General features: G+C 62.7%; 18 protein-coding genes and 1 tRNA gene (1 of these 19 running past the window's edge). 10 read left to right on the forward strand and 9 right to left on the reverse strand.

From position 1 onward, the window contains the following. A protein-coding gene (gene grpE, locus VSP_RS40715) for a nucleotide exchange factor GrpE (protein WP_081452428.1) crosses the window boundary here: on the reverse strand, positions 1-1279 show its beginning. Its footprint begins 3677 nt before the window's first position; the window shows 1279 of its 4956 coding nt (coding positions 1-1279); its start codon is at positions 1277-1279; its stop codon lies off the left edge, out of view. A 120-nt stretch (positions 1280-1399) separates the two neighbouring features. On the opposite strand from grpE, the gene VSP_RS06625 reads away from it, so the two are divergent. Both VSP_RS06625 and ndk read left to right on the forward strand, forming a co-directional pair. Beyond that, positions 1400-2212 carry a hypothetical protein gene (locus VSP_RS06625; protein WP_198141334.1) on the forward strand — a complete coding sequence of 271 codons (813 nt, stop codon included), beginning with the start codon at positions 1400-1402 and terminating at the stop codon, positions 2210-2212. Between the two features lie 74 nt (positions 2213-2286). Next, positions 2287-2727: a nucleoside-diphosphate kinase gene (gene ndk / locus VSP_RS06630; RefSeq protein WP_009959563.1), complete on the forward strand. Its 441-nt coding sequence runs from the start codon at positions 2287-2289 to the stop codon at positions 2725-2727. Positions 2728-2845: 118 nt separating this feature from the next. Here the strand turns inward: ndk and VSP_RS06635 are convergent, their stop codons facing one another. Continuing rightward, the gene (locus VSP_RS06635; RefSeq protein WP_009959564.1) at positions 2846-3259 is read right to left on the reverse strand and encodes a TM2 domain-containing protein; all 414 of its coding nucleotides are present in this window, start codon (positions 3257-3259) and stop codon (positions 2846-2848) included. Between the two features lie 317 nt (positions 3260-3576). On the opposite strand from VSP_RS06635, the gene infC reads away from it, so the two are divergent. Together infC and VSP_RS34195 are read left to right on the forward strand one after the other, a co-directional pair. After that, positions 3577-4422, forward strand: a complete 846-nt coding sequence (gene infC, locus VSP_RS40505; RefSeq protein ID WP_081452429.1) for a translation initiation factor IF-3 — start codon at positions 3577-3579, stop codon at positions 4420-4422. A 30-nt stretch (positions 4423-4452) separates the two neighbouring features. Continuing rightward, entirely contained in the window at positions 4453-5157 is a 705-nt protein-coding gene (locus tag VSP_RS34195; RefSeq protein WP_009959567.1) for an HAD family hydrolase, read from the forward strand. A gap of 99 nt (positions 5158-5256) precedes the next feature. Here the strand turns inward: VSP_RS34195 and VSP_RS06650 are convergent, their stop codons facing one another. Continuing rightward, the gene (locus VSP_RS06650) at positions 5257-6039 is read right to left on the reverse strand and encodes a 3-keto-disaccharide hydrolase (RefSeq protein ID WP_009959568.1); all 783 of its coding nucleotides are present in this window, start codon (positions 6037-6039) and stop codon (positions 5257-5259) included. Between the two features lie 144 nt (positions 6040-6183). Here VSP_RS06650 and VSP_RS06655 point away from each other — a divergent pair. From VSP_RS06655 to VSP_RS34210, 4 genes are all read left to right on the forward strand, one after another. Continuing rightward, a tRNA-Met gene (locus tag VSP_RS06655) sits at positions 6184-6260 on the forward strand. A 47-nt stretch (positions 6261-6307) separates the two neighbouring features. Further along, on the forward strand, positions 6308-6571 hold the full coding sequence (locus VSP_RS34200; RefSeq protein ID WP_009959569.1) for a GIY-YIG nuclease family protein: 264 nt from the start codon (positions 6308-6310) through the stop codon (positions 6569-6571). 92 nt (positions 6572-6663) lie between these two features. Further along, positions 6664-6927, forward strand: a complete 264-nt coding sequence (locus VSP_RS34205; RefSeq protein ID WP_009959569.1) for a GIY-YIG nuclease family protein — start codon at positions 6664-6666, stop codon at positions 6925-6927. 1188 nt (positions 6928-8115) lie between these two features. Beyond that, positions 8116-10488 carry a PAS domain-containing hybrid sensor histidine kinase/response regulator gene (locus tag VSP_RS34210; protein ID WP_198141335.1) on the forward strand — a complete coding sequence of 791 codons (2373 nt, stop codon included), beginning with the start codon at positions 8116-8118 and terminating at the stop codon, positions 10486-10488. Between the two features lie 295 nt (positions 10489-10783). Here VSP_RS34210 and VSP_RS34215 read toward each other — a convergent pair whose 3' ends face one another. The 3 genes from VSP_RS34215 to VSP_RS34220 all read right to left on the reverse strand — a co-directional run bounded on the left by VSP_RS34215 (position 10784) and on the right by VSP_RS34220 (position 15903). Beyond that, complete coding sequence (locus VSP_RS34215) at positions 10784-12070, reverse strand: GspE/PulE family protein (protein WP_009959577.1); 1287 nt, start codon at positions 12068-12070, stop codon at positions 10784-10786. A 1137-nt stretch (positions 12071-13207) separates the two neighbouring features. Then, a complete protein-coding gene (locus tag VSP_RS06700) occupies positions 13208-14056 on the reverse strand; it encodes an efflux RND transporter periplasmic adaptor subunit (protein WP_009959578.1) in 849 nt (282 codons plus the stop codon). After that, positions 14053-15903, reverse strand: a complete 1851-nt coding sequence (locus VSP_RS34220) for a preprotein translocase subunit SecA (protein WP_009959580.1) — start codon at positions 15901-15903, stop codon at positions 14053-14055. Before VSP_RS34220 ends, VSP_RS06700 begins: the two co-directional genes overlap by 4 nt. Before the next feature lie 223 nt (positions 15904-16126). On the opposite strand from VSP_RS34220, the gene VSP_RS06710 reads away from it, so the two are divergent. Further along, complete coding sequence (locus VSP_RS06710) at positions 16127-50131, forward strand: PKD domain-containing protein (protein WP_009959582.1); 34005 nt, start codon at positions 16127-16129, stop codon at positions 50129-50131. 74 nt (positions 50132-50205) lie between these two features. Then, positions 50206-52539, forward strand: coding sequence for a TolC family protein (locus VSP_RS06715; RefSeq protein WP_009959584.1), 2334 nt, complete (start codon positions 50206-50208; stop codon positions 52537-52539). A 3-nt stretch (positions 52540-52542) separates the two neighbouring features. Here the strand turns inward: VSP_RS06715 and VSP_RS06720 are convergent, their stop codons facing one another. The 3 genes from VSP_RS06720 to VSP_RS06730 all read right to left on the reverse strand — a co-directional run bounded on the left by VSP_RS06720 (position 52543) and on the right by VSP_RS06730 (position 57054). Further along, positions 52543-54798: an RND family efflux transporter gene (locus VSP_RS06720; RefSeq protein WP_157210769.1), complete on the reverse strand. Its 2256-nt coding sequence runs from the start codon at positions 54796-54798 to the stop codon at positions 52543-52545. Between the two features lie 4 nt (positions 54799-54802). Continuing rightward, positions 54803-56632 (reverse strand): efflux RND transporter periplasmic adaptor subunit, encoded by a 1830-nt coding sequence (locus tag VSP_RS06725; protein ID WP_009959587.1) that lies wholly within the window; start codon positions 56630-56632, stop codon positions 54803-54805. Positions 56633-56712: 80 nt separating this feature from the next. Next, complete coding sequence (locus VSP_RS06730; protein WP_009959588.1) at positions 56713-57054, reverse strand: DUF3467 domain-containing protein; 342 nt, start codon at positions 57052-57054, stop codon at positions 56713-56715. Positions 57055-57671 lie beyond the last annotated feature (617 nt).

Genomic DNA, 57671 nt, shown 5'->3' on the forward strand with positions numbered 1-57671 from the left:
ACGCCGCGACGGCTGCATGAGCCTTTGACTGGGATTCAGGAGTGGGGGGAGGCACGGTAACCGAAGCTGGCGCGGGGGCAGGTGCTGGCTGGGGGGCAGGCACAACGATCTGTACAGGAGCAGGAGCAGGGCCAGATGATGGGGGAACTGGTCGGCCCGGGACGGGGACTTGTGTTCCTGGTGAAGGAACGGCAGGCCGAGCCGGTATGACGGGGCCAACGGGACGCTGCGGAGTTTGTGGTCCTGGGACTGGGCCGGGCGGACGGGCACCACCTCCAGTGGGTACTTGGGGCCCGGTGGGACGGATCGTGGCCCCAGGCGGGCTCACCACCGGGCGCGTGGCGGGACCTGCGGGTGCAGGCGGCCCCGGGCGCTGGGCCCCTGGTGGGGGAGTGACGGGTTTTCCCGTGGGGGGAGCCGTGGGGCGTCCTGGCACCTGTGCTACGGGCTTGCCAGGTGTGGGAGCCATGGGTTTGCCGGGCACGGGCATTCCCGGTTTTGCGGCCACCTGGGCACCGCCGTGGACAGGTGCGGCTGGTGCGGCTGGTGCGGCAGGTGCGGCAGGTGCGGCAGGTGCGGCAGGTGCGGCAGGTGCGGCAGGCATGGCAGGCATGGCAGGCATGGCAGGCATGGCAGGCATGGCAGGGCGGGCAGGGCCTGCGGCGGGACCGGGAGGCAATGGGCGGGGGCCGGCATTCTGACCGGGAATGGGGGCCCTGGACCCACCGGGTGGCAGGGGCAGGTTGGGCCTCGGTGCCGCCCCCGCGGGAGGCACCAGATTCGGCGCAGGCGGAGGGGCGGTTGCCCCGGCTGGGGGAGATCCAGCGGTGCCAGAAGCCAGTGCAGGGGCAGGGGCGACAACAGGGGCTGGCGCAGGAATGGGGATGAGCTGGGTGGAGCGGTGACCGCCTTCCAGAGATTCTGCATCGCGGCGTTTCTCCTCAGCGGAGGACGTGCCTCCGCGGGCCTCCCGCTCGCCACCCGGCAGCTTGGTGTCCCGGAACCGGGCTTCGAGATGCCCAAAGTTGACCTTGTCGCCAGGTTTGAGGGTGGCCCGCTTCACCCGTTCATCGTTCACAAAGGTGCCGTTGGACGAATTGAGGTCCACCACTTCATAATGCCCGTCAGCCTGCCTGAGCAGTTCCGCATGGAAACTGGAGATCCCTTCGTTTTCGATCAGGATTTCGTTTCGAGCATTGCGCCCGAGGCTGAGCCGATCTTCGACCAGGTCGAAAATGAACTCGTTTCCGTTGTTGAGATTAAACGCCAGATAGGGCATGGGACACTGGGCTAGGCGAAGACGCCCATTTTGGGCTGCGAGCTTGCGTAAGGAAAGAAATCCAGCGGTGAGTTGCTGGGAGACTCATTGAAAATGATCGTCACTCCTACTGCCAGAAAAATGAAATTTGGCTTTAATAATATCTTTGTTCCAGGGCGGGTATCGGGCTTGGTCCTCTTCCTCTTTACCACCGTCCTTGCCATTTCGGCTCACGCTCAGAATCTCTCCCAGCCGCAACTGGAGCGCATCGGGCGCAGGATCTGGCAGAACGAATGCGCTGGCACCGTGGAGGGGCTCACCAGCTGGAACAAGGGGGAGTACTTCGCCTCACTGGGGATCGGGCACTTCATCTGGTATCCTGCCGGAGTGCAGGGCCCGTTTGAGGAGAGCTTCCCGCCGCTGGTGCGCTGGCTCCAGCAGACGGGGGCCCCAGTGCCTCCGTGGCTGCTGAAGACTCCCGACTGCCCGTGGACCTCCCGCGAGGCCTTTGAGCAAGACCGCAACTCCCCGAGGCAGAAGGAATTGCGGAATCTCCTGGCCAGAACCGTGGCCCAGCAGACCCAGTTCATCATCCACCGGCTCGCTGCGGCCACGCCCAAGTTCAAAGCCGCAGCAGGCAAGGCTGCGCCTCATGTGGAGCGGAACGTGGCCCTGCTCCAGCAGTCCGCGGCAGGCAACTTCGCGCTTATCGATTACGTCAATTTCAAAGGAGAGGGGCTCAACCCCAAGGAGCGGTACAACGGGCAGGGCTGGGGGCTCCTCCAGGTGTTGATCGAGATGCGTCCGACAGATGCCGATGGGGCACCCGCTGCCTTTTCAGAGGCGTCCAAACGGGTGCTCACCCGGCGGGTGCAGAATGCTCCCGCAGAGCGGAAAGAGCAGCGCTGGCTGGAAGGGTGGAAGAATCGTTGTGAAGGCTACAAGTCCGCCTGAGGCGAAATCGCCCCAGAATCCCCTGTGGCATCTTGCTTGACTCCCCGGATGCCTTGACCTAAACACTCCGCCCCATGGCCGAACAAACGACCCTCATCCTTCTCAAGCCCGATTGCGTCTCCAAAAATCTCTGCGGCGAAGTGCTCAAGCGCTTTGAAGGAGCCGGTTTCCAGATCCGTGGCCTGAAAATGCTTCAGCTGGACGACGCCGTCCTCGCTGATCACTACTCCCATATCGCTTCCAAGCCCTTCTTCCCGGATGTGGCGGACTTCATGAAGAAGACCCCGGTGGTCGCTCTGGCGCTCGCAGGTGAGAACGTCATCGAGCAGGTGCGCGCCCTCCTCGGGCCGACGGACTCCCGCAAGGCTGACAAAGGCACCATCCGTGGCGACTTCGGTGGCGACATGATGGTGAACGTGGCGCACGCCTCCGACTCCCCGGAAGCCGCCGCGGCAGAGCTCAACCGTTTCTTCAAGGACGGTGAGATCTTCACCTACACGAAGATCTCCGCCTGATCCCAGGCCGTCAGAGGCCCTGCACGCCTCTGGCCATCAATGATTTAAACGAAAAACGGGCGGATGGCGTGTGCCATCCGCCCGTTGCGTTTCCTGGCTATTTATAAAATGGGGATGATCAGGCCGCTCCGGAAAGGAGCTCGCGGTTCCGCTCATCCACCTGCTGGTTCAGGGTGCAGTAGTCCCAGGCATAGCCGAAGCCGACGAGACCGCCGGTCAGCGCCCAGATGATGCCTGTGACCCACTTGCCCATGTAGAAGCGGTGAATGCCAAAGATGCCCAGAAAGGTCTGGAGCACCCAGGCCACCGAGTAGTCGATGGGGCCGGACGTGAACTTCAGATCGGCCTCCCGGTCCATCTTGGGGATCAGGAACAGGTCAACGATCCAGCCAATGAGGAAGAGGCCGAAGGTCAGCATCCAGATGATGCCGCTCACCCGCCGCCCATAATAGAAGCGGTGCGCGCCAAAGAAGCCAAAGATCCATAGCAGGTAACCAACGGTTTTGCTGTGTGTACTGGAGGTGGTGTTCATTGAGGGGGGGGGCAGAATTGTCTGCGGCATCAATTTAGTGCACCAACGCGATGAACCCAACCGAAACTGGTCAGGATCGAATACGAAAGAAAATTCACCTTGCCTTCTGTCGAAAAGGGTGTATTCCTACCTGTCTGGCACATAAGGGCGTATTTGACTCGGCCCGCCAGGGATAATTTTTCAGCATGTCGTTCAACATTTCGTTCCGCCGCAGCCTCATCCGTTTTGTACAGGATGTGAAAGAGTTGTCGGCTCGCGTATGTTAAGTGTGTTCCGTATGGTACTCACTGCGTCCATGCCCATATGCTTTGGCATCCATGTTGGATGTCTTTTTGCCATTAACTCACCGGAGGTGCGTCATCAACCCTAGCTTCAATAACAGACCACGACCAGGCTTCAACCGTGGAGGCCGGTTCCAGGACCAAACCCGCGTCAACGACCGTATTCGGTCTCCGAAAGTCCGTGTCATTGACGGTGCCACGAACCAACAGCTCGGCGTGTTGCCGACAGGCCAGGCCGTCCGCATGGCCAAGGAGCGCGGGATGGATCTCGTGGAAATCTCCGCTTCCGCCGATCCACCGGTCTGCAAGATCGTGGACTACGGCAAGTACAAGTACGAGCAGGAGAAAAAGAAGAAGGAGTCCGCCAAGGCCCAGAAGGGTGGCAAGCTGAAGGAACTCAAGTTCCGCGTCGGCATTGATCCGCACGACTACCTCATCAAGATCGCCCACGGCGAGGAATTCCTGTCCGAGGGCAACAAAGTCCGCGTCCAGCTCCAGTTCAAAGGTCGCCAGATGGCGCACCAGGAGATTGGGTTCCAGCTCGCCAGACGCATTCGCGAAGACCTTCTGACCATGGGCCATGTGGACCAGGATCCGAAGATGGCTGGCCGCAACATCAACATGCAGATCTCCCCGTTGCCCGAAAAGCAGCGCCAGCGGAAGTTCGCCAACTTCAAGCATGGGAAGTTCCTTGACCCAGAGGAAGAGGACAACACGCATGAGGAGCACGATGAGGATGACCACATCCTGGAAGCCCATGAGGAAGTGGAAGCTACCAACGGGGAAGCGCCACCCCCTGCGCCTGCGCCCGCGCCCAAGCAGAACGGCACCAAGCCGAAGCCCAGGCTGGTGATCGACCCCTCCAACGTGGACTCAGCGTAGGATCAGGAGAAATCTGTGGAGCCAGCCAGCATGAGCGGAAGCCCGAATCATCGGCTGCTCCTTTTTGATATCGACGGCACCCTGCTCGACACCGGTGGAGCAGGGGCCGGCGCACTGCTGGATGCGGCAGAGGACGTGCTCCAAGTTCGTCGTGAGCACCTGCCTCCGCTGGATCTTGCAGGGGCGACCGATGGCGGCGTGCTCCGCAAGCTCTTTGCAGATGCTGGCCAGCCGTTGGATCCCGACCGGGTGGAGGCCTACTATGCCTCCTACCTTGGCCATTTGCAGCGCCGCGTACGGCACGAGGAGTTTGCCGGGCGGTTGTTGGGCGGCGTGGTGGATCTGCTGGAGCAGGTCAGCCAGGAATCCCGTTTTTCAGTAGGCCTGCTCACCGGCAACATTCGTCGGGGCGCAGTGATCAAGCTGGAGCGCTTCGGCATTCACGGTCACTTTCTGGATGGCGGTTTTGGGGATGACGGGGAAGACCGCAATCACCTCGGTCCCGTAGCCGTACGCCGCATGGCTCAGGCCGCGCAGCGGCACTTCACTCCAGAGCAGGTCATTGTGATTGGCGACACCCCTCGTGATGTGGCCTGTGCCCACGCCATGGGGGCGCGTTGTCTGGCAGTTGCCACCGGCAAGTTTGACCACGCCTCATTGCAGACCCTCGGAGCCTGGCGGGTCGAGGAAAATCTCCATGATGCCGCGAGGTTGATCGAGGCGTTTGCCGCCTGAAGCCCCGGACTCAGGGCAGGGGGCAGACACAAAAAATCCCGGACCCCTTGATGGCCCGGGATTTGAGGTCGGAGACGAGCAGAGGGCTCAGGCTCCTGATCAGGGCAGCGGGCGCACCCAGTAGTTGCGCACACGCACGGGCGGATCGTTCTTGTGGTCCTGCAGGCGGACCGGGGCTTTCTCCGGGAACACGCCATCGTAGTTGGTGATGTTCTTGTGCTTCGTCGGGCCCATGATCTTCGTGTGCACCTGTACGCAGACGCCGTTCACAAACGTGGTCACGTAAGCCGGCTCCACCACTTTGCCGTCCTTCAGCTTGGGCGCGGTGAAGATGATGTCATAAGTCTGCCATTCCCCGGCGGGGCGCACCGCATTCACGAGCGGGGGCGTCTGCCCGTAGATGCACCCTGTCATGCCATCAGCGTAGGTGGGGTTGTTGTAGCAATCCAGCATCTGGCACTCATAGCGGTCCATGAAGAACACGCCTGCGTTGCCCTTCTTCTGGGAGTTGCCCTTGGTCTCGGGGGCGCTCATCCACTCGATGTGAAGCTGGCAGCTGGCGAACTGCTCCTTGGTCCAGCAGTCTCCGCCAGCGATGAGGAGTTCACCGTTTTCGACCTTCCACGGGCAGGGCTTGCCATCCTTGCTCACCAGGGCATCCGTGCTGCCGCCATCAAAGATCACCACCGCATCCGCTGGTGCGCTGGCATTCGTCTTGCCCGGGGCCACCACAGGCGGGGCGGGGCGCTTGATGTCGTGCACCCGCCACTCGGTGCCAGGAATGATTGGCGTGTCTTCGTAGCCGATCGGAGAGGGCTTGTCTTCGCCATGGCAGGCCGCGGCAAAGATCGCGAGGAGGGTGAGTGCTGGTAGCTTCTTCATGTGTCAGGGAGTGATGGAACAACGGGGATGTCTTCGTGGAGAGAGAGAGTCACGCAGTGGTGACGCACGATCTTAAACTGAATCATAAAATGTTGCAGTTTCTTGTTGCAACAAGCGGATAATGAACGACTCTATAAATCCAATCGCGGGGTGGAGCAGCCCGGTAGCTCGTCAGGCTCATAACCTGAAGGTCACAGGTTCAAATCCTGTCCCCGCAACCAATTTCAAAGAGGCCTTACAGTGAAAGCTGTAAGGCCTTTTTGTTGGAATGGAGTATCAAGTCTATATCATCCGCAACAACGCAGGTCGCTTGTACATCGGGATGAGTGAAGACGTGATTGCCCGCCTGACCGATCACAACAGCGGCGTGTCCAGATGGACCAAACACCGCGGCCCTTGGGAACTCATCTGGCAGAGCGAGCCCCAAGACATCACCTCCGCAAGGAAGTTGGAGAATCTGCTGAAGCGGCAGAAAGGCGGAGCCGGGCTGTACCACCTCACCGGCCTGCCTCGACCCCGCGAAGGCTCATAATCCCGCCCTGCGGGATCACAGGTTCAAATCCTGTCCCCGCAACCAATTTCAAAGAGGCCTTACAGTGAAAGCTGTAAGGCCTTTTTGTTGGAATGGAGTATCAAGTCTATATCATCCGCAACAACGCAGGTCGCTTGTACATCGGGATGAGTGAAGACGTGATTGCCCGCCTGACCGATCACAACAGCGGCGTGTCCAGATGGACCAAACACCGCGGCCCTTGGGAACTCATCTGGCAGAGCGAGCCCCAAGACATCACCTCCGCAAGGAAGTTGGAGAATCTGCTGAAGCGGCAGAAAGGCGGAGCCGGGCTGTACCACCTCACCGGCCTGCCTCGACCCCGCGAAGGCTCATAATCCCGCCCTGCGGGATCACAGGTTCAAATCCTGTCCCCGCAACCAATTTCAAAGAGGCCTTACAGTGAAAGCTGTAAGGCCTTTTTGTTGGAATGGAGTATCAAGTCTATATCATCCGCAACAACGCAGGTCGCTTGTACATCGGGATGAGTGAAGACGTTTCCCTGTAGGCTTGGGTCCTCCCGATTGGGAAGGTGCTCCACGCCCCCGCCGCCACCGCGCTGCATCGTAGGGTCCTCAAGCAGGGTTGGAGTACCGTCCCGCATTGCGGGACGGCTCAGTTCGAGGAGTGAAGGATTCCCGCCATGCCGGTGGCAGGAACGCCCCTTCAGCCCTCAGCGCATCTCATCGGCAAAAGAACGACCAACGGCCCCGCCACCTATTCCCTGACCGCCTAAAGGCGGAACTCCAACGCTGCTTCGAACGTCGTTGCGTATTTTGGGGTGCGCACTGCTCCTGATCACGTGAAAGCTCGAACCGCGAGATGGACGTGCCCAGTCCCCTTGACATCCGCGGCGTGGTTGGAGTACCGTCCCGCATTGCGGGACGGGTCAGTTCGAGCAGTGAATGATCCACGCCGCCTCCCTCCCTCCTTCTTTTGTGCAAGGCCCTGTCCATGGAAACGCGCTTTCGCGTGGACAATGCGAACCTCTCGTATGCCCCGAACCGAGTCGTCACTCCTGCAGGACCCGTGCCATGGGGGTGGCGGTGGAGGTGCAATGGAATCAATGATCTGAGGACCAATATCGGATGGGACGGGAAAGGGCTTTCAGCGCTGCTTGCCAATCACTGTGACTGCGCACGTGAGGCTCGAATGAAAGAGGAGGTTTTTTTTGCAGTGGATGCGATTATGATCGTAGCGAAAGACATAAGCGTGTGCAATAAATGTTTTTTGAATTTACCCATGCTACCCCTTGGCAACCCAAGCCTCATTTTTTAAATTCGAGAAACCAGCCCCTGCATCTCGTGCCAATGGGCGCTGCTGGTTGTACTTGAACAATGGGCATTGCCCGCCCTGGCCCGATGACCATGGGGACAAGGTGCCAAGGTCCATGGAGTTACGGGCATGCGACACGTGGAATTGGCACCCGCATTTCCCATGCAGATCCGATTGGCCATTGAGGGGTGGTGTTCGTCAGGATGGGTAGATTTGAAGCAACAAAACACCCTTTGCACCGTTTGCCTACCATGTCCGCATCTCCAGTGTCTGATAGCCTCCCAGCTCCGTCGCCTGCAGATCCAGTGAAGATCGATCTTCAGTTTGAAGACAACAAGTTGGGGCTTCTTGAGGCCGCCGTAGCTCATTTGAGCGATATGGTCTTAGTCACGGAAGCTGACCCCATCGAAGAGCCGGGACCCCGCATCGTATTTGCAAATGACGCATTTCTGCGACGCACCGGTTACACTGCTTCCGAGGTTTTGGGGCGTAGCCCTCGCTTCTTGCAGGGGCCGTCAACCTCAAGGGAGGCACTGGACCAACTGCGGGCAGGTCTAGTGGCCCGTCAACTCGTACGTGTAGAACTCCTCAACTATACAAAGTCGGGAGATGAATTCTGGCTGGAGATTGAGGTCGTTCCGGTATTGAATGCTTCCGGCTCCTGCACCCATTTTGTCGCCATTGAGAGGGACATCACTGGCAGGAAACTTTCTGAACAACGACAAGATGAATCGGAGGCCCAAATGCGGCGCACAGCCGATCTGCTCACGGCCGTCGTTGAATCGACACCAGATGCATTGTTCGTGAAGGACGTGCAGGGCCGGTATCTCTTGTTCAACGAAGGCGCTGCCAGGGTGGTGGGTAAACGATCTGAAGAAGTGGTCGGGCACGATGACTCCGCACTCTTCGGTCCAAGTGACGTGGAGGTGATCCGGCGACACGACCGGCAGGTGATGGCTACGGGAGAAACGACCACCAGCGAGGAAATGCTCACCTCCGCAGGTGTCACCCGAACCTTCCTGGCCACCAAATCCCCTTACCGTGACAGCGGCGGAGAAATTGTTGGCATCGTCGGGATCTCCCGGGACATCACGGAACGAAAACTGGCGGAAGAGAAGCTTCGTGAGCAGGCGACACTTTTGGACAAGGCCAAGGATGCCATTCTGGTGCGGGACCTCCATCACAAGTTGCTCTATTGGAACCGGGGGGCGGAAAGGATATACGGCTGGCAGGCAGATGAAGTTCTCGGTGCTTCTGTAAAGGAGCTGCTTTATGATGATCCGGCGGCCTTCGAAGCGGCAACGGCGGAAACGCTCGTCAAAGGGGAGTGGGCGGGAGAATTGTCACAACGACAAAAGTCGGGAAAGATATTGGATATGAACTGCCACTGGACCTTGGTGCGGGACGACGCCGGCCAGCCTAAATCCATACTGGCGATCAATACAGACTCCACGGATCGCAAAAAGCTGGAGAAGCAATTTCTGAGAGCACAGCGGATGGAGAGCATAGGCACTCTGGCGGGCGGGATTGCCCATGACCTGAACAACGTGCTGACCCCAATCGTGATGTCCATAACATTGCTTAGGGCCGGCGAAACGTCGGAAGAAAAGCTGGCTGTTTTGGACATGGTGGAGAAGAGTGCCAATCGCGGTGCTCAACTGATCAAGCAGGTGCTTACCTTTGCGCGGGGAGTGGAAAGCCGCACTGTGGTGGTCCAGTTGCGTCTCCTGCTGTATGAAGTAGAGAAGATCTGCAGCGAGACTTTCTTGAAGAGCATTCAGATCCGCGTCAAATCGGCCCCTGATCTCTGGCCTGTGTTGGGAGACCCTACCCAGCTCCACCAAGTTTTGCTCAATCTGTGTGTAAATGCCCGTGATGCCATGCATCACGGTGGAACGTTGACTCTGCAAGCTGACAACGTGGTGCTTGATGAACACTATGCGGCCACGAGTGTGGAGGCAAAGCCTGGTCCTTATGTCGTGCTGCAGGTTTCAGATACTGGCGCAGGCATGAGTCCCGAGGTCATCGATCGAATATTTGAGCCGTTTTTTACAACCAAGGAGACTGGCAAAGGTACGGGCCTGGGGTTGTCAACCACGTTGGCGATCGTGAAAAGCCACGGCGGATTCCTCAAGGTCCACAGCGAAAGAGACGTGGGGACGCGGTTCCAGGTTTACCTTCCCGCCCAAACGGATGCCAGGATGGCGCTGAGCGAAAACATCACGACGGATTTGCCCAGGGGGAATGGGGAGCTGGTCCTGGTGGTGGACGATGAAGCCTCGGTTCGTGAGATCACCCAACAGACCCTTGAGGCATTCGGCTACAAGGTCTTGCTCGCATGCGATGGAGCCGAGGCCACCGCAACCTATGCTCTGCATCGCCATGAGATCGATGTCGTGCTCGCTGACATGATGATGCCTTTGATGGACGGGCCAACGATGATTCAGGTGCTTGTACGCATCAATCCTAAAGTCAAAGTGCTTGCTGCCAGCGGACTCAATGCTGACGGCATGGTGGCACGTGCGTCAAACGCAGGGGCTCGTGATTTCCTGCCCAAGCCGTACACCGCGGGAGCGCTTCTCCGAGCGCTCCGGCAGATTATCGATGGCACTCCCTCCGGATAGGAGGGCGGGAAGGAGCTGCTTTCTTCGGCATGCTTTTCCACCGGACGACGTTCCAGTTCGTTTGGTTTGCCCCGCGCAAACTCCATGACGTTTTCAAACAAAACTCTGCGGAACCTGTAGATTTGCCAAACGAGTTCTTTGCAGCTGTCTCCTTGCCTCCATCCTTCGGCACCGTGTTTCAGGGTATTCCCTATTGCACCCATTCCAGCTTCTTCTTCCCCTGAGCGAAGATACTGAACGAAATCTTGCAGTAGTAGGGGGTGTGATCTTCAAGGAAGGGGGCAGATAACATGGACTACGGTCTGAGGGCGAGGCCTCCAGTGGTACGGCGCACTTCGGCTGCCAGAATCCGCACTTCGGCAAAGCTCGTCAGTCCAGCAGAGGCCTTGGCCAGGGCATCGCTCAGTAGCGGTTGCATGCCTTGCGCCATCGCATGCCTGGTTAGCTGGAGATCATCCGCGCCGCGCAAGATCATCTCCCTGGCTTCCGCATCAATGCGCCAGACTTCGAAGATGCCCAGCCTCCCCTGGTAGCCCGTGCCACCGCATGCATCACAACCCACACTGGAGAAGATTTGTTCCGGAACTGGGAGCCCGAGCTCTCCATACCAGTGGGCAGCTTCGTCTCCGGGGGGGCCTCCCGAACGGCATTTTGTGCACAGCCGCCTCACCAGTCTCTGTGAGACACACAGCTCAATGGCCGCTGCCACTTCCCAGAGCTGCAGCCCGTAGTTGCGCAGGGTGGTGACGGCTCCAACGGCATCGCGGGCATGAAGGGTGGAAAGCAAAGTTTGCCCGCTCCCTGCGGCGGTGATTGCCACATGGGCGCTTTCGGAATCACGTATCTCCCCCACCAGCAGATAGTCGGGATCGAGACGCAACATCGCCCGCATGGCTTCTGGGAAAGTCATGCCACGTTTCACATGCACTTCAATCTGGGTGATGCCGTCCAGATTGCACTCGACTGGATCCTCCACGGTCACGATGCTGCGGGGTTCCTTCTGCAATTCGTGCAGCAAGGCGTAGAGAGTGGAGGTCTTTCCAGTTCCCACCGGACCACACACCAGCAGCATCCCCTGCATGCCTTCGAGCCAGGTCCGCAGATGGCGTTGGTCCTCCTCCTTCATTCCCAAATCATCCAGCCGCAGCAGGGGGCGCTGTGTGTCCAGAAGGCGGATGCCGATCATCTCACCATTGACCGTAGGTGCAACAGTAGTCCTCAACTCCAGCACGGTGCCTCCAGCAGCCATCCGGCAGTGACCGTGTTCGGGCGTTGCGATGGCGGTTGCATTGATCTGTGACTGGATCTTGAAATAGGCGACCAACCGATGGCCGGAAAAATTTGGGACCTCCGCCACATCATGCAGCACACCGTCGATGCGGAATCGAATTCTTGTCTGTTCAGAGGCAGGCTCAATATGCACATCCGAGGCTCTCCATTGAACCGCATCCGCGAGAAGTGCGGTGGCGCGTTCCTGCGTGCGGGGTTCGTCAGCGACTGGCGGATGACTGCCAAGATAGGCGTGATACTGGGGTGCCAGTCTCGGTTCCACTGGCCGGGGGTTGGGCAGGAACGATATCATGGTGCTGATATTTTCCGCTGGCCGCTGCTTGCAGGCAAATCAATTTTGATGACCAAGCCATGAGCGTGCATTTCCGGCTGCCAAGAGTGAGTCGGGCATGCTCCGGTATGAATTGAGAGGAGGGTCGGCCCGGCCTCATCGAACCTGCCAACGAGGAGCATCCCTGAATGACGCCGGGCCTGCAGCCCTCAACATCTAGAACCAACGCCAACCTTGGGCGTTGCCCAAGGCTGCCATCACTCCGGGCCTTCAGCCCTCAGCTCCGTTTGCTAAAGTGAGATGATCGACCTCGCCAGCTTTCCCTGATGGCATTGGTCTAATAGCGCGACTCCAGCGCTGTGGCGGGTGTGGGGTGTAGTCCGACGGTCCCCGTCGGTAGTGGGAGCGGAGGGGAATGCGTTGGATTGCGGAAAGGTGCCAGGCCGCGCGCGGCGTCAGGGGGCGGTTCAACACGGCCAGCGCTCAACGTCCCTGGGTTGTAGGGCGACCGCTTCGGTTGCCGGCCCAGGAGATTTTCGCGGCATGCCGTTGGCTCTCAGTGTAGCGCGGAATGGGGTGCTGGATTGCGGATGTTTGTTGTTGCCCGGGGAGCCTGAAGGCCTTGCCTCATCAAGCCGGCTCACGACGAGCCCCCCTGAATGACGCCGGGCTTTCAGCCCTCAACATCTAGAACCAACTCCAACCTTGGGCGTTGCCCCAGGCTGGTATCACGCCGGGCTTTCAGCCCTCATCTCATCTCATCGGCAAATGGGCGACCATCCGCCCCGCCACCTTTTCCCTGACCGCCTAAAGGCGGAACTCCAACGCTGCTTCGAACGCCGTTGCGTATTTTGGGTGCGCATTGCTCCTGGCGATGTGAAATCTCGAACCGCGAGAGGGACGTGCCCACTCCCCTTGACATCCGCGGCGTGGTTGGAGTTCCGTCCCGCATTGCGGGACGGGTCAATCGACATCGTGCCCAAGACGTGCATCATCATCCCTGAGTGACTCCGAACCTTCAGTCCTCAGCCCATCGGCAAACGGGCGACCAACAGTGCCGCGCCCCGCGCCCCGCGCCCCGCGCCGCCCACTGCCCACTGCCCACTGCCCACTGCCCACTGACGCACCGACGCACCGACGCACCGACCCCAGCAGCCCTCACAGCCCGGGCACCAGGAGCGTCCCGGGGATGCCGCTGCGGATTTTTTGGTCCGGATTGTTGAAGAGAAGATGGACCTCGGAGAGGCCGGTGGCGGCGTCCACGGTGGGGGAAATGAAGCGGATGGCACCCTCGAGGAGGGTGCCGTCGGAGGAGTCGAGTGCGAGCTTGAGCTTCTGGCCCAGCCGGAGAGGTTCGGTGAGGCGGGCCGGCATGTGGACGCGGGCGATGAGCTGGGAGAGGTCCACGATCTTTGCCACGTAGTCAGGAGTGTCGGCCCGGCGTGCTTCCACGGCCTCGCCAGCATCGCGGGTGATCTCGGTGACGATGCCGTCGATGGGGCTGCGCAGGATGCGCTGCTCGAACTGGGCGCGAATGGTCGCGGCCTGGTGCTTCAGGTTCTCGCTTTCTTCTTGAGCGGCTTTGTACTGGCCCTCGGCGACGGCCACGGTGGCCTTGGCCTTGTCCCACTCCGCCTGATTGGTGCTGCCGCTGTTCCTGAGAGTCTCCAGGATGGTGAGGCGCTGTTTGGAGATCTGGTACTCCGCCTCGGCGGACTTGAGCCGTCCTTCATTGAGGGCTTGGGCCTCTGCCTGGGCAAGTTGGGCCTCGATCACCGTCGCGTTCAGCCGGAGGATTTCCTGGCCCTTCTTCACCTTGTCGCCGGGTTTCACCAGGATCGTGCTGACCACGCCGCTCTCGGCAGAGGCCAGGTTGATCTCATGGATGGGGCGCAGGAAGGTGAGCACCTGGCTGTCTGCTGCCTGGGTGCCTCCCGCCGCCATCGCAATGAGGCTGAGCGCAACCGCGATCAAGGCGGGACCTGGAGTTTGAGTGAAGGATTTCATGCGAGGCTTTTGCGGGTCTGGTCCATCCAGCGGTCACGCTGTTCCATCTGGATGCGCTGGGCGTAGCGGAGCTTTTGCACGCGGGTTTGCAGTGTGGAGAATAGGCGGGCGGTGGCGTCTGGCAAACGTCCGTCAGGATCGGCGGCCATGCGGGCGAGTTGTTTCCCTGTATCGGGGGCGAACTGTTCCATGAGATTGTCTTCGGCACTGAGGAAGAAGAGGGAGGTGCCGGGCTGGCCCTGGCGGGCGCACCGGCCCGCGAGCTGGCGGTCCACGCGGAGGGACTCGCTGCGCTCGACGCCGATGACGTGCAGGCCACCCAGGGCGAGGGCCTCTGGTGGCAGGGAGATATGGGTGCCGCGGCCGGCCATGTTCGTGGCCACCACCACGCTGCCCGGCTGCCCGGCCTGGGCGATGATGTCGTTCTCCTCGGAGTCCTGGCGGGCATTGAGCACGCGGTGGGGCACTCCGATGCCGGTGAGGATGGCGGCAAGATCCTCACTGATCTTGATGGTGCGGGTGCCCACCAGCACGGGTTGCTGGGTGAGCCAGCGCTGTTTCACCTCCGCCGCCACGGCCTGGAGCATGGTCTCCCGGCTGCGGTACACGCGATCTGGCAGGGACAGGCGGCGGCTGGGCTTGTTGGGCTCGATCGGGCGCACCGGGAGCTGGAAGAAGTGGTGGAACTCCTTGCGGCTCTCCGACCCGGTCCCGGTGAGGCCGGAGAGGCTGTCATAGAGGCGGAAGTAGCGCTGGCGGGTGATGCTGGCGGCGGTGTGGCTCTCGGGCGGGATGTCCACGCCCTCCTTGGCGGCCACTGCCTGGTGCAGGCCCTGCTGCCAGGAGCGCTCCTCGTGGGCGCGCCCGGTGAACTCATCCACGATCACCACCTTGCCCTCCTGGAGGATGTAGTGCTCCCCATGGTGAAAGGCGTGGTGGGCATTCAGTGCATTCGTCAGGTACTGGTGCCACGGCCGCACGAGCGCGTCCCAGGGAATGCCCGGGCGCTGGTTGGCGGCGGCACGTCCCTCCTCGGTGAGGCGGGCATTGCGTCCCCGCGCATCGAGGATGAAGTCGTGGCCTTCCTGCAGGCTCTGCGCCGCCTCATGGGCGGTGAGGTAGGCCTCGGGCACCGTGCGCTCGGTGGACGGCTGGGCGATGACGAGCGGAGAGGCCGCCTCATCAATGAGCACGCTGTCGATCTCATCCACAATGGCGCTGGCCAGAGAGCGCTGCACCACCTCTGCCTCCGGGTGCTCCCGGCCCGTGAGGAGATTGCGCAGCCGGAAGCTGGGCCCATGTTGGGCGTGCTTCAGCAGGGCCAGTTGGTCGCGCAGGTAGTCGAAGCCAAAGTCGTACCCCGTGCCGTAGGTGATGTCGCACTGGTAGGCGGCGCGCTTCTCCGCGTGGCTCTGCTCCTGCTTCAAGTACCCTACAGTGAGGCCCAGCCGGGCCGCAATGGGGGTGGCGAATTCAAAGTCGCGCTCCGAGAGGTAGGCGTTCACCGTGGCCACGTGGACGCCCCGCTTTGGCAGGGCCCGCAGGCATGCCGCCAGGGCGGTGATGAGGGTCTTGCCCTCCCCAGTGGCCACCTCGGTGATGGCGGGCTCCAGCAGGGCAATGATCGCCCTCGTCTGGCAGGGGTAGGCGCGCAGGCCACCCGCGCGAAAGGCGGCCTCTTTCACCACCGCCAGTGCTTCCGGCAGGATCCGCTCCAGAGTGGTGAGCTGTCTCAGCAGGTCAAAGCTCCACTGGCACCATTGCCCCTGGAGCGCCTCGTCCGAAAGCTGGGAGACGGCTTTTTCCCGGGCCAGGGATTGTTTAAGGATACGCTCAAGAGCTGACATGGGCGACTACCATGGCCTGATGTTTGCTTGGAGAAATTAGAATCGATGCGAACCAGCCGCAGGGCAGGTCTCTATAAAGGGTGCCACCACCTATCGCTAGGACAATGGCGGTTCAAATGGAGCAAGGGTAAGGCTAAAGGTGTATGAATAATTTGCATCCGTAAATATTAATAACTTGACGCAGAAACTATAATAACTAGCATTGGCCCATTTTTAAACGGCCATGATCCCTCCTAATTCCTCCCCTGGGGCCCCCAACCGCCGCAAAAAAGGAGGCTCCAAGCTCTCCAAACGCGTTGCTGACTGGTTTTTTGGAGGGGAGGCTGGCGAGGATCGGGTGCGACATGAGACGCTGGAGCCCCGCATTTTGTACTCAGCCAGTCCGCTGGAGGAGCCGCCGCCGGTGCCAGATGCCCCTCCAGTGGCGCAGCAGCAGGGGCCAGATGCGGGCAGTCAAGGCAGTGGAGAGGGCAGCGGCCCCGCGCCAGTCACGCAAGATCAGACCCCGCCCGTGGATGCGGAATCTGGGGTGAACCCAGAGGGTGATCTGGCCACCATCCTCCAGGGGGTGCAGGACCTTCCTGCCGGGGAGGTGCAGTCCCTGGTCTCCAACCAGCTGAGCCTGGAAATCCAGATGCAGGGCCACATCGACTGGAGCCAGATGGGGCTTCCCACCGACCAGCCCGGCACCATCCACATCCGTGGCACCGATCACACGGACGACCTCCTTTCGCTGGACTTGAGCCAGTTCTCCACGTCTCTGGACCTCTACTTTGACGGCGGCGCGGGTGGTTTCGATGTGCTGAAAATCACCGGGGTGACTTCGGGCGGCTACACTCCCGGAGCCCAGGCGGGTGAGGGCGTCCTCGTTTTTGGCAACCATCGCATCCAGTTCTCCGGCGTGGAGCCCGTCATCATTGAGGGCACTGGTGAAGGTGCCAGCTTCACCTTCACCACCCCGCATGGTGTGGATGACCTGGTGCTGGACAGTCCGGCGGATGGCTGGAGCCGCATCCGCGGCACCAGTGGCGGAGTCGCCTTTGAGGAGCTGGTCTTCTCCAATGTGGAGCAGGTCATCGTGGACGCCATGTCCCATGACGCTCCCGGCGAGAGTGCGGATGAGGTGACCGTTGCCACCGATCTGCGCGCCCGTGGCCTGCGGGAGCTCACCATCCTCACCGGGGAGGGGGATGACACCCTGGTTCTCGGGACCAACAATCTCCCGCCACCCGTCTCTGGCGGGAGCTTCACCTTTGACGGCGGGTCTGGAAATGACCGCATCATCGGTTCTGGTGCAGATACGACCTGGTTGGTGACCGGGCACAATGAGGGAAGCGTGTATGGCTTGCGCTTCAGCGGGGTGGAAAATCTGGAGGGAGCGGCGGACAATGAAGACCGCTTTGTGTTTGAGACGGCCGGTCAGCTGGATGGCTTGATTGACGGGGGTGCTGGTGGGTTCGATACGGTAGTGCTCGACGGAGGAAGTTCCGCGAACGCAGTTTTCCGGGCATTTGGTCCCGATTCTGGTCTGATTGAGACAGACCTCTCCACGCTGGCCTATCGCGGGCTGGAGCCGATTGACTACAGCGGCACTTCTGACGCCATCATCCACCTCACGGGTGGGGACGACCAGGCGATCCTGGAGGTGAATGAGCACGGCCAGCTGAGCCTGCGTTCACTGAACAACAGCTTTGAGCTGATCAATTTCAACACGTCGCTCAATTCGCTCACCATCATCGGTGGAGGCGGGTATGACAGCGTGCTGGTGGGCGACGGGGTGACCCTGGGGCTGGATGGCAGCTTCACCATTGAGTCAGAAGACATCACCGTGGCCGCAGGAGCCACCGTGAATGCAGGCACCATCCGTCTGAGCGCCTATGATGGAGATGCCACCGGCATCGGGGTGACCACGCAAGTGGGGGTGGTGAATCGCACCGCCTCCCTGGTGGTGAGTGGCACCCTTAACTCCGACGGCACCCTTACGTTGGAGGCGCTGGCTTCGCGCAATGTGCATCTTTCCGGTCTTGATGAAGCGATTCTCAGTGCACTGACCACGGCCACCGTCACGGTGGAGACTGGTGCCGTCGTCCAGTCAGCGGGGTTGACCACGGTCTCCGCCCTCACTTCGGGGATCGTCGAGTCCACTGCTGCGGACTTGGTGCTGCACGCTTTCACAGAGAGCGCCTCCACCTACATCGGGTTTGCCACCTTCACCGTGGCAGGGCTCTCCGTCTCCGCCACCACCAGCGGGGCGTATTCCGCCACTTCACGCACCGCGACGAATCGCGTGGCAGGCATCACGTCCGCCGTGCTGGATGGCACTGTCGTGAACTCGACCGCCGCGGTCTCTGTGGTGGCGCTGGACAACTCCAGGCTGGACGCGAAGACGGGCAACGTCTCCACGGATCTCGTCTCCCTGGTGGGCGATGTCGTCATCGGCCAGTCGTTTGCTCTCAACGATCTTCATCGCCTTGTTCAGGCCGCGGTATCGGGTGCTGATGTGGATGCCAGCGCCGGTGGCCTGGCCGTCACGGCCACCCGGAACATTGATGCCTCCTCCAATGTGGGGGTCGTCGCCGTCACCGGTGGCCCCGCCTCTCTCCTGCCCAGCCTCAGCTTTGGCGGCACCAAGGCGGTGAATGTGATCTCCGGGGAGGTTTCCTCGCTCCTCTCCTCCAGCGATGTCGATCTGGCCACCGGCGGGGTCACCGTGTCTGCGGCGGACACCTCCCAGGTGTCGGCCCATAGCAAGGTGGCGGCGGCTTCGACCGTGGGAGAGTTCTCCACCTTGTCTGCCGGACTTTCGATCGGCATGTCGGAGGCCTGGAACCTCTACGGCGTGCGACCAGACGATGTGGCGGCCCTTGACATGACGGATCTGCTTGGGGCGGATCTGGGGGGGACGTTGTCCGGCCCGGTAGTGGCAGTGGTGCAGGATTCCACGCTGGATGTGGGTGGGGACGTCTCCGTGCTGGCTACGGCTCAGGTGACGCTTGATTCTGAGGTGACCAATCTGGTGGACACCGCGGTGGACGGATTCTCCGGCACCGGCGCGGCGGCGGCAGGTGCTGTCTTCTCCTCCAACATCGTCAACACCGGTGCCAGTGCAGTGATTCGCCGCCAGGTAGAGGCCACCACGGTGACTGCTGCGGGGGACATCCTCGTGTCGGCGGTGGATGAGTCCTCCCTCACGGCGACCACCAGTTTCAAGAACACGGCCACGGCGGAGAGCCTCAATCCCCTCAGTGATGCCGGTGCGGTGGCGGTGGGCGGCATCATTGTGCGCAACCAGTTCACCTCCGGCACCTACGCTGCGATTGGAGGGGCGGACGTGGAGGGTGCCTCCGTGACGGTGAAGGCGGACTCGCATGCCACCGTTGTTTCCTTGACGGACAGCGTGGTGAAGGTGGAGGGCGGCAGCCCGTTTGTGGGGGCGGCCACGCTGGCTGCCCAGGGAGTCATCGTCACCAACAACGTCCTCGGCGGGGCTGAGGCGCGGGTCGCCGGGGGCGCGGTGACCTCCACGGCAGGCGCGGTGACGGTATCAGCCGTCAACCAGTCGGAGATCACGGCGGAGAACAGCAGCGTGGTCACGGCGGACAACACCGCAGTCGGGGTCAATCTCGCCTACAACACTGTGGGCTATGAGCCGCAGGACCTGGCCACGCTCACGCTCGATGCCCTGGTGGGCCTGAGCCTGGGCACGGTGGATCGTGCCCTCGCCCATGCCATCATTGAGGACGCACAGGTCATTTCCGCAGGCGATCTGGTCGTCACCGCGGACAATCTTCTGGCCCTGGAGTCCTCTGTGACCAACGAGGCCCTGAGCGAGGCGCTGGGCTTCACGGCTGCGAGTGGCCAGGCGGCCAGTTTTGTACTTTCCTCCAACCTTGTGGCCGGCGGGGCACTGGCCCTGCTACAGTCAACCGGGGCCACGCTGGCCGCGCAGGCGGGCGGTGCCGCCACCGTGCGCGCCACCCAGGGCGGCAGCTTGAAGGCCGGTACGCGCATCCGTGCCGCGGCTGAGGTCACCAACGACAACGTCTTCAGCGAGTCCGACTCGATGGCGCTCGGCGGCATGCTGGTGCGCAATGATCTGGATGCCGCCGCGGAGGCTAGCGTGCAGGGCATCGATCTCACGGCGGACTCCATCCAGGTGCGGGCGGAGCAGACCGCAGTGGTGGAGGCTGAGGCCAATGCCGAGGTCGAGTCGGTTGGTGGAAATATTTTTGGCGGCGGCCAGTCCATGGCCGTGGGTGCCGTCATCGCGGCCAACACGCTGCGTGGTGGCGTCACCAGCCTGGTGGCTGATTCCACCCTCACAGCGGGGGATGGGGCCGTGGAAGTGTCGGCCGAGAATGCTCTGCAACTGCAGGCTACGAACAGCAGCCAGGTCAGCAGCGGCAATCAGGCTGCGGGCGTGGTCGCCGCATTCAATACCGTCGGCTACGAGAACCAGAACCTGCTTTTCCAGGCCGTCGATGCCCTCGTGGGCTCGCCCATCGGAGACACCGCGCAGACCAGCACTCAGGCCCTGGTGGTGGACACCGGCGTCTCCGCCACAGGGGGACTCACCATCTCCGCGGAAAACTCCGCCAGCCTTGATGCCAGCACCGACAACGGCGTGGCCGGCGTCGCGGAAGGTTTCACGGGTGTCAGCAGCACCGTGGCTGGAGGCGTGCTCGCCAGCAACATGATGGCCAGCACCGTTGCCGCCAGCTTGAAGGCTGGGGACGAATTGATCACCGTCGATGTGGGCGGAGCTGTGTCCGTGCAGGCTGCGAATGAATCCGTCCTCAATGCTTCATCCACGCTGTCCCTGCTGTCGCAGACCACCAGCGACAATGAATTTTCGGCGGATGATTCCACGGCCATTGGTTTCCTCAGCGTGCGCAACTTGCTGGATGGCGGCGCGTCGGCAGAGATCGTCCATGCCAGCGTCACGGGTGGCAGCATTGCCATTGCCGCAGACAATGCCACCACCCTCAATGCAACGATTGACGCCGAAGCCAGTGCCTCGGGCGGCAGCACATTGGGCGATGGCACGCAGATCGCGGCCAACGGAGTGATCGCGAGCAACTCCGTGCTGGGCGGCGCTCTGGCTCAGGCCAATGACAGCACCTTGACGGCCGAGACGGGTGGCGTGAGTGTCACCGCCGACAACAGCGTGAACCTGACGGCGGAGAACGCCAACCAGGTGACCAGCGGGGACACTGGCGCAGGCGCGATGCTGGCGTTCAACACGCTGGGTTATGAGAGCCAGAACGTGCTCTTCCAGACGCTGGACGCGCTGATTGGTTCGGAGATCGGTGATGCCGCCCCCTCCCGTGCGGATGCGCTGGTGACCAACACCAACATCACGGCCAAGACTGATGTCACGGTGGAGGCGACCAACGCCTCCATCTTGAACGCCACGTTCGACAACACCTCTGAGAGCCAGGCAAGCGGGTTCACGGGGCAGAACACGATGGCGGCAAGCTTTGTGGTGGCCAGCAACTTCGTGGCCTCCGGTGCCCGGGCGGCCATTGAAGGAGCAGCTCCCGAGATTGAAGCTGAAGGCGCGGTGTCGGTCAAAGCGTCCGACACTTCTGAGCTTAATTCCAGCAGCACCATTGGCCTGGTTGCGGAAACCACCAGCGACAATGAACTGAGCGCTGACAACGCGATGGGCCTGGGTGGCATCAGCGTGCGCAACGTGCTGGAAGGCGGCACGGTGGCAGAAGTGTTCAACGCGGACATCACCGGGAGCAGCATCAGCATTGAGGCGGACAACCGCGCGAAGCTGGAAGCCACGGTGGATGCGGAAGCCACGGTGGCGGGCGGCAGCACGCTGGGTGACGGCACGCAACTGGCGGTCAATGCGGTCATTGCCAGCAACACGGTGCTGGGCGGGGCTTTGGCTCAAGGAGTCAACAGTGAACTCACGGCCACCACGGGTGACGTCTCAGTGACGGCGGCCAATGCGCTGGAACTCAGCGCGACCAACGCCAACCAGGTGAGCAGCGGAGACACCGGGGTGGGGGCGATGCTGGCGTTCAATACGCTGGGATATGAGAGCCAGAACATCCTCTTCCAGACGCTGGACGCGCTGGTGGGCACGGAGATTGGCGACAAAGACGCTTCCACGGCAGAGGCCCTGCTGACCAACACGAATGTGACCGCGGCAGGCGGAGTGACCGTCTCGGCCACCAACGAATCGGTGCTGACGGCAGAGTTCAACAACAGCCTGGCAAGTTCGGCAAGTGGGTTTACGGGCCAGAACAGCATGGCGGCGAGCGTGGTGCTGGCCAGCAACATGGTGGCTTCCGGCGCCCGTGCGGCCGTTGAAAGCACGGCCCCGGTCATCGATGCCCAGGGCGGCGTGAGCGTGAGTGCCTCGGACAGCTCCGAATTGAGTTCGGCCACCACGGTGTCCCTGCTGGCGGAGACGGTCAGCGACAACGAGTTTAGCGATGACGACTCCATGGCGTTGGGGGCCTTGATTGCCCGCAACGTCCTTGAAGGCGGCGTAACGGCGGTCATCGACCACGCCACGGTGACGGGTGGCAGCATCACCCTTGCCGCGGACAATGAAACAACTCTGACCGCGTCCATTGACGCGGAAGCCAGCGCCTCGGGTGGCAGCACTTTGGGTGATGGCACCCAACTGGCCGTGAGCGGGGTCATCGCGAGCAACTCCGTACTGGGCGGCGCTTTGGCGCAGGCCAGTGACAGCAGCCTCACCGCCGAGACGGGCGGGGTGAGTGTGACGGCTGACAACAGCGTGAACCTGACGGCGGAGAACGCCAACCAGGTGACCAGCGGGGACACGGGCGCAGGCGTGATGCTGGCGTTCAACACGCTGGGTTATGAGAGCCAGAACGTGCTCTTCCAGACGCTGGACGCGCTGATTGGTTCTGAGATTGGCGATCAGGAACCTTCGCGTGCTGACGCGCTGGTGACCAACACCAACGTCACCGCCAAGACTGATGTCACGGTGGAGGCGACCAACGCCTCCATCTTGAACGCCACGTTCGACAACACCTCTGAGAGCCAGGCAAGCGGGTTCACGGGGCAGAACACGATGGCGGCAAGCTTTGTGGTGGCCAGCAACTTCGTGGCCTCCGGTGCCCGGGCGGCCATTGAAGGAGCAGCTCCCGAGATTGAAGCTGAAGGCGCGGTGTCGGTCAAAGCGTCCGACACTTCTGAGCTTAATTCCAGCAGCACCATTGGCCTGGTTGCGGAAACCACCAGCGACAATGAACTGAGCGCTGACAACGCGATGGGCCTGGGTGGCATCAGCGTGCGCAACGTGCTGGAAGGCGGCACGGTGGCAGAGGTGCTCAACGCGGACATCACCGGGAGCAGCATCAGCATTGAGGCGGACAACCGCGCGAAGCTGGAAGCCACGGTGGATGCGGAAGCCACGGTGGCGGGCGGCAGCACCCTGGGTGACGGCACGCAACTGGCGGTCAATGCGGTCATTGCCAGCAACACGGTGCTGGGCGGGGCTTTGGCTCAAGGAGTCAACAGTGAACTCACGACCACCACGGGTGATGTCTCAGTTACAGCGGCCAATGCGCTGGAGCTCAGCGCCACCAATGCCAACCAGGTGAGCAGCGGAGACACCGGGGTGGGGGCGATGCTGGCGTTCAACACGCTGGGATATGAAAGCCAGAACATCCTCTTCCAGACGCTGGACGCGCTGGTGGGCACGGAGATTGGCGACAAAGACGCTTCCACGGCAGAGGCCCTGCTGACCAACACGAATGTGACCGCCGCAGGCGGAGTAACCGTCTCGGCCACCAACGAATCCACCCTCACTGCAGAGTTCAACAACAGCCTGGAAAGCTCGGCGAGCGGGTTTACGGGCCAGAACAGCATGGCGGCGAGCGTGGTGCTGGCCAGCAACATGGTGGCTTCCGGTGCCCGTGCGGCCGTTGAGGGCACGGCCCCGGTCATCGATGCCCAGGGCGGCGTGAGCGTGAGTGCCTCGGACAGCTCCGAATTGAGTTCGGCGACCACGGTGTCCCTGCTGGCGGAAACAGTCAGCGACAACGAGTTTAGCGACGACGACTCCATGGCGTTGGGGGCCTTGATTGCCCGCAACGTCCTTGAAGGCGGGGTGACGGCGGTCATCGACAACGCCACGGTGACGGGTGGCAGCATCACCCTTGCTGCGGACAATGAAACAACTCTGACCGCGTCCATTGACGCGGAAGCCAGCGCCTCGGGTGGCAGCACGCTGGGCGATGGCACCCAACTGGCCGTGAGTGGGGTCATCGCGAGCAACTCCGTACTGGGCGGCGCTCTGGCGCAGGCCAGTGACAGCACCCTCACCGCCGGGACCGGCGGGGTCAGCGTGACGGCGGACAACAGCGTGAACCTGACGGCGGAGAACGCCAACCAGGTGACCAGCGGGGACACCGGTGCAGGCGTGATGCTGGCGTTTAACACGCTGGGTTATGAGAGCCAGAACGTGCTCTTCCAAACGCTGGACGCGCTGATTGGTTCGGAGATCGGCGATCAGGATCCTTCGCGTGCTGACGCGCTGGTGACCAACACCGACGTCACCGCCAAGACCGATGTCAAGGTGGAGGCGACCAACGCCTCGGTGCTCAATGCCACCTTCGACAACACCTCCGAGAGCCAGGCGAGCGGGTTCACGGGGCAGAACACGATGGCGGCAAGCTTTGTGGTGGCCAGCAACTTCGTGGCCTCCGGGGCCCGGGCGGCCATTTCAGAGGGCAATCCGCAAGTCGAAGCTGAAGGCGCGGTGTCGGTCAAAGCGTCCGACACTTCTGAGCTTAACTCCACCAGCACCATTGGCCTGGTTGCGGAAACCACCAGCGACAATGAACTGAGCGCTGACAACGCGATGGGCCTGGGCGGCATCAGCGTGCGCAACGTGCTGGATGGCGGCACGGTGGCAGAGGTGTTCAACGCGGACATCACCGGGAGCAGCATAGAGATCAGTGCCGAAAACAGCGCGAAGCTGGAAGCCACGGTGGATGCGGAAGCCACGGTGGCGGGCGGCAGCACCCTGGGTGACGGCGCGCAACTGGCGGTCAATGCGGTCATCGCCAGCAACACGGTGCTGGGCGGAGCCTTGGCTCAAGGAGTCAACAGTGAACTCACGACCACCACGGGCGATGTCTCGGTGACGGCGGCCAATGCGCTGGAGCTTTCGGCGACCAACGCCAACCAGGTGAGCAGCGGAGACACCGGGGTGGGGGCGATGCTGGCGTTCAACACGCTGGGTTATGAAAGCCAGAACATCCTCTTCCAGACGCTGGACGCGCTGGTGGGCACGGAGATTGGCGACAAAGACGCTTCCACGGCAGAGGCCCTGCTGACCAACACGAATGTGACCGCCGCAGGCGGAGTGACGGTCTCGGCCACCAACGAATCCACCCTCACCGCAGAGTTCAACAACAGCCTGGAAAGCTCGGCGAGCGGATTTACGGGGCAGAACAGCATGGCGGCGAGCGTGGTGCTAGCCAGCAACATGGTGGCCTCCGGCGCCCGTGCGGCCGTTGAAGGCACGGCCCCGGTCATTGACGCCCAGGGCGGCGTCGAGGTGGCGGCATCTGATGCCTCGGCCCTGACAGCCTCGACCACAGCGTCCCTGCTTGCGGAGACGGTCAGCGACAATGAGTTTAGCGCCGATGACTCCATGTCGTTGGGGGCCTTGATTGCCCGCAACGTCCTTGAAGGCGGCGTGGTGGCGGAAATCAAGAATGCCAGCATCACTGGATCTGAAATCGCGATCTCAGCCAACAACGAGACGACGCTGGAATCGACGATCGATGCGGAAGCCAGCGCCTCGGGTGGCAGCACCTTGGGGGCGGGCAATCAACTCGCCGTCAATGGCGTGATTGCGAGCAACTCCGTGTTGGGCGGCGCTTTGGCTCAAGGGGTGAACAGTCAGTTCACCGCCGAGTCGGGAGATGTCTCTGTAACGGCAGAGAACAGTGTGAACCTGACCGCTGAAAATGCCAACCAGGTGACCAGTGGAGATCAGGGTGTGGGAGCGATGCTGGCGTTCAACACGCTGGGCTATGAGAGCCAGAACGTGCTCTTCCAGACGCTGGACGCCCTGCTCGGCACTGAGATCGGCGATGCCGATCCCTCCCGTGCGGACGCGCTGCTGACCAACTCCAACGTCACCGCGGCAGGGGATGTCACGGTGGAGGCGACGAATGCCTCCATCTTGAACGCGACGTTCGACAACACCTCTGAGAGCCAGGCGAGCGGGTTCACGGGGCAGAACAGCATGGCGGCGAGCTTTGTGGTGGCCAGCAACTTCGTGGCCTCCGGGGCCCGGGCGGCCATTGAAGGGGGCAACCCGCAGATCGATGCCGGAGGGGCCGTGTCGGTCAAAGCGTCTGACACCTCCGGGCTCAACTCGGACAGCACCATCTCCCTGGTCGCGGAAACCACGAGCGACAACGAGTTCAGCGATGACAATGCGATGGCGCTTGGCGGCATCAGCGTGCGCAACGTGCTGGAAGGCGGCACGGTGGCAGAGGTGCTCAACGCGGACATCACCGGTGACAGCATCGAGATCAGTGCCGAAAACAGTGCGAAGCTGGAAGCCTCCGTGGATGCAGAGGCGAGTGCGGCCGGGGGCAGCACCCTGGGGGCGGGCACGCAACTGGCGGTCAATGCCGTCATTGCCAGCAACACCGTGCTGGGCGGGGCGTTGGCTCAAGGAGTCAACAGTGAACTCACGGCCAACACGGGCGATGTCTCGGTGACGGCTGACAACAGCCTGGAGCTTGCGGCGACCAACGCCAACCAGGTGAGCAGCGGAGATCAAGGGGTGGGCGTGATGCTGGCGTTCAACACGCTGGGCTATGAAAGCCAGAACATTCTCTTCCAGGCGCTGGATGCCCTGATCGGCACGGAGATTGGCGACGCGGATCCCTCCAAGGCCGTGGCCCTGCTGACGGACACACACGTCCAGGCTGCAGGCGATGTCACGCTGGAGGCGACCAATGCCACCACGCTGACCGCCACCTTCGACAACAGCCTGGAGAGCTCGGGCAGCGGGTTCACAGGCCAGAACAGCATGGCGGCAAGCGCCGTGCTGGCGAGCAACTACATGGCCTCCGGGGCTGAGGCCCGTGTCCGGGGCATCGCGATCGTGCCAGTGATCGATGCTGATGGCGACGTCACGGTTGCCGCAAGTGACAGCTCCGACCTGGTGTCCACCACCACGGTATCCCTCGTGTCGGAGACGGAAAGCACCAACATCGCCAGCGCGGATGATGCGATGGCGATTGGCTTCACGAGCGTGCGCAACGTGCTGGATGGCGGCACCATCGCCGAGGTGACGGATGCCGACCTGACCGGGGCCACCGTGACGGTGGCGGCCGAAAATGCTGCGACGCTGGAAGCGAAACTTCAGGCTGCCTCCAAAGCCGAAGGCGGCAGCGAGTTTGGCCAGGGCACCCAGCTTGCTGTGGGGGGCGTGATTGCCAGCAACACCCTGTTGGGTGCGGCCACCGCCACAGTGGCTGACAGTTCTCTCACCTCCACTCTGGGGGCGATTCATGTGACGGCGGAGAACGCCGCCAAGCTCGATGTTGAAAACGTCAACCAGGTCATCAGCGGCAGCGTGGCGGTGGGCGTGACACTCGCCTTCAACTCCGTGGGTTATGAGAGCCAGAACGTGCTCTTCCAGACGCTGGACGCCCTCCTGGGCACCAACATCGGAGACATCGATGCGGCTGAAGCCCGTGCGACGATCACCAACTCATCCCTTGCCTCCGCAGGCGACTTGAAACTCCTTGCCACCAACACGGTGGAGGCAGTCGCCCTGCTCACCAACGAAGCCTCAGCAGAAGCCTCCACCTTCCACGGAAGTGAAAGCACGTCAGCCGGTTTCGTGCTCGCCAGCAACATGATCGCGGGTGGCAGCACGGCGGTGCTGGCCAACACGACCGCTCCTGTCTTGGCACTGGGGGCGGTGGAAATCTCCGCTGAAGACAAACTCACCCTGGATGCGGTGGTCAAGCTGGTGGTGGAATCCTCCTCCGGAAGCACCAACCCTTTCAGCAAGGACGGAGCCAAGGCCATTGGCGGCCTCGCGGTGCGCAACGACCTCATTGGCGGTGGCGCTGCCGAACTGACGAATGTCAACCTCGCCGGTGCCTCCGTGGTGGTGCGCTCCAGCGAGAGCAGTGTGATGGACGCCAGTGTGGATGCCGAATTCAGCGCCGACAGCGGCGGCCTGGACAGCGGCATCTCCCTGGCGGTGGGAGGCGTGATTTCAACGAACTCCATCGTCGGGGCGGCCGCCACCACGGTGACGAACTCCAGCCTGCGGGCCACCGGCGGCGGGCTCTCTGCCACCGCTCACCATGGCAGCCGGCTTCAGGCCCGGGTGGACAGCATGGTGAAGGCGGGATCCACCTCCGTGGGGGTGACGCTGGCATTCAACACCATCGGGGTGCATTCCCAGAACCTCCTTTTCAACACCATCGACGCGCTGCTGGACACCGACATCGCGGACCTGGCAGACACCACGCGGGTTCTGGTTCAAGGATCCAACCTTGAGGCCACGGGCAGCCTGGTCATCAGCGCCACCTCCAGCGCGGTGCTGGACGCCGTGGTGCCGGTCTCTGCGGCCACCTTTGATTTCTCGATCTCTGCATCCACCAGCGTGACCGTAGGGGCGGTGGTGGCCATGAACAAGGTGGCGTCCGGCGTCTCTGCGCGGGTGCTGGACACGGATCTCCAGGGGAGCTCCGTTTCCGTCACCGCCACCAACACCAGCAGCATTGACTCGGAGGTCACGGCCTCCTCCATCGCGGTCAGCGGCAGCCTGTCCACCGGCAAGTCCATCAGCATCGGCTTCGCCCGCTCGCGCAATGACATCAACGGCTTTGCCGAGGCGCTGGTGCGTGACACCGCCGGGGCGCCCTCGGACCTCACCGCCACGGCAGGTGGCATCACCGTGGAGGCACGGGATGCGGCCAGCATCAATGCCCTCGCCACGGCCACGGGCATCAGCGTGGCACCCTCAGTGGGGGATTCTCTGACCGTCGCAGGGGCGGGCACCTTTGCCACCAACAACATCACCACAGACACGGACGCGGTGATCGACAATCTGCTGGTCAATGCCTCCGGCGCCATTGCCGTGAGGACGACCAACGCCGCAACCATCGACGCCAAAGTGGCGGCCCTGGCGGCCAGTGTGGCGATCTCTGCCGGTGGGGCCAAGTCCTTCGCGGTGGGGGCGGTGCTGGCGGTCAATACGGTTCGTGGTTCAACCCAGGCAGATGCTGATGAACGCAGTCGCACGCGCGCAGCCGTGCTCAACTCCGCCCTGACCTCGGCCAGCGGAGGCATCCTGGTGACGTCCCAGTCCACCGGCACCATCAACGCCGATCTGGAAGCCATTGCCGCTGCCGTTGCCGCATCGGCGGGGAACAGCACCACCTTCAGCCTCGGCGGGTCACTGGCCTTCAATGACATCCAGCGGGACACGAGTGCACTGATCAGCGGGGGGGCAAAAGTCGAAGCCCTCGGCAACGGGGATCTCACCGTGGCAGCGACAGACAGTTCGGCGATCCACAGCACCTCCGTGGGCATGTCTGCGGCGGCCAACCTTTCTGGTGGACAGGCCACTTCCATCTCCGTGGGCCTTGCCATTGCCAGCAACGAGATCCGCAATGATGTGAGCGCGATCATTCGCGACGTGGGTCTGGTGACCGTGGCGGATGACCTTTCCGTGTCCGCCCTAAGCACGGGCGTGATTGATTCCACCGCTACGGCGGCTTCCCTGGCGGCCTCCCTTTCCGGTGGCACGGGCATTGCCGTTTCCGGTGCGGGGGCGCTGGCGCAGAATGAAGTGCTGGGAGGTGCGGTGGCTGCGATTGACAACAGCGACGTGAATGCCGGTGGCGACGCCGCCGTGACTGCTCGCAACACCTCGGTCATCGAAGCCACCATCGAGGCGATCGCGTTGAGCGCCTCTCTGAGCGGGGGCACGGGCGTCGGAGTAGGCATGGGCCTCTCCATGGCCCGGAACTACATCGGCGCCACAGAGGCGGGTAGCGATGCGCCTCTGGATGTGATCGCCCGGATCACTGGATCTGCCGTGGATGCCGCCGGAGCCGTGAGCCTCACGGCCCAGTCGGATCAGAATATTGACGCCTACGTGGGAGCGGCAGCCATGGCGGCCACCCTGAGCGGGGGCACCGGCGTGGGTGTTGGTGCCGCAGGCGCACTGAGCTCCAACGAGGTCAAGACCAACGTGCTCGCCTTCGCCTCAGCAGGGGAGCGCCTGGAAGGCTCCAGCGTTGCCATCGTGGCCACGGATGATTCTGAGATCGACGCCTACACCGGAGCCGCCGCACTGGCCGCAGCTCTGTCTGGCGGCACGGGCGTGGCCGTATCCCTCGCTGCGAGCGTCGCCAGCAATGAGATCACGGGGAATGTGCGTGCCTATGTGAACGACGTGGATGACCTCTTCGCCACTCATGGTGAGGTGGTCATCGCGGCCCACCAGCGTGCCGCCATCCATGCGGACGTGTACTCCTCCTCCCTGGCGGCGGGCGTCTCTGGCGGGGCTTCCATCTCAGTCAGTGGCGGCGGTGCCGTCGGGATGAATGCCATCTATGGGGACACCCATGCGGCGATCATGGACTCCGGGGTGACGGCGGCGGGGGATGTGGACCTCGACGCCACCAATGTCTCCATCATCGACGCCGAGGTGCGGGCCCTGTCTGCCTCGGTGGCCATCAGCGGCAGTGCGGGCATTGGCGTGGCCCTGGGGGCCTCTATTGCAACGAACCTGATCGGTGGCGGCACTTATCGTGACATTGACGCCAATGGCAATGTCACCACGGCCAGTCTGGACAAGGAAGCCCTGCGGGTGAGCACCCTGGTGGAGGACTCCACCATCAACACGGGTGGGCGTCTGGAGATGACCACCCTCTCCCAGCAGACCATTCTATCGGATGCACAGGTGGCCACGGTCTCTCTGTCCCTGGGGGCCAGCTTCGCCGTGGCCGCCTCGGCTGCGGGCACCTTTGCAACCAATGCCATCGAGACGGATGTTTCCTCGAACATCCTCCGCTCAGCGGTCCAGACGGCCCTCGGGGTGGACATGGATGCGCATGACCGCTCAATCATCGATGCCGAGGCAGGCGCCTCCGCCATCTCGGCCGCGCTTTCACCCTTTGGCGTTGCCATCTCCTTTGCCGGCACGTTTGCCACCAACGAGACGGACAACAACATCTGGACCGCCATAGAGCAGAGCTCTGTCGCCGCCGCAGCGGGCAACATCTCGGCCGAGGCTTCCTCCACCCCGCAGATCAACGTCCAGGCTCAGGCCGCCGCCCTGGCTGCGGGCATCGTGGCGGTCGCCGGGGCGGGCATCGGCTCGGATGCGGTGATCCACAACACGGTGCAGTCGTACGCCACCGGCTCCCAGGTGACTGCCTTGCAGGGTTCCGTGAATTTCGATGCGCGGTCCACGGTCTCCGTCACGCCGGTCTTTGTCAGCACGGCGGTTTCTGCCGGGCTCGGGGCCGCCGTCAGCGTCATCCGCTCCAGTGTGGACATCGGCGGTGCCACCCGTGCCTATGTGCACGGGGGCGCGCTCTCCGCCCGCAACCTCACGGTCAGTGCGGACCATCGCACCGATGCAAATGCCAGCCTCGTCAGCGTCAGCGGCGGGCTCCTTTCCGCCTCAGCGATCGCGGCCACGATCAACGACTCCTCCAGTGTCGTGGCCCACATCACCGGTACCACGGTGACGACCACGGATCCCGCAGTGGGGGTCACAGTGCGGGCCCGCGGACAAACGTACATCACCACGTTGAACGTGGCGGCCGGTTTCGGCGTGGTGGCGGGCACGGTGGTGTCCAGCACCGCCTCGGCCTCGCCTGACGTCGAGGCCTATCTGGGCGATGAAACAACCATCGCCGCAGGTGCGGGAGATGTGAATGTCACCGCCAGCCATTCCGGCACGGTGCAGTCCACCGGCGTGGGGGCTTCGGCAGGGGTCATCGCCGTGGGTGTGACTGTGATCGAGTCCAGCCTCACTCCCAAGGTGGTCGCCAACACCCGGGGCGATGTCATTATCTCGGGCAGTGATGTCCTGTTTGATGCCAAGTCGGACACCGTCGGCAGAAATATTTCATTGGACTTCCTGGCCGGTTCAGGTCTCGGGGCCGCTGCTGCCTTCATCAATGGATTGATCTTCGGCGGGGAGGGCGTGCAATCGCTCGCCTTCGCCGGTGCGGGCGGGATCGGTGCCGGGGTGGGCGTGGTGGCCACCACCATCTACTCGCCGGACGTCTTTGCCGGACTCAGTGATGACACCGAGATCGAGGTGACGGGCGACGTCACCGTGCGCGCGCTGGCGGAAGGTCTTGCCGACTCCACAGGCCTGGGCATCACCGTCGGCGCCCTCGCCGTCGGCTTTGTGCAGACGAATGCCAACGTGAATGGCAACGTGAAGACAGACGTGGGCGGCCGCATCAAAGCGCGGAACCTCACGCTCGACACGGATGGGAACCTGGATGCCGAGGCCCTGACCGTGGCGGCCGCAGGCGGCGTCATCGGCGTGGCCATCAACTCCTCGGATATTTTCCTGAACCCCGAGGTGGTCGCCTCCCTGCGCGACTACGCCCTGATCGAACTGGAGGGCAACCTCAGCATTCAGGCCCACTCCGACGCGGCCGTGAAGGCCAACACCGTGGGGGTGGATGCAGGCATCGTCTCCGTGGGATCCTCCGCGGTGGACGTGTCCATGACCCCCACCGTCTCCAGCACGATCGGCGACAACGTGCTCGTGAATGCGGAAGGCACCATCCTCGTGCAGGCTGCGGTGGCGCAGAACCAGTCCACCACCAAGGTCACCGCCTCCTCCGGCAAGCTGATCGGCATGACCGGTCTGGAAATCGAACAGACCTTCGTGGAAGACGTGAGCGCCGGCATCGGTGCGAACAGCCAGATCCTCGGCATGACCGGGATCTCCATCCTGGCAGCGGGCAGGACCACCAGCCGGGCCGATGCCCAGGTCTTCGTCGTGGGCGGTCTGTCCGGCCAGAACGCGGAGGCCAGCGAGGACATCCGCTCCACGGTGGCCACCGGTGTGGGCACCGCCTCCACGGTCTTCTCGAAGGGGATCGTCACCATCGATGCGGACAACCAGATCGATGTGGACAACCTCACCGGGACCCAGTTCTACGGCGTGGGCAGCCTGAACTTCGCCCGCTCTGAGACGGATGTGACCGGCCTGGACGGCTCCACCCTGGCCCGGACCACCATCGGTCAAGGCGCCATCGTTGAGGGCGTCACGGTCAATGTCTCCGCCGACGTCAGCAAGCTGAAGATCACCCATAACGACACCTCCGGTGAGCAGTACTCCGTGGGGGGCTTCATCCAGACCACCTCGGACATTGATGTGCGCTCGGATGTGGAAGTGCTTCAAGCCCGCAACAGCACCCTCATTGGCGGGACCGTGAACGTCACGGCCAGCCAGGGCAACATCGACATCAACAGTGAGGCTCGCGGCGCCGGCTTTGGCCTCTCCGTAAGCCATGACGGCCAGGTGTTCGACACCGTCGATCTCGGCACCTATGTGACGGTTGAAGAAGGGGCGGCCATCCTGGGCAACGTCATCCGCGTGATCGCCGATGGCGGTGACTCCGGTGACCGCGTACGCCAGAACACGGAAAACAACGCGGTGGGCATCGACTTCGCCTCCGACGACTACGAGCTCAACGTCATCTCCATCGCCGAGGTCAACTTCTTCGGCAAGATCGGTGCCGGGGTGCGCAACGCCAAGCTCTTCATTGATGCGGCGGGTAACATCACGAACCGAGACTTCGTCGATGCACGCCGTGCCGGCGGTGAGATCATCATTGACCAGCTCAATGCCGGATCCGTGCCCACCTCCGTCACCCTGCTGGCGCTCAATCCCACCATCAACGTCTTTGATGACCCGGACCACCGTCCGACCTTCCTCGGCATCCCGACGGGCTCTCCGTACGGGCCGGACACGAACGAACAGCACGGCAAGGTGACGATCGGCAGCAATGCCACCATTTCCCAGGCGGACCGTTTCAACTCCGTGGATGTGGTGAACCGCTCCACGCTGGACGTGCGCATTCTGGACATGAACGTCCTTTACGACGGCCTCCCGGGGCCGGTCGTCACGCTGCTCGCAGGCCAGGTCGTGGGTGCCTTCACCCAGACCGGTCCGCAGCGCTTCAACGGCACCCGCATCGAGATGGAATCCCACCATGCCACCGTGGGGGCAGGGGACTTCATCATCGACGGCGTGATCTACAACCCGACCGGGTCCACGAAGATCGTGGCCAACGGCGGCTCCGTGATCCAGCCCAATGAGGACGGGGGGATCACCACCGGCTCCCTCTACATTGAGACGGCCAAGGGACGGGTCGGCGAGGATGAAGAGCGCATTGAAGTGACCATCCTGCAGGACGCCAGCCTTCTGCCAGAGGCCCGTCTGGAAGTCCATGCCTACGGCGAGATCGGCCTCGACATTGATCGTGCGGGCACACCGATGCTGACCCAGCTGGAACTGGCCGGCCTCACCTCGGTGAGCGATGACATCTTTGCCTCGTTCGGAGGATTTGACCTCCTGGTGACAGATCTCATCAGCGCTCCCGGCCATGTGGAGATGACGGAGATCAACAACATGATCGATGCCTTTGACGGCGAGTTCGATCTGGTCGCAGACACCGTGTATCTCCAGGCCACCGGATCGGTGGGCCACTACGTGGTGAAGCCCAACGGCGCGATCATCCACAGCTACAATGCCTTTGAGGCCAAGATCAACGCCCTCGAGGCCAATGTGGGCAGTCTCTACCTGCGCAACGCCCATGACATGGAAGTGGGCGGCACGGAAGACGCCAATGTCGGCATCCGCGCCACAGGTGTGGTGGACGTGCAGCTGCCCGGCATCATGCACCTGCTTGAGGATGTGATCGCGGGTGGGAACGTGATCCTCGGCGCCTTCGACGTGGAGGACACGCAGGACTCCGTGCTCATGGTGGATGGCATCACCATCCAGAGCCAGACCGCCGATGTGACCCTGCTCAACGGGGACGTCTTCATCTACAACTCCACGCACCGCATCAAGGCTGCCGGTCTCCTGACCATCGCCATGGACCAGGGGAACGTGGACGGTGGCGTGGGGGTCACCTTCACCACCCCGGACAACCTGAACCGCGATGTGATGCAGGCCAACGAGCTGCTCATCGTCACCGGTCCGGACCGCGACAACATCATCATCCCGGATCTGTACATCCCGACCCGCTTCGAAGGCGGCGCGGACTTCGACACCATCCGCGTGCATCTGGTGGATCCGCCGAGCAACCGCACCACCCTGCGGAATGTGGACGTGGAGGACATCACCTTCACCACCCAGGTCACCGCCGACTGGCTCATCGACACCACCCAGATCGCCCAGCAGTACGAGCTCTTCGGCTGGGACATCCTCTCCGGACTGCCGGCTCCCGGCCCCACCATCACGGTGGAGAATTCTTTCCTCGAATCCAGCGGCATCAAGGTGGTGCAGAACACGCACTCCAATGCCGATGCCTTCAAGGCCATGGTGGCGGACTACTCCTTCACCGATGGTGAGGAGCGCCTGGATGTGCTCCAGCTTGACCACATCGTGAACGTCCACCTCCTGGGTGGCGATGACATGCTGAAGGTCGGCGGCATCCGCCAGGCCGGCCCGGGCGATTCCCCGCCCCGCGCTGAGGTGGCACCGTTCCAGGTGTCCAGGTTCCTCACCGTGAATGCGGGCGATGGCAACGACCATTTCCTGCTGGAAGATCCGCGCACGGGTGATGCGGTGCCTTATGGCCGCCTCGGCGTCACGGAGGACGGTCATGGCCTGATCGCCAACTACGAGATCGAAGGCGCACCGACCACGGAGAAAGCCATCATCTTCCAGGAGTTCGAGAGCCTTACCGTGAACCTCGGGGAGACCGATGGCATCTTCGTGGTGGAAGACACCGTCATCCCGACGGTGATCAACCTCGATGCGGATGAGGACGTGGCGGGAGATACGGACAACGGCTACGGCAACGACGTGGTCAATGTCTTCAAGATCACCGCGGACCTCACCATCAACGGTGAGCAGGGTGACGATGACTTCAACATCATCGGGACCGGCCCGGGAGCCCTCGTCATCAACGGCGGGGCTCATGACAAGTCCCTGGATCTTCCGACGGGCGGTGATCGCATCCGCTACGGAGCCACGCGCCACTTTGACGGCAATGTGGTGAACGTGCTGGACGCGCAGAACGCCATCAAGCTCTTCGGCACCGGTTGGGAAACGGGTGACCAGGTCATCTTCACCACGGACGGCACCGGTCCGGCGATCCTGCTGGAAGACGGCACCCGGTCAACGCTCCAAAACGGCGGCGTGTACTACGTCGTGCGTCAGGGGCGCGACATCATCCGCCTCACGGATACCAAGGAAAAGGCGGAGGCCCTGGCCGCTTACCTGCGGAACTTCACGCTTCCAGACACGGGCCTGAATGACAACCTCATCACCCTTCTGGACGGGGGGCGTGGCAATCATCAGCTCACGCTCGCCAGCAATGGCACGCCGCTGCTTGAGCAGACGGTGGGCGGCCTGATCGATGGTGAGAACGGCAATCCTTCCCGCCTGGTCTTCAACAATCCCGGCACTGGCAAAGCGATTTCCGTCAACGCCACCACGAACACCTTCACGGTGGCAGATGTCTCGGGGCTGACGGAAGGCCGCAAGGTGGCCTTCTACGCCGGGGCGGATCTGCCTGCGGGATTGAAGAGTGAGATCTTCTACACCGTGGTCAATGTTGACGCCGCCGCGGGCACCTTCCAGCTTCTGGATCCGGATCCGCTTGCGGCTGAAGGGGCGATCCTGGATCTCTCCTCTTACGCCACTGAGGGCACCACCTATGTCACGGTGCTCGGCACGGTGGACTTCACCAATGTGGAGAAGCTCAACGTCCTGCTCGGCCTGGGCAAGGACACCTGGGTGATGGACAACGCCAACAACAACCTCCAGGTGGAGGTGCGTGGCGGCCCCGGCGATGACGAGGTGGTCATGTTCCGCATGGGCAACAACACCGTGATCCAGGGAGATCAGGGTGAGGATGACACCCTGCGTGTCATTGTGAACGGCGACCCGCAGCAGGACCAGTTCGCCCGCCTGGTGGTGGGCGCTGGCATGGAGCGGCTGTCCGTGGACAACTCCGACAACGCCAATGGCGTGGACTGGTACATCTCCCAGGGCCAGCTCTACTTTGGCGATGGCAAAGGCACGGCCACCGTGGCCACCGACGATACCTTCACCTCTGCAGACTTCGACGGGGCCACGCCGCTGGCAGTGGGAGACCGGGTGCTTGTCAGCACAGTGACCGTGGCCATCACGGACAACCAGACGACTGCCGACGGTCTCAATGTGACCCGCGGCGGAGCTCTGCCCACCTATCGCACCACCGGCAATCCTCCCAGCGACATCCTGCTGGATCAGGGGCAGTTCTACTATGTCACCAACCTCAGCGGTGGTCGCTTCGAACTCGCCCAGACGCTGGAAGACGCCATGGCAGGCATCTCGCTGGACATCGTGAATGCGGGTGCCGGCGCGGTGAACTTCACCCGCGTGGACATGCTGGTGAGCCTGGAAGGCGCGAAGAAAGCCGAGGTCATTGGCGGGCGGGAAGACACCAACGCAGACGGTCGCCCCGACGCAGACGGTCAGGCGACGCATACCCTGCACGTCGTTTCCCCACTGGCGAGCACCATTGAACTTACCCGCAACAGCCTGACCATCGTGGAAGGCTCGCGGGTGCTCGATCACGAGGACAGCCTCTATCAAGCCAGCTTCCCCTCACTGCGGGTGGACGGTCTGCAAGGGGTGGAAAGCCTCGTTTCCACCAGCGGGACGACGACCTTCCTCGTGCAGGATGCACTGGGCGTGTATCGCCCCATCACCAGCCTCCCGGCGGTGTTTGCTGCGGGTACGGCGGAGGATGAGCTGGCCATGTTCGTGCGCACCCAGGATGCCACGGACCCCACGCGCTCCTACCTGCGCTACGTGGGCTACATCCCCACCATGGTGGATGGCGTGCAGGTGGTGCCAGACCGCCCGCATACCATCACCCTCAGCCCGGATGAGCGCTATCTCTACGTGTTGGGAGATACCGCCATCAGCCAGTTCGCCATCGGGGTCACCTTCAGTGGTCTGCCGACGCTGACTCATGTGGCCACTTATCAGACCGATCTCAAGAACATCGATGCGGCTGGCACGGATGTGGCCCGCGGGGTGAATGACCTCCTCAGCCCGACGGGCACGGATGCCCTGCACCGTCCTTCGGACATCTGGATCAGCCCGGATGGCACAAAGGTCTTCATCACCGACCAAGGCTCCAACGCCTCCGGCAGCGATGACGGCGATGGCATCCTCGTGTTCACCCGGGATGTCGCCACCGGGCTGCTCACCCGTTTCGAGCAGAAGATCACCCGCCTCACCGATCTGGGCCGCAGCCTGGATGTGGGCTTTGACTTCTCCAGCGGGGCCACGCCCAGTTCCACCGCCTCCAGTCTGGAAGGCTCTGACCGGATCGTGGTGATGGATCAGCCGCTGGCCAACTCCAGCCAGGCGGGCCTCCAGCTCACCTCAGACCGCGTCACCTACCGCTTCAATGCCGTGGGCACCTCTGTGGGAGAGACCATCACCCCGTATGTGATGCGTGTCACCAGCGAGCTCGACCTGAACGGCAACGTGGTGTCCAGCTTTGAGATCGTGGCGACCGGCACCACCCGCATCATTGAGAAGACGGGCATCAACGAGTTCAGCTTCGACCTCTCCACCGACCAGACCGGCACTGTCTTCGATGGCGTCGAAGGTTTGTACTTCGGCTGGTCCACCAGCGGCGGTGCCGTGGTGGGGCATGAGACGGGCACGGCGGCGGATTCGTTTGTTGTTGCCTCGAACGGAAGCTCCATGACCTTCCAGAACGGGGTCCGCTTCTCCATGGAGGCCAGCTTCGAAATCGAGGCGGTGAAGGGCATCACTGACCCCACCGCCCTGGTCGTCGCCAACGATCTCGCCCGCGTCTATGTAGGGGACAAGGCCGGATCCGTGGCGGCCTTTGAATGGGACGCTGCCCTCGGCAAGTACATCGTCGTCAAGGCGGATGAGATTCGCGAGTTCGACACGGTGGGCACGGGCGGCTCCACCACTTCAAACCTCCGTGACGACGGGGATGGGGAGATCGGCATCGCCCACCAGAACGACGGTGTGGTGGTCTATGCCGGAGAGACCCGCATTTCCACCAGCGATGGCAAGCTCTACATCAACAACAATCTGGTAAACCTTCCGAATACGCTCGATGGCGGGCGGATCATCTTGAAAGGCAATGGGGTGGTGTCTGTGGCCACAAACGGCACCCAGATCTACGTGGGCGTGCCCCAGGCGGACTACAACGACTACCGGGCCAACAGCGTCATCGACAATGACGACCGCGGCGTGGTGCTGGTCCTCGACTTGTCCGGTCAGATCACCGGGTTCCTGGAATCACCCTCGAGTGCCAAGGAGTCGAACTTCGGCATGGGACTCGCTGCGGACGGGGATGTCCTGGCGGTGGTGGGCCGTTACAACGGGCTCAACACGCTGGCCATCTATGAGAATGGCCAGTTGAAGAAGACAGACAGCCTCTCTGGCTCGTCCATGCGGGTGGATGTGGACGGGGATCACCTCATTGTCGGCACCAGTGCCCAGAGCCGCATCTACAGCCGCCAGGCCGGCGGGAACTGGACCCCGGTGGCCAATCTCACGGGCGGATACGCCGTCACCATTGATGGGGATGTTGCCAGGGTTTACCGCAGCGGCTCGATCGTCAGCTACCGCGAACGCGGCGTGAACAACTGGGTGAAGGAGCACGAGTACGACACCTCGATCAGCAACCGGACCTTCATCTCGACGGACGAGTACGACTTCCTCACATACAAAATCAAGATCAATTCGGCGGACATCAACGTCCCCAACGACTCTGGCAGCAGCGCGGAAGTCGGATTCCGCGTCCGCATCAACGGCGGTGCCTGGTATGAACCCATCTATCGCGACGGGGTTTCCGAAGACTACACCAACTTCAACATCGACATGAGCTGGACCTTCCCGTACACAGGCGGGACGATTGAAGCCCAGTTCCGTGAAGATGACTCCACCTCCGGGGACGAATGGTCCCCGGTCATCCGCATCGCCACCGGGGACGGTCTCGGCGAGCATCGTGAAGGCGACACGGGTGAGATCGATGCCTGGCTCAACTACGAGGTGATCCTCGTGGATCCAGGTGAGAACACCGCCATTTCCTCGACCTTTGTGGATGCGTTGGGCGGTCTCGTCAGCATGGCCAGCGGCAGCGGCGTGCGCATGTTCTCCGACCAGACCTACCAGGCCGCGACTTACACCGGCACCTCGATCACGGACCTCGTGCTCAACGAGTCTGGCGTGCTCTACGTGGCGGACGGTGGCGCTGGCAAGGTGTATGCGCTGAACAACCTGATGGCCAAACTGAAGGGCCTGGGTGAGCTGGAAGGCGGCAGCCCTGCTTCTGACGGCATCAACGATGCGCCCGTGGCCGGCAATGATTTCGCCAGCGGCACTGCAGACACGCCCGACACCATCGAGGTGCTGACCAATGACTCCGACCCTGATGACGTCGCCTCCAGCTTTGTGCTGCAGACCATCGACGCCGTCACCGTGACCGGCCTGCCCGGCCTGACCAATCCTGCGAGCCTTTTCTCCGTGAACAACGGCAGGGAGGTGGTCTTCACGCCTGGCAATGCCCTGCAGAGCCTGGGAGCCGGCGAGTCCATCACCTTCCACGTGTACTACACCATGGCGGATGACTCCGGCGCGCAGGCCTCTGCCCGCCTGGAGTACACTGTGACCGGCGTGAACGAAGCCCCGGTGGCGGTGAATGACGCGGCCACGACCAACGAGCTCCAGACTGTGAGCTTTGACGTGTTGGGCAATGACACGGACACCGACCGCTCGGATGTGCCGGCCCGCTTGATCCTGGATGCGATCGAGTCCGTCACCTATGATCAGAACGGCACCACGATCACCGTGGCCACCCCTGAGGACCTGTTCGTGATCGATGGCCAGCGCCTGGTGTTTCAGCCGGGTGAAACGCTGCGTGACCTCGCGACTGGCGAGTCGGTGAACTTCACCGTGACCTACCGTGTGGCAGATGCCGCAGGTGGCACCAGCACGGCCACCTTCTCCCTCGCGGTGGATGGGCAGGCAGAAGTGGCCACGACCAACGCCACGGACACCTCTGGCAACGCGGTGGTGAACATCCACCAGAACGCCCCGGTTTATACCGAGAACCTGCTCGACAGCGAAGAGGCTGGCTCGACCATCGATCTGGAGACCCTCATCGTCACGACCAGCGACAATACGAGCGCCTACGGTGCGCTGCTGGTATCCGCTGACGGCGAGCTCACCCTGGATCCGGATGTGGCCTCCCTGCTGAACATTCCGGCTGGCCAGATCCGCACCCTCACCCTGACGTACGAGGTGGAGACCCCCACCAACGGCACAGTGGTGCGCACGATCCTCTTCAACATCACCGGGGCCGCGGCGGCCCCGCGGGTGGGAGGCCCGCTCGAGGTGGAGCTCACGGAAGCAGGCGGATCCCTTTCGCTGCTTGATGGTGCCACCAGCAATTCGGCGCTCTCTCTGAAGAACCTCACCACTCTGGGCGGCGACCAGTCCGGCGTGACCATTGATCCGGTCACTGGCCAGGTCACGGTCTCCAGCACCGCTTACCAGAGCCTGTCGGAGGGTGAGTTTATCGACCTGTCCTATCGCTATCGCCTGGAAAACGCGGACGGCCTTTCCACCTGGCAGACGGCCGTGATCCGGATCACCGGCAGCAATGACGATCTCAGCGGCCCGGCCACGGTGGACGGCACCGTCAATGAGGGCGGCGTGCCGCTGGTGGTGGATCTCCTTGCGAACGTCACCGACAGCGATGCGGGTGATGTGGTGAAGATCCAGTCCGGCAGTGTGGTCGTGACCAGCTCCCAGTATGCTGCAGCGGTGAAGGTCCACGAGGAGGTGGGCACCGTCACGGTGGACGCGAACCATAGCGTCTTCAGCAGCCTGAACACCGGGCAGACGGCCAATATCACCCTGGCCTACACGGTGACAGACGGGAACGGCTCCACGCTCGAGCGGACCGCCACCATCGTGGTTCAAGGTCTCACCGGCACCGGCTATGACCAGGCCATCTTCACCCTCGTGGATGCCGAGAACGGCAACCGTCTGGGCGGAGCCTCCGGTCTGTACCTCAGCGGAGATGGCAGCCGCCTCTACGTGACGGCCTCTGACCTGACCGGGGCCAATGACAATGCCGTCAGCGTCTATGACGTGCTCAACGGCGGCAAGACGCTGGTCCGTCTGGACACCGCGGAAGAAGGCGTGGGTGATGTGGCCAACGGCCTCTCCGGCGCCACGGATGCGACCGGGGAACCGGCCACCTTCACCACGGATGACAATGTCACGCACCGCTTCATTGTCACCGCAGCCAGCGGAGACTCCTCGCTGGTGGCGTTTGAAATCCTGTCTGGCAATCCTCTGACCTTCAGCCAGGGACCGAACCCGAACGGCCTCAACGGCCTGAAGGACCAGGATCCGACCAGCCGGGCCACGTCGCTCTCCATGATGACGGGCAATCCCGTGCGCTCCGCGGATGCCTCCGGCCTCACGTTCTACGCCGTGTCGGATGTGGACAATGCGCTGTATGTCCTGGAACAACAGGCGGACAACAGCATCAAGGTGGTGCAACTGCTCAAGGATGACATCACGGGTGAGTTCGGTGTGGCGGATCAGGGCCTCTCCGGTGCCAAGACCATCACGGTCTCGCCAGATGGGCGTTTTGTCTTCGTGGGCGCGACCCAGGAAGGCACCGGCACCGGGAAGATCACGGTGTATGAACGCGCCTCCTTCACCCGGGAAGTCACCAACCCGGCCACCGGTCTGCTCATGACTGAGACGGTGGATGGCCTGCGTCCGGTGACGAATGCCGTCTTTGACACCATCGCCTTCCAGACGGGGGCGAACCAGACGAATCCGGTGGCCACCCTGGCCGTCGATCCTTCCGGCAAGTTTGTGTATGTCAGCGGCGTCAATGGCACGGAGGTCTTCGCCTTTGATGCGGACGCCAAGACGCTGACTTCCCAGGCCGTCATGCCGGACCGCCTCATGGACCTGGAGTTCCTCACGCTGCCGGATGGCACCGTGCAGGCTTATGGTCTGCACAACGTGCCAGCCACCCAGGGCAGCGCGGCCGTCTCCCAGCTTCGCGTGTACTCCGTGAACCCCACGGATGGCACGTTGACGATGCTCGGCAGCACCGATGCCAGGTTGAGCAACGCCAAGTCCATCGTGATCGGGCCGGAGATCGTCCAGGAACTGGGCTCCTTCTCCACGAACATTGCCCAGGGGCGCTTCGTGTATGTGGCCAGCGCGGACAACAACGCCCTCGTAGTGTTTGACCAGTTCAGCACCGATGGCACCGACCAGGCCATCGACGGGCAGCTGGAGTTCCGCCAGCTCCTCCGCGAAGGGGTGAATGGCGTGCGCGGCATCGCCGGGGCGAAGGCCCTGGTCTTCAGTGTTGCGGTGCCAGACACCACCCTCGACTTCCGCGGCGTGGATATCGATGAGACCAACCGCACCATCGCCACCGAGCGTGACCATGGCCTGACCACGGGCCAGAAGGTCTGGTTCGAGGCCGGCGAGGCCCCTGTCGGGGTCACCCCGGGCGTGGAGTACTACGTCCGCGTGGTGGATCGCTTCCACTTCCAGCTCGCGGAGACGGCAGATGCCGCCCGTGGCGCGGGGGCGGCGCAGGTCGCTGGCAGCACCGGTACGATCCAGGGCCTGGTGGCTGTCACGGGACTGGGTGACTTCAAGCTCCACACCTCCATCCCGGAAGGTGCTTTCCTCTATGCCATTGGCGAGAACTCCGTGGCGGTCTTCAGCCGCGACATCGATCCGGTGAGCAACACCGTTGGCCAGCTCAGCTTCACCCAGGTCATCCGCAACCGCGTGGGGAACATGACCAGCGGGGCCAACGAAGGCCTGTTCAACCCGAACAGCATTTACGTTGACCCCTCAGATCCGGCCACCGTGTTTGTGGGCAGCTCCTTTGACCCGCTCATTGACCAGGCTCCGGGTGGTTTCGTCACCCTGCACAACAACAAGGTGGACAGCATCTCCGTGCCGAACTCGGAGATTCACGTGGACTTCGCCAACATGAAGGGCCTGTCCATCACCACAGGTGCTGGCGATGACTTCATCACCATCAACGAGGCTCCGAACGACCGGAACCGCAACGTTGAGACCACCCTGGTGAAGGATGCCAATGGGGAGATCATCGAGACCAACGCCATCACCATCACCATCACCACGGGTGACGGGTTCGACTCCCTGACCATCAATGACGCCGCTGCGGCCATCAATGCCGACCTCCAGGGCGGTGACGACACCGTGACGGTGCGCAGCAAGCGTGACCCGGTCATCGACATCGCCGCCGGCGACGGCAACGACAAGGCGGTGGTGGAGTTCATCTCCGACGGTACGATCCTCAACATCTCCGGCATCAACAAGGCTCTTGTTGATACCTCGAACATCCAGGGCAACGGCCAGGTGAACATGTCCGGCAGCAATGCCGGTGAGAACGTGATCTTCACGCAGAACTCCGTCTCCGGCAGCCAGGCCGCCCTGGACGCCATCGGAGCCCGTGTGGAGAATGCCAATGATCCGAACTCGCTCTATGCTCAAGGTTCCGTCGGCACGGCGGGCAGCACCTCCGGCTCTGGCACCACCGTCACCATCGCAGAAGGCGAGGGGATCGTGCTGGATGCCAGCGGTACCAGACTGCCGGAAGATCCGGTGATCACCTACGGCGAGGCCCAGAACGGCCTCCTCGGCAAGCGCGTCACCTACAGCTTCGCCTGGGATCTCAATGGCGATGGCAGCTACACCGAGTACGAGCAGGTCTTCCTGGACTACGTGGTGACCGCGCAGGTGAATGAGGACTTCCTGGCCTATCTGCAGACCCATGCCGAGCCGGGGGCGGGGACGAATCTCCTCGATCCGAGCCTGCAGGCGTTTGACCTGGTCGCCCGCACCATCCTGGTGGAAAAATCCCCGGTCATCGAGCTGAGCTGGGACGACCTGGTGGACTTTGGCTTCTCCAACGCCGACATCGTCGGCGCCATCGAGAAGCGCCTTCCGCTGCGCATCACCCGCGTGGAGCAGCACTTCGACGTGGAGGGTCAGTTGATCCTGCAGAATGAGCAGTCCCGCATCATTGAGGAGAGCGACGATGAGGTCACCATCACGGTGACGGATGCCCTGCCGACCCTCAAGGTCACCGGACCTGCCCAGTTCGAGGTCAGCCTGGTGAACAAGCCCTACAAGCTGGATCTGAAGTACTCCGATCCGGGCGGCGACATCATCAAGACCTGGACCGTGAACTGGGGGGATGGCACCTCCAGCACCTACCGCAGTGAGCCGAATGCGATCCATCAGTATGACCGCCCTGGCGTGTACCAGACCAGCGTGGTGGCGGTGGATGATGATGGCAACGTCCTCTCCCAGCAGACGGTGCAGGTGACGGTGAGCTTTGGCCCGGACTCCGTGGCCGTGAACAAGGCCCTGCTGGGCTCTGAGATCACGAACGGCACCTACGTCACCCAGGAAGGTGCTGGCATCGCGCTGCAAGGCGCGGCCGCCGGTACTCCAGACGCAGACTCCTTTGTCTGGCGTGTCAACGGCCATGTGGCTGGCAGCGGTCAGAACCTGAACCTCACCTGGGCCAATCTCGTGGCGATGGGGGTCACCAATGACGGCACCTATGATGTGACGTTGACGGTGACCTATAACAACGGTGCTGAAGTGGTGACCTCCCGCGTGGCACCGCTGCAGGTGAACAACGTCCTGCCTTCTGGTGATCTCGTGAACGTGGGCCAGTGGCCGCAGGGCAGCTCTCCGGTGGTTCAGTTTGTGAACGTCACCGATCCGGCGGACATCACCTTCAGCTACCAGATCTATGTGCCCAAGGATCCGGACTTTGTGAAGCCGGAGCCAGCCCCGCTGGATGCCTCCAGTCCGAACTATGCCGCGCAAGTGGCCACCCTCCTGAAACTGGATGTGGATCTGGCGCTGCTACAGTCCTCCGGTCTGGCGGACGCTCTAGCCCGCATCGCCGCCATTGAGGAGCTCAAGGATGACGTACAGCGCGGAGCAGACACCACCCTGCTCTCCACGCTGGGAGATGCCCTGGTCGCCGGTGCCGACACGAGCCTCGTGCTGCAGGCCTCCACCAACGCCATTCGCTTCAGCGATGGCAGTGCGGCCACGCAGTCCGGGTTTGAGCAGGCCCTCAAGTCCCTGGTGCAGGAGCTCGTGGATGCGGATGGAGTCGCGGGTGCGACTGCCGAAGGCCGCGACGCGATCCGCAGCCTGATGACAAACCTGGGACGCCTGGATCCCGCCAGCGCCACCTTTGCCGCCGATGTGCAGACCATCGCCGCACTCGGCACCCAGGTGGATGCCGTGAGCGTTATTGCCACGAACTTCTCCCAGCAGATTGCCGCTCTCGTGGAGCAGAGCAACGGGCTGGTCTTCAAGGCTGCCTCGCAGTCCTACACCCTGCCGACCAGCCTCACGGCCCGGTCCGGCGTGTACACTGTGGTGGGCCGCATCTTTGACGGTGGCGGCTATCGCGAGGTGCAGACCAAGGTGACCGTGGTGAATGAAGCCCCGCTCCTGGCGATTGACTTCAACCAGACCATCGTGGTCGCCAACGAAGGCTCCGTGGCCATCGTGACCGGCACTTATTACAACCCGGGCGGTCTGCCGCTGCGCGACATGATCGCCCAGTACGAGGGCATGGCCGACGGGGAAACCTACGGCACGGTGACGTTCACCCAGCCCGATGCCAACGGCAACGGCACCTGGACCTGGACCCACACGCTCGATGACGGTCCGATCGACTCCCAGAAAAAGGTCATCATCACGGCCTACGATCAGGACATCTCCCAGCTCAACCCGCTGGGCACGCCCACGCAGACCTCCTTTGAGCTGCAAATCATCAACGTGGGCCCGACCGTGGAGCTCGATCCGATCGTGATCAATGAAGGGGACATCTTCACCCTTGATCTGAGCGGAGCGCAGGATCCCTCCAGCGCTGACAACAGCGGACCCTTCAGCTACACCTACAACTACGGCGATGGGAAAGGCTTCGTCTCCGGTTCGATGGTACAGCAGGTGCCGTCCACCGTGGTGGATGACAATGGAGAACTGATCATCCAGGGTCGTGTGATCGACAAGGATGGCGGCGCAGGCAAAGTGTCGCAGAAGGTGACGATCCTGAACGTCAGTCCGACGGTTCATGACCTCGCGGTGAGCGGCCCGGTCCTGGAGACCGGCACGGTCACTCTCACCGGCAAGTTCACTGACCCGGGCGCTGGCGATGACCATATGCTCACCATCGACTGGGCGGACGGCTCCACCGAGACGCTCACGATCACCGCGGCCAATCCGGCCAGCTTCGCCATCAACCAGGCGGGCAGCGGATTCGTGAACACGGTGAATGCAGCGGTCTCCGGCGGCTCCGGCACCGGCATGATCGTCAATCTCCTGGCCGGTGAGGACGGCGGCCTCGCGGCCGTTCAGGTGGTCAGCACCGGCTCGGGCTACCGTGCGGGAGATGTGCTCAGCATCGGGAACGCCAGCTTCACCCTGGTGGCCCTGCGGACCGGCACCACCACAGACTTTGCCCTCAAGCACACGTACAACGACGACGCTCTGCTCCCCGGCGGTCAGGGTACGGACGTGTACACCATCAAAGTCACCGCGACGGATGACGACAACGGCAGCGGCTCCGCCACCGTGGGTGCCACTGTCATCAACGCAGATCCGACGATCAGCGCCCCCACCCTCACGCTCACGAATGGTGATGACCTGCCCACCAATGGCAGCGGCGATCCCACGGTGACGGGCGGCACGGTGGTGAACCTGAGCGGATCCTTCGAGGATCTCGGCCCTGAGGACACTCACACCGTCACGATCGACTGGGGTGATGGCACCAGCGACACGCTGACCTTTGGCGGGAACACGGTCATCGACTTCGAGCGCGATGGCCAGCTCAACCCGCTGCTCTCAGGCGATCTGGCCGGCAATGCCTATCTCGACCAGGCAGGCGGCCGTGGCTTCACCATCTCGACCGGGGATCCGTCCCGTCCGCCGATGATCTTTGATTCCGCGAACCCGACCGGCGGCGACTTTGACATCGCCACGCCCAACATCCACTACGGTGGCCTGGGGCAGCATGCCACGGTGCAGGCACCCGGCTCGGTGGTGACGGGCAAGTACGGCAGCTTCAGCTTGCTGGAGGACGGCAGCTACTCCTATGTGGTGAACAGCAACAGCCCCTCCCTGGCGATGCTGCAGGCCGGCCAGACGCTGACGGAGACCTTCCACTACACCCTGACCAATGGCGTGCGCGCCAGCCTGGACATTGTGGTGGGCCGCTCCAGCAGTGATCCGACGGTGGCCACCACGGCCAACGGCAGTGCCAATCCCTACACCGGCACCCTGCCTCTTGTTGGCACGGAGGTGGCCAATGTGATCGTCTCCGACGAGTCCCTCCGCATTGAGGGAGCCTCCACCACAACGGGTGAAGGCATGAACAACCTCGCCCTGGGCAAGGTGCTCATCATCTCCAAGGATGGCGACGCCACCAACCCCAACGACGATGAAGCAGGTGGCAGGCTCATCTTCGACTTCAAGAGCCCGGTCTATCTCGAAAGCATCGATATCATCGACATCAACGAGAAGGGGGGCACCATCCAGATCTACGACGCCCAGGGTCGCCTGCTCTCCACCACGGTGATCCCGGCGGTGGGTGAGAACACCCTGCAGACGGTCTTCGTGAAGGGCCAGCCCAACGGCTCCCCGTATGAGGCCAGCCGCATGGTCGTCACCCTCGCAGGCGATGGCGCGATCTCCGAGCTGGTGTACAAGGATGTGCACCCGGTGCGCGAGTTCAGCATCAACCACCGCTACCTTGAGGAGTCAGCTCCTGGAACCCCGCACCAGATCAAAGTGACGGTGGAGGACGATGACGGCGGTGTCGCCAGCGTCTCTGCCGGCGAGATCGAGGTGACCAACGGACCTCCCATCATTGAGAGCCTTGTGACCATCCCGGTCACTGCGGACCTGAACACGGTCACGGTGATCAGCAAGTTTGTGGACTCCTCGGAAGACATCCACACGGCCAGGGTGGAGTTCGGCGACGGCACGGTGGTGGACGCCATCGTCCTGCAGTTTGACAAGACCACCGGTCGCTTCATCGAACCGACCTATCCTGGCACCACTGAGCCGGTGAAATTCATCGATCCGACGACGGGCGAGCTGGTGCCGCTGGTGAATCCGGTCACGGGTCAGGCAGAGATTGCCCGCCTCGTGAATCCGCTCACCGGCAGCATGGCCAGATTGTATGATCCGGCCACGGGCGGTTCCACCGGATCTTACGCGATCCTCGATGCCTCCGCCCGCCAGATCTACGCGACGCATCACTACGCGGCGGAGAGCACCTTCACCATCAAGGTGAGCATCACCGATGAGGAAGGCGCTACCGGCACGGATGAGACCCGCTACAGCAGCTTCCGCCCCACCTCGGGGAGTCGTGAGCACATCCGCCCGGTGGACGTGGTGCAGTCGCTCACACGGCTGGGCTTCGACATCAGCGGCCTGGTGGGTGGCAGCGGGATATTTGGCGACCGTTACGGCGCTGGCATCTTTGGCGGCTTCTCCTTCAGTTCCGACAGGGATGGCCTGGCCCTCTTCGTGGGACGCACCTCGCCTGGCGGCATTGTGGTGGTGTCCCTCTACAACGAGCTCGGCTACCTGGTCGGCGTGGAGGAACTCATCGCCGACATGGATGGCTACTGGCTGACCCAGGTGGAGGCAGATGCTCTCCAGGGGCACTCCGTCCGCAGCATCCAGGTGGTGGCACCGTCCTATCTGGATGGCCAGACCAGCTCGATGACCTACGACTTCGCCCTGGATGGGGTGGTGGAGGATGCCCTCCGGCACTCGTTTGACATTGGCAACTCCACCATCAGTGGCCGCATCATCTCGCCCGTGGAGGCGGCTTTGAACTTCTGATCTCCTCCCAGCAGTCTGCCGCCTGGAGTCTTGCTTCAGGCGCAGACTGACTCAACTTTACTCAACACCTCAACATGCAACACACCCCCCCGCCTGAACCAACCCCCGCCTCCTCCCCAGGCTGGACCAATCTGACCTGGGTGCCCCTCGTTGCCCTGGCGACGGTCATGACCGCGTCTGGGCAGGAGGCACCCACCTCCTCGGATGTCCCGGCCAAGCAGGAGGCAGCTGCTCCCAAAGACGCCAAGGAGATTGAACTGATCGAGCAGCAGCTCGTCGCCCAGATCGCGCTGACGCAGATGGCCCTCACCCAGATGATGATCTCCCGGCCGCCAGACCTTGGTGAAGGGGATGTGGATGAGAAAGCTGCAACCACCGAAAGCTCTGATGGGGAGAGTGCAACGGAGAAGCCTGCCCCGGTGAAGAAGCACCCGACCGGTGTGGCCAAAAAGGCCCAGGTCGCGAAATCCACGAAAACGACGGAGCGGACTGTCGTCTCCAAGAGCGTCGCCCCTGCTCCCGCGCCAGAAGTGGCCGCCCCTGCTCTGGTGAAAAAGAAGCGGGGCTGGTTCTCCCGCATGTTCACCGATGATGACGATGACAAAAAACAGGCTCCCGTGGCGGCTCCTGCCACCGTGGCCCAGCAGCATGATGACAAGCTGAAAACTTACTTCCCGGATGCTGGGGATGGCTCCGTGAAGATCTCCAAGCATGAGCAGTTCGGCAATGAGGCGGTGGCCGGCATTTTTGGTGAAATTGTCCGCGAGACCCAGCGGTTCAATTCACCAGAACTGGAGCTTTCCAGCATTTCCAAACTGCCGCCTGTGCCGGATGACTTCGATGCCAGCTGGAAGACGCAGATCCGCGAGCAGGTTTGGGAGAACCAGACGCCTGTGCGCTATGGCGTGGAGAAGGCTTACTCCACCGCGCTGAACAACTCGCCCAACGTCCGTACCTTCCTGCGCATCCCAAAGATCCGCGAGACCTTGATCCGGGAGAACAAGGGGATCTTCTCCCCCCAGCTTTTTGCGGAGCTGGACTACGCGCATGGTGACCAGCCTACGGGCTCCGTCCTCACCACCGGCAAGACGGGCCGCTTTATTCAGGACACCCTGGAAGGCGAGTATGGCATCCGCCAGCGCATCGGTACCGGCGGGGAGGTTTCCCTCTCGCACCGCATGAGCACCCTGCGGAACAACTCAGAATTCCTCGACCCCAACCCCCAGACTGGCAGTGAGCTGGTGCTCTCTGTGGCCCAGCCGCTTTTGCGCGGGGCAGGCTCCACCTATGTGCACAGTGAGATTCGCCTGGCAGAGCTGGACCGCAGCATGGCCCGTGGCGAAACGGTGCGTCTCCTGGAGGAGTACATCCTGGAGGTGAACCGCGCCTACTGGGGCGTGTACCTCTCCCGCGCCGCCCTGGCCCAGCGCCAGCAGCTGACGAAGCAGACCTCCGAGCTGCTCAAAATGCTGGAAGAGCGCCAGAAGCTGGATGAGTCCGCCACGAAGAGCGAACTCTTCCGCGCGACGGCCACCATGAACCGTCGTGAGGCGGACCTCCGCCGCACCCGCATGGCCGTGCGCACCGCTGAGCAGCGGCTCCGTGCCATGATGAAGGATCCCGCCGCCCCCATGGGTGCCAGCGGGGAGATCATCCCGGTGTCCCGGCCGCACCTGGCCCGGCCGCAGGTGGACATCCAGTCCATCTCCAAGGAAGCGCTCCTGAACCGCTCTGAGATGGCCCAGGCCTCCTCCAAGGTGCGGTCCGCTGCCGTGCGCCGCAGTCAGGTTATTTCCGAGTTGCGCCCGCAGCTCGACCTCGTGGGTGAGGTGGGGTCCGCAGGGATCAGCGGCGGTCGGAATCTGGGCAACGCCATTGATGACCAGACCAGCAGCGGCCTCGACTGGAGCGTCGGCCTGCGCTTCAGCTACCCGCTGGGCAATGATGCGGCCAAGGCCCGTCTGGACCGTCGCGAGATCGAGTACCAGCAGTCGCTGGATGACTACCGTATCCAGGGGGAAAACGTGCTGCTCCAGACCGTGGTGGCCTACCAGGACCTGCTCACCGCCTATCAGGACATGGCTGGCAAATACCAGTCCGCCCTGGCCTCCCGTCGTGAGATCCAGCAACTGCAGGATCGCATGAAACTGGCGGACCAGGATCCAGGAAAAACGGTGGCCTACCAGATCCAGCTGCTGCTGGATGCGATCGACCGCAATCAAGTGGCGGAGGAGGAGTTCCTCGTGGCGGTGGTGGCTTACAACACCTCCATCGCCCAGCTCCAGCGCGCCCAGGGGGTGTTGATGAAGGTCAAGGACGTGGTGCCCCTGCACTATGGCCCGCAGAGCAGCCCCACGGCGGCCGATCCACGCCTGCCCGTGGGTCTGAACCTCAAGTCCACCAAGTAGTGATCACGACGCGGGGCTGAGGAAGGCTTTTTCCAGGTAGGTGCGTACCGCGCGGTACAGGTACCAGCCCAGAGCCTCCTCAGTCTCGCCTTCATAGAACGACCGGCCCCATTCCCCCTCCTTCAGGTCTGCCGCCTCCTGGGCGGCGGCGTACAGGGTGAATCTGGGTTGCAGCAGCTCCATGTTCTCCCGCTGGGTTTCGGGCTTGATGGAGTCGTAGTAGGTGACAGACTCGGACCGGTCAGCCCCCCGGGCAAGCCCCTGCTTGTTGGTGGCGGTCTCTCGCTGGCTGATGCTGCGCACCGCGAGCGGCCCGTCCGCAGATGATGCCAGCACCTGGCTGGGCACCGCCAGGGTGGCCTTCGTCTCCGCCCTGCGGAACTTCGCGTGATATTCACCGGGCCGGCCCAGCAGCCGGATGCGGAAGGACCGGGGGGCAGACGCCAGTTCCGGGCCGATGCGTTGAAAGTCCTGCTGACGCATCGAGATGAGAAACTCAGGGGCCTCATCGGGGATGACCGTGAGCAGAGGATGGCCGGTGTCAAAGAATGAGCCCCGCTGCTGCGGCAGCCCGGGCGCATGCACCCGGCCGGAAATGGGGGATCGCACCTCCATGGCGCGCACGCGCTTTTGCTGGACGGCCACCTTCTCCTTGAGCCCCGCCGTCTTCTGCTGCTCGGTCTGCCATTCCTCGAACCGACCGGTGAGGTAGAGCATGCGCGCCTTGGTTTCTGAGAGGCCCAGCTGGGCGTGATACATCTCCAGCTGGACGACCTCCGGCTCGTTGGCCAGATCGATGAGTTGCTGCCCTTTCTCCACCCGCTGGCCGTCCTTCACATACTGCCGGGCCATGAAGCCCGGCACTTCTGCCCGCACCACGGCTTTCCCGGGATACTCCACGACCGCCAGCCCGGCCGCCGAGGGATTGATCTGGATGAACAACAGCGCCGCCACCACGACCAGCAGCCCCAGACCGATGCGCCACCACGCCGTGCCCCATGGGATGTGGCCGGCCTTTTCCGAGGGCTTGAAAAAAGAGACGGCGGAGTGCAGAAATCCCGCCACGCCAAGCACGCCTGCAATCAACAGCGGCAGCAGACCCATGCCGTGAAACAGATGCGCGGCCAGCGCCATGAGGCCGATGGTGACCAGGATGCGCCAGCACCAGGAGGCCACCCCGTAGGTGAGGTAGGTGAAGAACCGCTTCCGCACCACCGGCGGCAGGGAGGCATGCTTCGCCCCCAGAAAGAGCCGCCGGTTCAGCCAGGTAAAGGCCTGCTGCCCGCGTTGACCCAGATTCCGCAGATCCAGCAGGTCGGAGAAGATGTAATAACCGTCAAAACGCATGAGCGGATTGGCGTTGAACAGCAGCGTGATCATGGAGGCGGAGATCAGCACATTGAAGCAGATTTCCCGCAGCAGCCCCGGCTCCGTCACCGTCCAGAGATGCAGCGCCGCCACCGCCAGCAGCAGTTCCACATACATGCCTGCCGCCGCCACCTTGATGCGGTGCCAGCGGTTGGGGAAACGCCAGCTGGAGCTCGCATCCACATACGTCATGGGGGAGATCCACGCGATGATCTGCACGCCCCACTCCGGCACGACCCCGCCGTACTTTTGCGTGGCGATGCCATGCCACAACTCATGCACCAGCTTGAGCCCCACCGTCACCCCGAGAAGCCAGAACCAGTTCTGGGGCAGGAGGGCGCGTGAAGACGCCTCCACGAGCTCCACATAGTTCGACATCGCCAGGTACGCACCGTAGCCCGCGGCCACCAGCGCCAGCAACAGGGGCAACGGGTTCAAGGTCCAACCCAGCGCGCGGGTGAAGGGCAGGAGGAAGGAATCTGGTGAACCCAGCGGGAGTTTGAAGGAGAAGAACTTCTGCCATTGCTTCCCCATCGACTTGGGCGTCTGGTCCTCCGCGTGGGCCAGCCGGCGGTCTGCCTGGTCCGACCGCGTGGTCTGCAGCAGGTGGTGGTCGATCGCCCACCTCAGCAGCGATTCCGCTTCGGTCTCCGTGAGTTCGTTTTTTCCAGCGGAACATTCCGCCACCAGTTTCGCCGCAGGCTTGGTCCCGTTGAGGGAGCGCAGGAAGCGGTACTCCGGTACGCCCAGCTGGTGGTAGCTGCGGTTCGAGCGGTCTTCCACCACGTACATGGCCCGGCCTTCCACGATCTGGAAGTGGAACTGCAGGTCCTGTCGCAGCCGGGGGCGGGCAGTGTCCCAGGTGACGACGGCGTGATCGATCATCGACATGGTCTCACCAGGGCAGGTTCAGGCGGATGAATTCCAGCGGGCGGTGGAAGAGGATCCACCCCAGACTCTTGTTTCCGCTGGTGATGCGGGCCTTGCCCTGCATGCCGGGGCGCAGCCGGCCGCTGCTGTTGTCCAGCGTGGTCGTGCCCAGGAAGACGTTCTTGCCCTCATGAATGCGGGAGACCGGCTCCAGGGTATTCACCACCCCGGTCTGGCGGAACTCCGCCTCCGACTCAAGGCGGATGGAGACGGACATGCCCGGGGCGACATGGCGGATCTCAGAGGCGGGCACCGCCAGTTGCACGGTGAAGCTCTCGATGGGGGCCACATCAAAGAGGCGCTGCCCCCGCTGCACCGGCACGCCCTCAGACTGGGAGAGGTCTCCGGAAATAACCACACCGTCCAGCGGCGAGCGGATCTGGAGGTTCTCACTCTGGTACTGCAGGAGCCGGCGCTCCGCATCCAGGGACGCCATTTCCAGGGAGGCGAGCTGCGCCTCAGACATGTTTTCCGCCGCCAGCATCTGGTCGCGGCGTTTGGTGAGGGCGTTCAGCCGTGCCTGTACCTCGGCCAGTTTCCAGCCGATTTCCTTGCCATCCAGCTCTGCGAGCACCTGCCCCTGCTGAATCTGTTGTCCTGGCTTCACATGAGCGGCCGCCAGGATGCCGTCGAACGGCACCGCCACCTGCCTGCGCAGTTCGGGATCACTCCAGCAGGGCACTCCCAGCTTGTAGGGGAGGGGGACGAACATCAGCGCGGTGAACAGCAGCAGGAGTGCCAGCACCACGGAGCGGCGCGACCACCGCGCCTCTGCCACATGCTGCTGGTAGAAGCCCAGCAGCCCTGCCGGACGCGCCATGCGGATCGTCTTTGCCGCAGCGCCCACATGGGGCGTCACGGCATCCGCCAGCCGGAGTTTCTCCGCCGCCGGGCGTTCTGCCCACCAGCACACCCATACGCCAAAGATTTCCCCCTCCACGTTCTTCAGCGGGTGCACGGTGACGGCCTTGGCCTTGAGTTGATCCAGCAGCCCGTCCTGATCGCTGGCCAGATTCAGGCCCGGCATGGCAGCCAGGATCTCCAGCGGCCAGCCAATCGCACTGCCCACGGCGATGGATTCCCGCATGAGCTGTGCCGCCCGTTGCAGCGTCTGGCTGCGGTGGTCAAACTTGCTCCCTGGTGCCAGCGCCTCCACCCGGCAGTTGAGCCTGGAACCGAGACCCACGGCCACATACTCCGCCCCCACAAAGGTGCGCAGGTCTTCCGCCAGCACCTGCATGCCCCGCCGGAAGGTGGGAGCGGAGGCGGAGCGGTAGATGGTGTCAAGAAACAAGCACGTCTGGTCCAGCCCGTGACGCAAAGACTCGCTCTCCTGGAGCAGCCGACGCTGCCCGTACAGAGATTGCGGAATGATCAGCATCTGGGCCAGCCGCGTCTCCTGGGCGGGATCCAGGGCCGAGGCACTCAGCAGCAGTGCGACTCCCACAGAGCCTTCCTGCTCCAGGCCCATGGCCCACAAGATGAGGCCCACCTGGTTCAGCTTGTGCATCACCCGGGTGCGGGACTTCAGGCCTGCCACCAGAGTGGCCCTCACCTCCGGTGCCTCCAGCAAACCGGGTGGCAGGGAGACGCGAATGCGGGTGGCAAGGAGCGCGACTGTGCCGGATTGCTCCGCGTAGATCAGGGTGGTGGCCCCCGTCAGCTCTGCCGCGTGTGCCGCCAGTCCGCGGTAGAACTGGCTGTCATCCTTGGCCTGGAGCAGCGATTTCAGCTCTTGCGGCGTGGCCGATCCTCCGGGCGGCGCGGGGAGTCGAATGGCCTCGGCAGATTTCATGACAGAGGGGAAAAAGCAAAGGGCTCAATCCGGGAGGATGGAGCCCACGCGAAAGGAAAGCTGGCAGTGGACCACCCGACTCAGGCGGATGCCTTGCCCTGGCGGCTGGCTTCCACCTGCTTTTGAATCACCCCTGACAGTGTCTGGACCAGCTTCAGCGCATTGGCCGGCGTCAGCGCGATGCGCTTTTGGATCGGCAGCACGTGACGGCCTGTGTTGTGGTCAGAGATGATGCCTGTGGAGAAGTCGAGCACGATCTGGTCACGCCCGGAGTTAACAATCACCTGGTTGGCGAAAAGGGCGCCGGTTTCCTCATAGAGGATTTGAACGTTGGGCTTGTTAATGGCCTTGAGTTCTTCCTGGTCTCCGGGGGCATCAGAACCTGCGGAGGGCTTCACGGACTTGGCTTTGGGGTCGCTCATGAGAAACTGGTATAGTCTTTATTGCCGGGCGATCATTATAGCGCGTCAAAGTTTTGTCAATTGGGGGCACTGGCACTTTAGGGGTAATTTGCCCGGAATTGTTCTTGATAGAGTGGTCCACGGACTTCTTTGGGTTGCTTGAAACAAGCGAGTGCCTAGGAAACTATGCCGGGCAGGCTTGGTTGGGCAATCATTGCCCGAGGCAACCAAGGTGACCACTCGCGGGTGTCTGTAGGGATGTGAATGGTTTGGAGGTCTTGAAGAGTAACCTTTAGAGCCTGTTGGGCGAAAAAATGGGTGCTGGCGTGGACTTTTGCGTCTGGAAAAGGCCTAAAACGGCCGTCTTCAGTCTCTGCGAAGCTTTTCTTATCTCATACCCTTGGTTGAATTCGCCCCAGATGGATATTTTTTATCCCGACCGGTTCTCTGATGTTTTCTGACAGGGTCCCGATCTTCCTCACAGACTCATCTGGCCATTCTGAGGGTGCCTTGGATCTGCGTCACACGGTGTATCTCCTGAAACCCCTCCAGGCATTGCAAATGAGGGCGTCAAGGTCAAAACCGCGAACCCCGCCGGCCGTCCCCAGATCAGCACCCGTTCATCCAAAAAAAGGCCC

Source organism: Verrucomicrobium spinosum DSM 4136 = JCM 18804 (genome assembly GCF_000172155.1).
GTDB lineage: Bacteria > Verrucomicrobiota > Verrucomicrobiia > Verrucomicrobiales > Verrucomicrobiaceae > Verrucomicrobium > Verrucomicrobium spinosum.

What these genes read in the sequence shown, in the direction of transcription:
- VSP_RS06700 (WP_009959578.1), bottom strand. Translation starts at nt 14,056, where the DNA reads ATGAAATCCTTCACTCAAACTCCAGGTCCCGCCTTGATCGCGGTTGCG.
- VSP_RS06720 (WP_157210769.1), bottom strand. Translation starts at nt 54,798, where the DNA reads ATGTCGATGATCGATCACGCCGTCGTCACCTGGGACACTGCCCGCCCC.
- VSP_RS34195 (WP_009959567.1), top strand. Translation starts at nt 4,453, where the DNA reads ATGAGCGGAAGCCCGAATCATCGGCTGCTCCTTTTTGATATCGACGGC.
- VSP_RS06725 (WP_009959587.1), bottom strand. Translation starts at nt 56,632, where the DNA reads ATGAAATCTGCCGAGGCCATTCGACTCCCCGCGCCGCCCGGAGGATCG.
- VSP_RS06710 (WP_009959582.1), top strand. Translation starts at nt 16,127, where the DNA reads ATGATCCCTCCTAATTCCTCCCCTGGGGCCCCCAACCGCCGCAAAAAA.
- VSP_RS06635 (WP_009959564.1), bottom strand. Translation starts at nt 3,259, where the DNA reads ATGAACACCACCTCCAGTACACACAGCAAAACCGTTGGTTACCTGCTA.
- VSP_RS34205 (WP_009959569.1), top strand. Translation starts at nt 6,664, where the DNA reads ATGGAGTATCAAGTCTATATCATCCGCAACAACGCAGGTCGCTTGTAC.
- VSP_RS06650 (WP_009959568.1), bottom strand. Translation starts at nt 6,039, where the DNA reads ATGAAGAAGCTACCAGCACTCACCCTCCTCGCGATCTTTGCCGCGGCC.
- VSP_RS34220 (WP_009959580.1), bottom strand. Translation starts at nt 15,903, where the DNA reads ATGTCAGCTCTTGAGCGTATCCTTAAACAATCCCTGGCCCGGGAAAAA.
- VSP_RS34210 (WP_198141335.1), top strand. Translation starts at nt 8,116, where the DNA reads ATGTCCGCATCTCCAGTGTCTGATAGCCTCCCAGCTCCGTCGCCTGCA.
- VSP_RS34200 (WP_009959569.1), top strand. Translation starts at nt 6,308, where the DNA reads ATGGAGTATCAAGTCTATATCATCCGCAACAACGCAGGTCGCTTGTAC.
- VSP_RS06715 (WP_009959584.1), top strand. Translation starts at nt 50,206, where the DNA reads ATGCAACACACCCCCCCGCCTGAACCAACCCCCGCCTCCTCCCCAGGC.
- VSP_RS06730 (WP_009959588.1), bottom strand. Translation starts at nt 57,054, where the DNA reads ATGAGCGACCCCAAAGCCAAGTCCGTGAAGCCCTCCGCAGGTTCTGAT.
- VSP_RS06625 (WP_198141334.1), top strand. Translation starts at nt 1,400, where the DNA reads ATGAAATTTGGCTTTAATAATATCTTTGTTCCAGGGCGGGTATCGGGC.
- ndk (WP_009959563.1), top strand. Translation starts at nt 2,287, where the DNA reads ATGGCCGAACAAACGACCCTCATCCTTCTCAAGCCCGATTGCGTCTCC.
- infC (WP_081452429.1), top strand. Translation starts at nt 3,577, where the DNA reads ATGTTGGATGTCTTTTTGCCATTAACTCACCGGAGGTGCGTCATCAAC.
- VSP_RS34215 (WP_009959577.1), bottom strand. Translation starts at nt 12,070, where the DNA reads ATGATATCGTTCCTGCCCAACCCCCGGCCAGTGGAACCGAGACTGGCA.